Here is a 55,360-nt window from a genome sequence, read left to right on the forward strand (position 1 = left end):
CGGCGGCGGTTTCGACGCCGTTAACGGCCGCCTAACGTGGCGCTCCGCGACCGTCTGAGGGTGCCCGCGCTTCGAGTGGTCGGGCCGAAAAGAACGCTCGTAACGCGACTCTCGGTTTATGGGACGCGCCGTGCCCGAATCATACCTACGTTCCACCGACGCGTATCGCATGTCGCATGAGCACATCACGCAACCCTACGGTCGGGCGACGGACGTATCTGAAGGCACTCGGCGTCGGTGCGCTCTCGGTCGGCGCGTTCGCCGCGCCCGCGGCGGCGCACCGCGGGGCGCTCCAGCGCGAAATCGCGTCGGTCCGGGCGGCCACGTCGAAGTACGCCGACGTTCGGAAGGCCATCGAAGACGGCTACGTCCTCGAAAGTCCGTTCATCCCGGGCATGGGCTACCACTACGTGAACCACGACTACGTCATCGAGAACTACGACGACGAGGTCGACCTCACGAAACCCGCCGCGCTCGTCTACGGGAAAAACGAGGGCAACGGCAGGGAAACGCTCGTCCTCGGCGCGGCCGAGTACCTGTTCGACGAGATAGAGGCGTACGCCGGCCCGTTCCCGGACCTGTTCCACGGCGACGGCGACGACGGCATGTGGGGCTTCGCCGGCGGCCACTGGGGCCTCCACGCGTGGGTCCACGTGAACAACCCCGACGGGACGTTCGCGCCGTTCAACTCCCGACCGCAGTTCAACGAGAAGTGACCTGACGGGGCGGCCGCGAACGGTTTTTTCGGCGAAGCGTCTCGGGCGAAGAGCCCCGCGAACCGCTCACTCGGCGTCGTCCGACGCCACCGCGTCGACGGCGCGGCGCATGACCTCGCGGACCGGCAGGCCCGTCTCGTTCGCCACCGCCAGCGCGTCGTCGTACTCGGCGCTTCGGTCGTAGACGACGCCGTCGGCGTCGCTTCCGACCTTCACGCTCACCTCGTAGTCGTCGCCGTCGACGTCGAGCGTCGCCGTCTCGAACTCGCGGCGGGCGGTCCAGCGGTGGCCCGCGCCGTGCTCGCGGATTCCGAGCGTGCCCGTTTCGACCGCGAGGCGGTAGGCGACGCGCTCGGCGTCTTCCGGCCTGACGACGACCTTGACGAGGTGACCTGGGCGGGATTTCTTCATCGTCGTCGGGACGATGGTCACGTCGCGCGCGCCGGCGTCCTTCAGGGTCTCCTGAAGCCCGCCGAGGACCTCGGGCGTAGCGTCGTCGAGGTTCGTTTCGAGGACGGTAATCTCGTCGCGGACGAGCCGCGAGCCGCCGTCGCCGACGACCGCGCGGAGGACGTTCGGACGGTCCGAAAAGTCCCAGCCGCCGGCCCCGTAGCCGGACGACTCGACCGACATCGACGGGAGCGACTCGACGCCCTCGGCGAGGTGCGCGAGGATGGCCGCGCCCGTGGGGGTGAGCAGTTCGGCCTCGACGGGGCCGCCGCGGACCGACCAGCCGGCCGCCGCGGTGATGTTGACCACGGCGGGCGCGGGGACCGGGTAGGTCCCGTGGCTCATCTCGGTCTCGCCGCCGCCGACGGCGACCGGGCCGGTGACGACGCGGTCGACGCCGAGGTCCTCCAGGAGGAGACAGACCCCGACCACGTCGGCGATGGCGTCGTCCGCGCCGACCTCGTGGAAGTGCGTCGCGTCGAGGTCCGTGCCGTGGACCTCGGCTTCCGCCTCGCCGAGCACGCGGAAGATGGCCGTCGCGTCCTCGACGACGCCCGCGGGCAAGCCCATCGACTCGACGAGGTCGACCACCTCGGGGTAGGTCCGGTGCGGGCCGTGGCCCTCGGCGTGGGTGTGGTCGTGTGAATGGTCGTGGTCGTGTGAATGGTCGTGGTCGTGGGAGTGTGCGTGGTCGTGGGAGTGTGCGTGGTCGTGGGCGTGGTCGTGGTGACGGTACTGGTGTTGGTTGCTGTGCTCGTCTTCGTCGTCACCGTCAGCGTCGTCGGAGTCTCCCCCGTCGTCGCCGTCGCCGCTCTCGGGTTCGGGCTGGCGTCGGTGGTCGTCGCCGTGGCCCTCGCCGCGGGGTTCGCCCCCGTCGGCCTCCGCGAGGAGCACGTCCACCTTGGTCGCGAGGATGCCGTTTTTGTCGACCTCGTGGACGCGGTAGGTCACGTCGAGAGCGTCTTCGACGGGCGAGAGGACGGACGGGTCGGCACCGGCGGCGACGAGCGCGCCGAGGAGCATGTCGCCGCTGGCACCCATCCGGCCGTCGAACGCGAGGAGTCGCATGCGTGAACCGTCGTGTTCGAGCGTAAAAACGCCAGCCATCGACGCGCCGTCCCCTGTCCAGTCGGTAGGGATTAGTAGCCGCCCGCCCTACGGTGTGCTAGGCTGTAACCACGAGAGGACGGTGCCCCGGTCAGACCGGGGAAGGACTTATCCGATGGCCTCTCACAGGTATCAGCATCCCCGCGAGGTAATCATGAACGAAGTCCAACTCGAAGTGGCGAAAGCGTACCCGAACGACTCGGGGCGCGGCATCGCCCGTCTTGATCCGGACACCTTGCTCCATCTCAAGCTCTCGCCGGGAGACATCATCGAGATCGAGGGAGGAAAAACGACCGCCGCGAAGGTGTGGCGGGCAGACCGGCAGGACTGGAACACGGATACGGTCCGCATCGACGGGTTCACGCGGCAGAACGCCGACGTGGGCATCGGCGAGCGGGTCACCATCCGCAAGGCAGAGGCCACGAAGGCCGACAAACTCGTGCTTGCGCCGCCGGAGGAGGCGAGCGTGCAGTTCGGGTCCGACGCGGCCGGCATGGTCAAACGGCAGATTCTCAAGCGGCCCGTGGTCGAACGCGACATCGTCCCGGTGATGTCGAGCACGAACCACCCGTTTATGCGGTCGCCCGGACAGGCGATTCCGCTCATCGCCGTCGAGACGAAGCCCGACGGCGTCGTCCTCGTCACCGAGGACACCGACGTCGAACTCCGCGAGGAGCCCATCTCGGGCTTCGAGAAGGCCGGCGGCGGCATCACCTACGAGGACATTGGCGGCCTGACCAACGAGATTCAGCGCGTCCGCGAGATGGTCGAACTGCCGATGAAACACCCCCAGATATTCAAGAAGCTGGGCATCGAGCCCCCGCAGGGGGTGTTGCTTCACGGGCCGCCGGGCACCGGGAAGACGCTTCTCGCCCGCGCGGTCGCCAACGAGACTTCGGCGAGTTTCTTCTCTATCGCGGGGCCGGAAATCATCTCGAAGTACTACGGCGAGTCCGAACAACAGCTCCGCGAGATATTCGAGGACGCCAAAGAGGAGTCGCCGAGCATCATCTTCATCGACGAGCTCGACTCCATCGCGCCCAAGCGCGAGGACGTGACTGGCGAGGTCGAACGCCGCGTCGTCGCCCAACTCTTGACGATGATGGACGGGCTCGAAGCCCGCGGACAGGTCATCGTCATCGCGGCGACGAACCGCGTCGACTCGGTGGACCCCGCGCTCCGCCGCCCCGGTCGGTTCGACCGCGAAATCGAAATCGGCGTGCCCGACGAGGAGGGCCGCAAGGAAATCCTCCAGATTCACACCCGCGGGATGCCGCTTTCGGACGACGTGGACCTCGACGACCTCGCCGACGACACCCACGGTTTCGTCGGCGCGGACATCGAGGCGCTGACCAAGGAGGCCGCGATGAAGGCGCTCCGACGCTACCTCCCCGAGATCGACCTCGACAGGGAGGACATCCCGCCGAGCCTCATCGACCGCATGGTCGTCAAGAACGACGACTTCGGCGGCGCGCTCGGCGAGGTCGAACCCTCGGCGATGCGCGAGGTGCTCGTCGAGATTCCGAAGGTCACGTGGAACGACGTCGGCGGGCTCGAAGGGCCGAAACAGAAGGTCCAAGAGAGCGTCGAGTGGCCGCTGACCACGCCCGAGAAGTTCCAGCGGATGGGCATCGAGGCCCCGAAGGGCGTGCTCCTCTACGGGCCGCCCGGCACGGGGAAGACCCTGATAGCGAAGGCCGTCGCCAACGAGACGAACGCGAACTTCATCTCGGTGCGCGGCCCGCAGCTGCTGTCGAAGTGGGTCGGCGAGTCGGAGAAGGCGATTCGGCAGACGTTCCGCAAGGCTCGGCAGGTCTCGCCGACCATCATCTTCTTCGACGAGCTCGACGCGCTCGCCCCGGCCCGCGGCAACGACATGGGTAACAACGTCTCCGAGCGCGTCGTCAACCAGCTCCTGACGGAGTTGGACGGCCTCGAAGACGCGGGCAACGTCATGGTCATCGCGGCGACCAACCGCCCGGACATGATCGACCCCGCGCTCATCCGCTCGGGCCGGTTCGACCGCCTCGTGCTCATCGGCCAGCCCGCAGAGGAGGGCCGCGAGCAGATTCTCGACATCCACACGCAACAGAGCCCGCTCGCGCCCGACGTGAGCCTCCGCGAAATCGCGGAGATAACCGACGGCTACGTCGGCTCCGACCTCGAATCCATCTGCCGCGAGGCGGCCATCGAGGCGCTCCGCGAGGACTCCGACGCCGAGGAAATCGAGATGCGCCACTTCCGCAAGGCGATGGAGTCGGTCCGCCCGACCATCACCGAGGAACTGATGCGCTACTACGAGGACATCCAAGACCAGTTCAAAGGCGGCTCCCGCGAGGGGCTGTCGCCCGACACCCGCGACGGCGGCCGCATCGGCTTCCAGTAAGCCGGACGGTCGGCGCTCTGCGGTCGTGTCTTTCTCTCGTTTTTCGAAGAAGCGAGCGACGCGTCACTGACGCGTCGGCGTGAGACGCCCGCTCAGAACAGCAGTGAGTCGTCGTTGTCTATCATGTAGAGCGTCCGCGCCGCGACGTTGACGGCGTGGTCGCCGATGCGTTCGAGGTCGCGCACCGTAAGCAGGAGTCGGCGCACGTCCACGAGGGCGCTTTCGGGGTCGAGGTCGCCGTCGCCCTCGAAGTCGTCGCCGGTCATGAGGTCGCGGACGATGCTCTCCGAGGCGGCGTCGCACATCGCGTCGAGGTCGTCGTCGCGCTCGGCCACGGAGCGACAGAGGTCGGTGTCTTCGGTCTCGTAGGCGTCCATCGCCTGGTCGACCATATCGAGGGCGGCGTCGCCGATGCGGCGGATGTCGACCTCCGCGTACACGTCGTTTTCGGCGTCGATGGCGTACTGCGCGAGGTTGGTCGCGAGGTCGCCGATGCGTTCGAGGTCGGTGATAATCTTGAACGACGCCGCGATGAACCGCAGGTCGCCAGCGACCGGCTGTTGGAGCGCCAGCAGGTCGATGCAGTCCTGTTCTAAGTCGAGGTAGATGCGGTTTATCTCGTGGTCTCCCTCGATGACTTCCTGTGCCTTCCGCTCGTCTTTGTCTTCGAGCGCGTCGAGGGCGAACCGGACCCGTTCGGCGGCGAGTTCGCTGAGATACAACACGTCCTCTTCGAGCTGATTGAGGCGAGACTGGTACGTGTTTCTGGCCATACGTGACGTTCCGACAGGCGAAGTGAAATTCCTTGTGATGGTTCCGGTGGTCGAGTCGGCGGTACGTCCCGAACGACCGTGTCGAATGCGCGACGGCGGGGCGCGGGCGTCGCTCCGGGGGCGCGAATCGAACGGCTCGCAGAAGCGACCCGAGAGCGCGCGAGCGCGGACGAGGACTATCCGAACTTGCCGGTGATGTAGTCTTCGACGCGCTGGCTCTCGGGGTTCTCGAAGATTTTCTGGGTGTCGTCGAACTCGACGAGTTCGCCGCCGGTGAGGAAGACGGCGGTCTTGTCGGAGATGCGCGCCGCCTGTTGCATGTTGTGCGTGACGATGACGACCGTGTAGTCCTCGGCGAGCTCTTCGACGAGGTCTTCGATCTGGGAGGTCGCCACGGGGTCGAGCGCCGACGCCGGCTCGTCCATGAGGAGCACCTCGGGGTCGGTGGCGATGGCGCGGGCGATACAGAGGCGCTGTTGTTGGCCGCCGGAGAGGTCGAGTCCGGACTCGTGGAGGCGGTCTTTCACCTCGTCCCAGAGGGCGGCGCGCTTGAGCGACTCCTCGACGACCTCGTCGTAGTCGGCGTCGATGCCCTGAATCTTCAGGCCGTAGACGACGTTCTCGTAGATGCTCTTCGGGAACGGGTTCGGCTTCTGGAACACCATGCCGACGCGGCGGCGGAGAGCGACGGGGTCGACGTCGTCGTCGTAGACGTTCTTGCCGCGGAGCGTGAGCCGACCCTCGACGCGGGCGACGTCGATGAGGTCGTTCATGCGGTTGATACAGCGAAGGAACGTGGACTTCCCACAGCCGGAGGGACCGATCATGGCGGTCACGCTGTTTTCGGGGATATCCATCGTGATGTCGGTGAGCGCGTGGTCGTCACCGTACCAGACGTTGATGTTCTCCGAGCTGATGACGGTCTCGGCGTCCCGACTCACCGAGTTCGCCGACGCAGAGAGCCCGTCGCTCACGTCGGTTTCGACGAGCATCTCGTCGTTCGTCGGGTCCTCTGTTCCGTTCATGGCTTGCTGTTCTCCCTCGGGTGCTTTGTCTCTTTGGCTCATTGGTAACGTTCAGTTTCCACTTTCGAACTTGTTGCGCAGGACGATGGCGATGGAGTTCATCGCGAGGAGGACCGCCAGGAGGACGACGACGCCCGCCGGGACGGCCTTCGTGTAGAAGTCCTCGCTGGCGAACAGGCTGGACCACGCGTACACCTGCAGGGGCATCGCGCTCACCTTCGAGGTGAGCTCGGTCGGCAGGGTGAAAAGGACGTTCGGCGCGCCGATCATGATGAGCGGCGCGGTCTCGCCGATGGCGCGGCCGAGCGCGAGGATGGTCCCGGTCAGGATGCCGGGGAACGCCTCCGGGAGGACGACGTTCTTCACGGTCTGCCAGCGCGTCGCGCCCATGCCGTAGGACGCCTGCCGCATATCGCTGGGGACCGAGCGAATCGCCTCGCGCGAGGAGATGATGACGATGGGCAAGATAAGGAGCGCGAGCGTCGCGCCGCCGATGATGACCGTTCCCGTGGGCTGGCCGAGATAGGTGACGAACACGCCGAGCCCGAGCAGGCCGTAGACGACCGAGGGGACGCCGGCGAGGTTCGAGATGTTAACGTCGATAAACCGGGTGAAGGCGTTGTCGGGGGCGTACTCTTCGAGGTACACCGCCGCGCCGACGCCGAGCGGGAACGAGAGGGCGGCGACCGTCGCCATCAGCAGGATGGAGCCGCCGATAGCCGGGTAGAGACCGGCGTTCTCCGCGGACCCGCTGTGGGCGCTCGTGAGGAACTGCCAGTCGACCCACGACTGCGGGCCGGCGAAGCCGAGCGCGTCGACCGCGGCCGCGCCGACGAGCGAGCCGCCGATGACGACGGCCGCGAGCAGGAGGCCGATTCGCTCCCGTTCGCGGGTGACCGCCGCGCCCCCGGCGTAGGCCACCGTGGGAACGAACGCGACCGACGTGACGACGGCGGCGGCGTTCGCGTCGACGCCCAGTGCCGGGCCGACGACGGCCGCGAGACCGGTCAGGAGGAGCGCGGACGCGCCCGCCGCGAGGCCGGCCGTGGTGTCTTCGCGGATTCGAGCGACGTACTGGCCGACGACGACCGCGGCCACGCCGCCGAGGACGAGCGTCAGAATCATCCAGTCGGCGGGGACCACGGGAAGTTGGCGGACGATTTCGGGGATACTGTGGAAGTAGCCCGGAATGCCGACGAGCGAGAGGACGAACGCGGCCCCGGTCGCGGCGACGCGGAGGGTGAACGGAATCTGCTGTTCGTACTTCGTCAGGACGACGACGAGCGCCGCCGGCACGAGGAGGCCGACGACGTACGAGAGGCCGGTCAGCGGCGGGATGATGTCGACGAAGACGATTGCCACGCCGCCGCTGAACAGCAGGGAGACGGCGAGCATCCCGACGACCATGCCGCCGAGTTTGAGCGCCGGCACGTTGCGCCGGGCGAGGTAACCGCCGACGACCGCCGTGGGGACGACGAGCGTCAGGAAGAAGGTGAGATGCCAGCCGAGGTCGGCGGTGAGCGGGCGAATCGCGTCGTTTGCGACGTAGACGAGGAGGACGGCGAGCGTGACGATGCCGAACATCGTCGCGGCCAAAAGCAGGTACCGGAAGATGGTTCCGGTGGTTCGACTGACCTGTCCGAAGCCGTCGATGTAGCCGGAGTCGGTGTCGGTCGCCATCTCAGTAGGCCTCCCGGTAGCGCCGCGAGACGTAGTCGCTGATAACGTTCATGATGAGTGTGATGACAAAGAGCACGAGGCCGATGGCGAACAGACTGCGGTAGGCCAGCCCGCCGCCGGTGATGTCACCGGTGAGAAGCTGGACCATCGCGGCGGTCATGGGCAGCGCGCCTTCGAGGTACGACGCGGGGTTCAGCGGGTTGAGGAACTTCGCCTGCGCGCCCGCGGCGACGGTGACGGCCATCGTCTCGCCGATGGCGCGCGAGATTGCGAGGATGAACGAAGAGAAGATGCCGGACAGCGCGGCGGGAACGACGATGCCGGTCGACACGTCGAACTTCGTCGCGCCCATGCCGTAGCCCGCCTGCCGGAGTTCGTCGGGGACGGCGGACATCGCGTCCTCGCTGATGGAGGCGACCATCGGGATGATCATGATGCCGACGACGATGCTCGCAGACAGCATGTTGAACGTCCCGATGTCGGGGAAGACGACTTCCAGCGCCGGGGTGATGTAGATGAGCGCGAAGAAGCCGTAGACGACGGTCGGGACGCCCGCGAGGATTTCCAGCGCGGGCTTGAGAACCGACCGAGCCTGCGCGCTCGCGTACTCGCTGAGGTAGATGGCGGTCGCGACGCCGAGCGGGAGCGCGATGACGGCCGACCCGATAGTGACCATCAGCGTCGCCGACACGAGCGCCAGCACGCCGAACTCTTGGCTGTGTATCTGCCACGTGGTTCCGGTGAGGAAGTCGACGATAGACGCCGTCTCTCCCGTCACTCCCATCAGCGAGGCTGTCAGCGTGAAGAACTTGGACGCCTCCGTGATGAGGAGCCCGACGATACTGAGGGTCGTCACGACGGACAGCGCCGCGCACAGGAAGAAGAACGACCGCGTCAGTAGCTCACGCGGCGCGTTCTCCGTGTTCCGCGTGAGGTCGGTTTCGAGGTCATCTGTGCTCATTGGTTGGATTGAATCGTGGTGTATGAAAAAGCGCTTCGTTAGCTGATTCTGTCGAGAAAGCGGCTAGTTAGCTTCCTCGATGGCGGCGTTGAGGGTGTCGAGCATCTCCTGTTGCTCGTCCTCGCCGAGCGGGACGTAGCCGACCTCGTCGGCGACGATTTCGCGGCTGGTGGAGTTCTCCATCCAGTAGCGGGCGAACTCGGCGATGTGGTCCTCCGCGAGCGACTCGCGGGCGAGGTAGGTAAACAGCGGGCGGGAAAGCGGGTTGTACTTGCCGGACAGCGCCGTGTCGAGCGACGGTTCGACGAACTCGCCGGCGTCGTTCTCGATGGGGACCGCCTGCACGGAGTCGGTGCTCTCGCTGTAGTACGCGAAACCGAGATAGCCAATCGCGTACTCGGAGCCCTGGACGCCCTGGATGATGGTGCGGTCCTGCTCGGTCGCGGAGTAGTCCTGGCGGTGGCCCGGGCCGTCCTCGCCGATGATGGCCTCGATGAAGTAGTCGTAGGTACCGGAGGCGTCGGTGGGACCGTAAATCTCGATTTCCTCGTCGGGCCACTCGGAGTTGACGTCCGCCCACGTCGTCGGGGCCGACTCGGCCGAGAAGATGGTCTGGAGCTGTTCGGTGGTGAGGCCCTCGCCGATGAAGTCGTTGTCGTTGTTGACGACGACCGTCAGGGCGTCGGTGGCGACTTTGAGTTCGACGGGCGTCACGTCGTTGCTCGCGCACTGTTCTTCCTCGTCGGGCTGAATCGGGCGCGAGGCGTTGTTGAAGTCGGTCTGGCCCGTACAGAAGTAGTTCGCGAAGCCGCCACCGGAGCCGGTGGACTGGAGGTTGATGTTGACCTCGGAGTGCTCACTCTGGAAGCGCTCGCCCATCGCGGTCGCGAGCGGGAACACCGTCGAGGAACCGGCGATGTCGATGGTTCCCGAGAGCTCGTTGCTCCCGTCGCCCGACGAGTCTGTTCCCTCGGAGTCGCCGCCGGAGTCGCCGCCGGAATCGCCGCCGGAGTCTCCACCGGAGTCGCCGGTGTTGTTCTCCGTACACCCGGCGAGTCCAGCGAGACCGGTCGCGCCCGAGGCAATCAGGAACTTACGCCGCGAAAGAACGCTGTCCGAGTTACGCGTCATCGATTTTGAGGAGCCGATTTTTGCGTAAATACCCTGCTATGACGACTATATAGTGATACATTCCGGTATGTCCCCAACGAATGGTAACGTGTGACAAGAACGGGTCGAAACCGGCGAAAACAGACGATTACCCCATCATAGGCCGTTTCGTGTGCGAACTTTCTCCGATATGTCAGGAAATTCGGGGCTCGCGGGCCGACGGACACGGCGCGAGATGACTACTGAGTGAGCGTCGTTTCGCCTCCGAACCGTCACGAGTCGCGTTCGGTCACGTCCACCACATAAAAACTGAGCTCGATATATAGAGATAGACAGTTTTATTGTGTATTGAGGACCACCCACGGACATGGTCGAAACCCGAAAGGTGCAGGTGACGGGCGGTTCCACCTACACCGTCTCGATTCCTAAAGACTGGGCGACGGACAACGGCGTCTCGGCGGGGAGCGAAGTCGAGTTCTACCCGGAGGGCGACTCGCTGTTCTTGACGCCCCGCTCGGAAGAAGAACGCACCGAGGGCACCCTCGACATCGCGACCCTCGAAGGCGACGAGCTCACGCGCGCCGTCATGACGATGTACGTGAGCGGGTTCGACATCATCGCCCTGGAGAGTTCGCGCATCACGACCGACCAGCGCCGGACCATCCGCGAGGCGACCCAGAGCCTCGTCGGCCTCGAAGTGCTCGAAGAGACGCGCGACCGGGTCGTCATCCGGGACCTGCTCGACTCCTCCGAGCTCTCCATCCACAACGCGGTCACCCGGATGCGGCTCATCTCGCTTTCGATGCTCGAAGACGCCATCGCGGCCATCGCCGAGCAGGACGACGACATGGCCCGCGACGTCATCCAGCGCGACGACGACGTCGACCGCCTCTGGATGGTCGTCTCCCGCATCTTCCGGGCGACGCTCCGGACCCCGAAGGCCGCCGAGGAACTCGGTCTCCCCCGCGAAATCTGCTTCGACTACCAGTCCGCCGCCCGGCAACTGGAGCGCATCGGCGACCACGCGACCAAAATCGCCCACCTCTCTTTGAACTTCGAGGAGCCGGTCGACGACGAAATCGTCGAGGCGATTCAGGCGCTGTTCGAGGAGGCGAAGGCCGTCGTCAACGGCGGGATGGACGCGCTGTTCGCCGAGGAGAGCGACGAGGCGAGCCGCCTCGCCAACGAGTCCCGCGAGGCCGTTCAGGCCATCGACGCGAGCGCCCGCGGCATCGACGAACTCCTCCGGGACCTCGACCCGGCGCGCGCGCAACTGCTCGGCCTCATCGTCGACTCCGTCTCGCGGAGCGCCGACTACGGCGGTAACATCGCCGAGACGGCGCTTCAGAAGGCCGCGCCGACGCCCTGACGCCCTGACCGGCCGACCCGCCGGTCGGTCCGTCGCGCGGTTCGATTCGGTATCGTCCAGTCTCGTTTTCGACTTCGACCACACACCCCCGCGAGCGACGGCCGCGGGGCTCACGGGGATAAACAGTCGGACCGCGCCGAAACGACGACGCGGGGAGAGAACTTACTCTTCGTCGACGACGACGGCGTTGACCTGTCCGTCCTGACCGGGGCGGGAGGTGACGCGGGCGCGGCCGGCGCTTGTGTCGATGATGGAGCCCTTCGTGATGATGTTCCGGCGGGCGTAGTTGACGTTCGACGGGTTGTCGACGACGCCTTCGATGTCGGCCTGCGTCACGTCGGCACCGTCTGCGACCTGCGCGACGTTCGTCGAGAGGGCGCGGAGCTTCTCGTTGTTCCCGCGGGAGTCGATAATCTGGAACCGGGGCTCGCCGACCGTCGTGGCGGCGGGTTCGCGGCCCAGCTGGTAGCGCTTCTTGTTTCGGGACGGCTTGCGCCGACCGCCGGTCCGCTTCCGCTTGGAGCGTCCTTGGTCCTTCATACGGGGTAAAAACCTCGGTGACTACTTGAATCGCTCGAATCGGTGCTCGGCGGAGACGGGTGCCACCACGTCTCTCGGAGGCGATGGCAACGCAAACCGTTTAGTTCGCCCGCGCCCGCCGTCGAACCGATGAGTCTCGACGTCACCGTCGCCGTCCCCTTCCGGCAACACGGCTCGACCCGCCTCGGCGAAGGCGAGTTCGTCGTCGCCCTGTCGCTCGACCGCGACTGGTTCTCCCCGGACCAGGCCAAGCGCCTCATCGACCTCGCGGCGGGCCGCGGCCTCGTCGAACGCGACGACGGCGAGGTTGTCGCGACGTTCGACCCCGCCGAGGTGCAGATACCCGAGGAGTTCGAACCCGACGCCTCCGTCCTCCGCGAGCAGTCGGCGTTCGAGCAGATTCTCGACGCCTGCGTCGCCGCCGGCGTCGAAAAGCAGGCCGCCGTCGCCGGCATCAACGAGCGGCAGTCGCGGCTCGGGATCACCGCCGAGGCCGCCGCGGTCCTCTTCGCTCGCGCGAACGACGTGAACGTCGACGACGCGGCCGAGAAGGCAACGCGCTCGCTGGCCGAGTAGCGCCCAATCTCTCTTTTCCGCCTTCCGCCCGCCGCGAAGCGACACCCCGAAACCGTCCGGGCGCGAACGCCCGGCATGGTCGTCGATTCGCTCTCCGACGGGACACGCATCGCCCAACTGCTCGCCTCGGAGGTCACGGGCCACGAGGACGCCTTCTCGGTTCTCTCCGTCGTCGACGCCGACGCCGACGTGGAACCGACCGACGACGGCGCGCTCGCCTACGCGGTCGCCGCCGACGGCGAGCGCGTCGCCGAGGTGTACGTCCAGCCCGACCGCGCCCGCGTCGAGTTCATCGCCCACCCCGACGTGACCGCCGACGCCGCGTCCGAAGCGGGGCTTCGCGTGCGCCCGAAGGCGGTCCGCCCGCCGCGGACGCTCGTGTTCGTCGAGGACGGCGCGCAGGTGAAGTGGACGCTCCCGGCGTTCCGCGCGCTGGTCGCGGCGCTCGACGCCGGGGACCGCGAGGAATAGAGGAGAGAGCCGGCCGTCGCGCGACCGGTTCAGAGGTCCGCGACGAGTTCCGGAAGCGCCGTCGGCAGGTCGTCGTGGTGGATGTGCGCGACCGCCCGCGGGTCGGGGTCGTCACAGCCCTTCCCGAGCACCTGCACCGGGAGCATCCCGGCGTCGTGCGCGCCGGCGATGTCGTGGTGGACGCTGTCGCCGACGTAGACGGTCTCGTCGGGCGCGGTTCCGAGGCTGTCGAGCAGGGCCTCGAACGCCCGCTCGTCCGGCTTGCCGGCGGGGAGCGCGCCCGTCACGAGGGCCGTATCGAAGTGGTCGCGCCACCCGAGTTTGTCGATTTTCGCCTCCTGGGCCACGACCGGCCCGTTGGTGAGGAGGCCGACGCGGTAGGTCGTCCGCAGGCCGGCGAGCATCGCCTCGACGCCCTCGACGGGGACGACCGCGTCGGTGATTCGCTCTCTGTACGCCGTCGCGACGCGCTCCGGGTCGACGGGGGAGCCGTGCTCGTCGAGGAGGGCCTCGAAGATGGGCGCGCGGGTCTCGCGCGTGAGGTTCTCTTGGTGTGCCCGGAGATACGCCTCTCGGGTCAGCGGGGGCGCGCCCGCCGCCGCCGCCGCCTCCGAGAGAATCGTCTCGCGGTCCCGCGTCGGCACCGCGAGTGTGTAGTCGAGGTCGAACCCGACCGCGCTGACTGACATCGTCGGTGAAGCGTTGGCAACGGAGCGGTATGAGCGTGCCGGGACCTGTCGAGGGGACGAGCCGTCCCGCGCCTGCTCGCGTCGGCCCCGTCGGGGTGGCTCCCACCGACGACGACAACCACTATACTTGTCGGCGACGACGGCGAGGTATGACCCTCGACCCCGTCCACGTGGACGACATCGCGTCCATGGCGAGCACCATCGCGGACTCGGTCGACGACGCCGACTACGACGACCTCGCGCGGACGGTCTGGGAGTCGTGGCTCGACCCCCTCGAATCGCCCGACGGGGGACCCCCAATCGTCGAACCGCTCGGCGAAAAACAGCTCCACGCCGCGGACATCGACGACGTGGCGCTCACGGAGTCGCCGTTTCCGACCGTCCACGGCCTCGACTCGGGGACCATCAACCCGACGACGTTCAAAAACGGGCTCGTCCTCGACGTGGCCCACGCCGCGATGGCCGCCGAACCCTCTGACCTCGACCTCCACCGCCACCGCTCTATCGTCATGGCGGCGCACACCCACGACCCGGTTCCCTTCTTCGACACCGACGAGTGGCTCCACTCCGACGAGGGCTACGGCCGGCGGCGCGTGCTGAGCGTCCCGCGGGTCAACCGCTACGCCGAGGGCGTCGTCCACGCGCTCGCGCTCTACCTCGCCGAGAGCGCCCACGCGCTCGAACACGCCGACGCCGTCGCCGACCTCCTCATCCTCGACGGGCCGGTGTACCCGAAGGAACTCCTGAACTGGCGCGACCGCGACGCCGAACTGAAGGACCTCGCGCGCGACGCGAAGCCGAAGGCCGTCGTGGAGAACTACGTCCGACTCGTCGAGCGCTTCGTCGAGCGCGGCGTCCCCCTCGCCGGCTTCGTGAAGAACCCCGGCGCGAAACACGTCGTCCGCACGGTCAGGAAACAGCTCGACGGGACAGACGCCGGCCGGCGGCCGTGGGTCGACGACGCCGCCTTCTTCGTCAACCTGCTCGAACGCCGGGAGGGCCCCGACGGCGACGAGCGCCGCACCGACGAACTCACGTTCACGAGCTGGTTCGCCTCGCGCGGCGGGTCGGACCGCCAACTGAGCGCCGAGGGCGAGGCGTTCGGCATCGAGCGCAACCTCGACCCCGAAGCGTACACGGTGACGTTCTTCGTGCTGTACGACCCCCGAACCGACGTGTGCTACCGGGTCGAAGCGCCCTACGCGTTCACGAAGGACCCGGAGACCCGGGCGGATCTAATGCACCACGTCGTCCGCGACGTGGCCGCCACGCGCGGGCCGCCGCTGGCGGTCGAGAAGGCGGACGAACTCGCGCGGGTGAGCATCGGCGAGAAGGCCGCGCTCAGGCGCAAACTCTCCGAGAAACTCGACTCGGACCCGATGAAGAGCTACGACAACATCCGCTGGGTCGACGCCGACGAGTGAGGCCCTCTCGCGAGAGGGCGCAAAACGAGTCGGTGGCTGGCCTCAGCGCGACGCGTCCGACGCGTCGCCCTCGGGAGAGCCCTCGTCGGCGGAGCGGCCCGCCGCGTCCGACTGTTCGTCCTCCGGCGTCCCCTCCTCTTCGGGTCGGACGACCTCGACCCGCACGTCGTCGGCGGGGACGCCGACCCGCGCGAACTGCGTCCTGACGTGTTCTTTCGCCGCCGACAGCGCCTGCTCGCGGGTGTCGAAGCCGCGGGGAAGCGGCGTGTCGAAGGCGACGCGAATCGTCCGCCCGTCGATTTCGGTCTCCGAGCCGCCGCTTTCGACCTCGTAGAACTCGTCGCAGACCCAGACGTAGGGGGCGTCCTCGTTCGGCGCGCCGCGGTAGGTCGGCGCTTGCTCCCCCCGTTCGAATATCGTGCCGGTGAGTGCCGTGCCGCCGCCGTGACCGCGGACCAATAACATAGCCGGGCTAGGGGCGCGACACGGAAAAGTCGTACGCGACGGCCCGAGACCGCGGGATACGGGACCGCCCGACACGGGACCGAGCGCCGTCGCCGACGCGTGGCTTTTTACTCGCCGCCCGCAAGCGTTGGAACATGACCGACCTGGGGGACTTCAGCGACTTCGCCGGCGACGACCCCGACGACTCGTCGGACGCGGGTCAAGAGGACCGAGGAGCCGAAGCCGCCGGAAACGGGCGCTCCGAACCCGCCTCGGAGGGCGAGAGCGCGACCGCCGCGAGTTCGGCCGACGGGGACAGCGTCGACGGCGACGGTGTCGAAACCGACCGCGACGGCCGCGACGAACGCCGCGGCGGCGGTTCGACCGATACGACCAGCGCGGCCGGCGCGACCGACGACGCGGACGACCTGCAGTTCGACGAGTACGACGCCGACCCCGTCGGCGACGAGCGGGGCGTCGGCGCGATTGCGGTCTCGCCGGGCCTGCGCGTGTCGGAGGACCCAGACCGGACGGCGCTCCGGGCGTTCGTGACCGCGGGCAACCGCGAGCGCGTCCGCCTCGGGAAGTACCTCGTCGTCCCCTACCCCGACGACGAACTGCTGTTCTGCCGCATCGTCGGCCTGGAGTACGCCCAGGAGTTTCAGGCCGACGACGCGACGGAGATTCACGCCCGCCGGGCCATGCGCCGCCCGGCCGACGAGTTCGAGGAGCGCGATTTCAAGTTCATGTCCGAACTCGAACCCATCGCCGTCCTGTTTTCCGACCGCGGCGAACTCAAGCGTCGGATGGTCGACCGCGTGCCGAAACCGCAGGCGACGGTCGGCGAGGCCACCGACGCGACCCAGATTAAGACCGGCCTGAAGATACCCGAGGCGGGCGTCTTCCTCGGCCACCTCTCGGTCGGCGGCGAGAAGGTCCGGACCGCGGCCCGGCCGCCGACCATCGACTACCGACTGAAAGACGACTACACCGACGGCGACCCGCTCGTGTTCCGCCACACGCTCGTCGCCGGCGGCACCGGGTCGGGCAAGACCCACGCCTCGAAGAACATCCTGCGGCAGTACCTCTCGGGGGAGCGGAGCTACGAGATGGACGACGGCCGCGAGGTCGAGACCGCGGTCGTCCAGTTCGACCCGCAGGACGAGTACGCCCAGATGCACGACGACAACCCGGACATGGACGCCGAGACGGCCCGACGCTACGAGCGCGAGGGCGTCGCCCACGGCGGCCACGACGACACCGTCGCGCTCGTCCCCAAGATGGCCGGGTCGTCGTATCCGGGCGCGAACCACCGCGCCGAGCAGTTGGAGTTCACCATTCCCTTCTCGATGGCGCGGGACCTCCCGTGGCTCGTCGCCGGGAGTAGTCTCAACGACAACCAGTACCCGGCGCTCGTCGAGCTCCTGAACCGCTTCTTCCGGAACTACGGCGACTCGGGGACGTACAAGCAGTTCCTCCGGTTCCTCGACGACCCGGCGCTGAAAGAGGAGCTCCACGAGTCGGGGCGGGTCCACGAGGCGACCTTCGACGCGGTGAAGCGTCGGGTCCGCGGCGTCCCGAGCGGCGTGTTCGATCAGGACGCCCGCCCGATAACCGAACTCGACCACCAGCTCGTCCGCCCGGGCGGGCTGACGGTCGTGCCGACCTACCACCTCTCGTCGAGCCGGGCGAAAGAGCTGTTCGTCCTCGCGGTGTCGGCGCTTCTCATCGACGACAAGCTCTCGAACGACCCGTCGAGCGACCGCATCAAGGAGACGCCGGTCGTCCTCGGGATGGACGAGGCGCACAACTTCCTCACCGACGCCGACTCGGTGCAGGCGCGGAAGGTCATCCAGAAGTTCACCGAGGCGGCCAAACAGGGCCGAAAGGAGCGCCTCGGGCTGTTTCTCATCACGCAGGACCCACAGGACATCGCCGACCCGGTGTTCAAGCAGGTGAACACGAAGGTCGTGCTCAACCTCGGCGACGAGGACGCCATCAAGAGCGTCAACATCCCGCCGAACCTCGAAGACAAGGTGCCGTACATGGAGAAAGGGCAGATGGTCGTCTACTCGCCCGACAACTCGGAACCCGTCGAACTGACGGGGCTTTCGACCTGCGTGACGCGACACGGCGACTGACGGCCGCGACGCGGCGCGCCGACCGCAGTTCATCCGGGTCGGGGTGCCCCCGACCCGGCGCGCTCGCCGGGCGGCTTTTTAGCGGTCGGCCGAGTAGTCCGCGACATGGCCGAACACGTGCTCGTTCCGACCGACGGGTCGCCGCAGTCGGTCGCCGCGGTTCGCTTCGCGGCCTCGGAGTGGCCCGCCGCCGAACTCACGCTCTTGAACGTCATCAACCCCGCCGACGCCGACTACAGAGAGCGGGCGCTCAGCGGCTCCGAAGAGTGGTTCCAAGCGGAGAAACGAAAGGCGAGAGAGACGTTCGCCGAGGTGAAAGCCGAGGTCGGAATCGTCGACGCCGACAGGGCGGTGACCGACCGCATCGAAGTCGGCAGTCCCCAGAAGGTCATCGTCGAGGTGCTGGGCGGCGACGACGCCGACTACGACCACGTCGTGATGGGGAGCCACGGCCGGACCGGCGTCTCGCGCATCCTGCTCGGGAGCGTCGCGGAGGAGGTCCTCCGGCGGTCGCCCGTGCCGGTGACCATCGTCAGATAGGTTCGGAGCGATTCGAGAGCGGACGACTCGTCGGAGACAGGCTACCTCGCAATCTCGAACGTCTCTCGGAGCGTCGCGTCCTCACGTTCGCCGATGTCGCGAAGCGTCTCGAACGTGCGGTCGATATCGTCGGTCGTGGTTCGGTGGCTACAGATGGACAATCGAAGGACCGTCCTGTCGTGTATCGACGTCGTCATGACGAACGCGACGTCGCTGAGTTGGATTTCGTCTGCGATTCGCTGGTTGAGCGCGTCGAGGTACTCATCGACTGCGTCGTGGACGTTTGCATCCGCCGCGGCGGCCATCTGGAGGTCCGGTGGGGCGTACTGGAACGAGTACAGGTACAGGTTCGGTTCGTGGAGTGCCACGAAGTCGTCGGCGTCGCGGACGCGGGCGTCGAGGTGCGCCGTACACTGAACAGTCTGTGAGAGACGCGCCCGGTATCCTTCGACACCGAGGTGTTTCACACTCATCCACACCTTCAGCGCCCGGAAGCCACGCGACATCTGCGGGCCGAGTTCGTAGTAATCCAGTCCCTCGTAGGGGGTTCGAGCTGTCCCCTCCAGGTAGGAGGCGTGCATCGCGAACGACCGTTCCATCGCCGAGGGGTCACGCACGAGGACACAGCCGCACTCGTAGGGGATTGACAGCCACTTGTGTGGGTCCAGCGTGACCGAGTCCGCGCGGTCCAATCCGGCGTACTGCGGGCGCTTCTCGGGGAGCATCGCGCCGACTGCCCCGCACGCACCGTCGGCGTGGAACCAGATATCGCGTGCTTCGCAGACGTCAGCAATCGCCTCCAGCGGGTCGATTGCGCCGACGTTGATGGACCCGACCTGCGCGACGACGCAGAACGGCACGTCGCCGTCGGCCTCGTCACGGTCGAGTCGCTCGGCGAGGGCGTCCACATCCATCGTGAAATCGTCGTGACTCGGAACGAGTCGAACCGCGTCCGCGCCGAGGCCGAGGAGTTCTGCGACTCGGTAGATAGACGAATGCCCCTCGTGGTCGGACATGTATATCGTGAATCGCCCCGGGCGGTCGTCCGCTTGGAGGCCGCGAGATTTCGTATCGTACCCCGCCGTCGAACGGAGGCCAGTGAGAATCCCCGTCAGGTTCGCCATCGTTCCTCCGCTCGTGAACAGGCCACCGCAGTCGGTGGGATAGCCGATCATCTCGGCGACCCACTCGATAGTCTGCCGTTCGATTTCGGTCGCCGCCGGTGCCGGTTTCCACCCGCCGGCGTTCACGTTGACCGAGGCGGCGAGCGCGTCCGCGAGGACGCCCATCGTCGTCCCGGAGCCCATGACGTACCCGAAGTACCGCGGCGAACCCACGTGCGTCGAGTTCGGGAGAATCCGCTCCGGCCACGCGTCCAGAATCTCGCGTGGAGGTTGTCCCCTCTCTGGCAGTGGTTCGTCGAACACCGACTCGACCACGGACTGCGGTTTGCCCGGAAAGACCGGCAGTTCGTCTACGTGTTCGAAGTACTCCGCGATGATGTCGACCGTCCGATAGCCGAGGTCGCGAAACTCGTCGGGGTCGAAGTCAGATGGGTGGGCGTCTGCTGTGGCGACCATGCTAGACAAACGCACTCACGTACGATAGCCGTATCTCGTTGTGTCGGTTCGCCGGCACCAGTAACACGAGTGTAACCTGATGAAATGACTGGAACGAGAACTGCGAACACACCGGAATCGGCCGATTCACCCGGATTACAACGCCCTATCTGTACGCCGTCCGTCCCGGGAATCGATGGAGTTCACAGAGGTCGTGACGACCCGCCGTTCGATTCACGAGTACGCCGACGAGTCGATCGGCGACGAGACCCTCCGGACGATTTTCGAGAACGCCGTACAGGCCCCGTCGAGCTACAACCTCCAGCCGTGGGAGTTCGTCGTACTGCGCGAAGACGAAACCCAACAACTGCTCCGCGAGGCGGCCTACGACCAGGAACACGTCACCGGAGCCGCCGCGTCCGTCATCGTGCTCGGCAACAAGGACCCCGAGGCGCACGCCGAGACCGTCGCCGACGACATGCTGGAGAAGGGCTACCTGCCCAACGAGGAGGTCCGCGACGGCATCCTCGAAAACATCGCCGGCATGGCCAACCTCCCCGAACAGGAGCGCCGCGTCTGGACCGTCCGCTCGACGTCGCTGGTCGCCATGTCGCTCATGTACGCCGCGTGGGACGAGGGCGTGGCCTCCTGTCCCGTCGGCGGCTTCGACGCCGACGCCGTCCTCGACGCGTTCGACATCGACGGCGAGCGCTACGAGCCCGTGATGCTCCTGACGATGGGCATCCCCGCCGACGACGCCGGCGAGTTGCGGGCGGAGCGCAAATACCGCCGCCCGGTCGACGAAGTCGTTCACTTCGAAGGCTTCGAGGAGCAGTCGGCGGAGCCCGCGCCCGCGGACGACTGAGCTATCGACGCCGACGACGCTTCCGACGATACTTCCAACGACGCTTTTTTCTTCGCCGCGGAGGCGCGTGTCCGAGGCTGACGCCGCCGGAACGTAGAACGCAGAACGCGGGGTCAGAAGATGTTCGCCTGCTGGTAGACGCTGAGGCCCTCGTTCGTGAGTTCGTAGGGCTTGGTCTCCCGGGAGTGGTTCGCGTCGCGTATCTTCTGAATCTCGATTGCGAGCCGGGTCTCCCGGAAGTCGTCGCCGCGGACGTACTGGAGGACGAACACGGCGTCCGAGAGGTACTCGACGATGCCGTGTCGGGAGACGTAGGGGGTCGACTGGTCCGCCTCGGAGGTGAGCATCGTCGTCACGCCGGCGTCTTTCAGCGACCGCGTGAAGTTGAACACCTCGCTTCGGCGCTTCGAGGGGTGGTCGTACATCATCTCCAGAAGCGAGACGGAGTCGAGGACGAGCCGGTCGGCACCGAACTCCTCGACCAGCCGCGGGAGGTCGTTGCGGATGCTCGACAGGCTGTTAGCCATCTCGACGGGGTCGAGGTCCACGACGGCCAACCGGCCGTCGGCCTCGTGTTTCGAGAACTCCCACCCCTTCTCGTCGGCCGTGTCGAGGATGCGCTCGCGGCTCTCTTCGAGCGTGATGTAGACGCCGCTCCCGCCGTCATCGAGCGCCTTCCGGAGGAACTGCAGGCCGAACGTCGTCTTGCCGGTCCCGGCGCTCCCGATGGCCACCATGAGCGACCGCTCGGGGACGCCGCCGAGAATCATGTCGTCGAGCCCCTCGATGCCGATGTCGATGCGGTCGATGTCGGAGTCGAACTCCTCGTCGTCGAACGTCGGCGGGTCCGACCCCTCCGGGCCGGGGGCGAACCCGAAGTCGTCGCCGGGCGACTCGCCGCCGAACCCGCCGCCCGCGTCGGGCGTCGGCGCGTTCTCGAACGCACTGGCGAAGTCGGTCGAAAACGGGTCGTCGTCTGTCGGGTCGTCGTCTGTCGGGTCGTCGTCGCCCGCACCCCCGCCGAACGGGTCGTCGTCGAACGACAGCGGTTCGCCCTCGTCTTCGGCCGTGTCTGTCGCTTCGGGCCCTCCGCGTTCGGTCTCGGAGTCGGGTCCCACCAACACCGACGCGTCCGGCGAGTCCGAGTCCGTGTTCGTGTTCGAGTCCGGGTCGGTGTCCGTGTCCGAGTCCGCGGCCCCACCGTGACCCGCCGACCCATCGGTCTCGCTGTCGTCGCTCTGCTCGCGTTCGTCCGGGTCCGCGTCGTCTGCGTCGGTCTCGCTGTCGTCGCGGTCGCGGAGCGCCCGCTCGAACCAGTCGTCGTCGTCACTCACGGGAGCCACCACCGAACGACAGCGCGGCCGGCGTCCGTGCCTGCCATCACCTCATGGTGGGCAGGCGTCGTGATGAACGTTTCCCGTGCGCGCCGGGTGAAGCGCGCGAGGCATCGAGACGAACCGAGACCGGGCGACGTGACGGTGGGCTTTTGCCCGGGGACGCCAAACCGCGGGGCATGAAGGTCGGCATCGTCGCACAGAAGGGCAACAGCCGGGCCGCGTATCTCGCCGCGGACGCGAGCGAGGCGCTCGCCGAGGTCGACGCCGAGGCGGTCGTCGACGCGGCGACCGCCGAGGAGTTGGGCGTCGAGGGCGTCCCCGTCGAGTCGTTCGACTCCTGTGACCTCGTGGTGAGCATCGGCGGCGACGGGACGTTTCTCTACGCCGCCCGCGGTGCCGACGGCGTCCCCATTCTCGGCGTGAACCTCGGCGAGGTCGGCTTCCTGAACGCCGTCTCGCCCGACGACGCCATCGACGAGGTGTTGGCCGAGGTGGCCGCGTTCCGCGAGGGGGGCCAGTCGGTTCGAGAGGTGCCCCGCATCGTCGCCACGGGCGACGACTGGGAGATGGACCCGTCGATGAACGAGGTCGTCGTCCACGGCCCGCGACGGGGTCACGGCGGCGGTGCGAGCTTGGAAGTCCGCGTGAACGGCTCGCTGTACTCCGGGAGCCACGCCGACGGCGTGCTCGTCACGACGCCCGCGGGGAGTTCCGCCTACAACCTCAGCGAGGGCGGCCCGCTCGTCCACCCCGGCGTCGAGGGGCTCGTCGTCACCGAGATGGCGGCCGACGAGGGGATGCCGCCGCTCGTCGTCCCGCTGGACGCCGCCGTGACAGTCACCGTCACCGACGCGGCGTCGGCGGTCGTCGTCGGCGACGGCCGGACCCGTCGGACGGTGTCGCCACCGACGGAGATTCGCATCGAGCGGTCCGACTCGCCGGTTCGGCTCGCCGGGCCGACCTCCGACTTCTTCGAGGCGCTCGGCAAACTCGACTGAACGCCACCGCTAACTACTCCGCGAGTTCTCGCTCTCGTTCTTGGTCGCCCTCGCCGCCCGCGGCCTCGGCCCGAGGGAGCGGCGTCCAGTCGATATCGACCACGTTGTCCGCCCGGTCGCGGAGTCCGGTACGGGAGACGACCTCGAACGTCCGGTTTTCCGTCTCGCGGGTGAAAAGGGAGTGCGCGAGGACGTTCGCCACGTCGGCGCGGGGGATGCTCCCGCGGACGGAGTCGCCGCCCTCGCCGACGACCACGTCGGCGGTCGCGGGGGCGTCGGTGAGCGCGCCGGGCCTGACAATCGTGTGGTCGAGCGGCGCGTCCCGGAGTCGGGTTTCGCTTCGTTCCTTCGCCGAGAGGACGCCCGACGCGGTGAGAATCGCGCGGAGCGACAGCGGGAGTCCGCCCTTCGAGTCGCCGACGCCGATAGAGGACATGAGGACGAACCGCTGTGCGCCGGAGGCGGTCGCGGCGTCCACGAGGTTCACGACGCCCGCGCCGTCGACGAGGTCGCCGCGGATGGTTTCCAGTCCGGCGGAGACGCCGACCGCGGAGACGACGGCGTCGGCGTCGAGGACCGCCCGGCGGGCGTCGTCGGGGTCGAGGAGGTCGCCGACGACGACCTCGTCCGCGCCGCGCGCTCTGAGGTCGGGTTCGGCGTCGGCGTCGCGGGTCAGCGCCCTGACGACGAGGGGCGTCTCGGCCAGCGCGTCGAGGACGTGTCGGCCCGTCCGACCCGTCGCACCGGCGAGGAGGACGCGACCGCGATTGCGTGCCATACCCGCGCATGGGGGCGCGGCTCAATAACCTTCGGGAACGCGTCAAAAGTCCGGGTCGGCGGCGGTCACCGGCCGGGAGAACGGAGAATCGGGTCGGCGGCGAGTCGAATGTCGCGCGCCGTTCTGGCTCCTTACTGGCCCCAGTTGGCGACGACGCGCGGGCGCTCGCCGACCGGGAGGACGTCGATGTCCTCGTCGGCCGCGCCGCGCGCTTCGAGGGCCGCCTTCGCGGAGGCGTACGTCGAGAAGTAGCTGACCTCCTCTTCGACGCAGTCGATGAGCGTGTCGCGGTCGCGGGAGACGACGAAGTCGAAGTCGCCCTCGCGGAGCATCGTGAGGAAGTCGTCGACGTCCTCGGGCGTGAGCACCTCGTAGTACTCGCCGAAGGCGTCGAGAAGTTCCTGTCCGGCCTCGCTGTCGGCGTCGGGGAACTCGGGGTCAGCGAGGTCGACGTAGACGGTGCCGCCGGCCGGAATCGGGTCGTTCGCGGCCGACTGGGCCTTCTCGTAGGCCTTGCCGAACGTGGTCGCGGTGCCCATGACCTCGCCCGTGGACTTCATCTCCGGGCCGAGACGCGGGTCCGAACCCGGCAGGCGGTCGAACGGGAGGACGACCTCCTTGACCGACACCTGCTCGGGAATCTGCTCGCTCACGCCGAGGTCGGCAATCGAGTTGCCGGCCATGACCTTCGCCGCGAGCTTGGCGATTGGGACGCCCGTCGCCTTCGAGACGAACGGGACGGTCCGGGACGACCGCGGGTTGGCTTCGAGGACGTACACGTCGTTCGAGCCGCCCTCGTTTTTCTTGACCGCGAGTTGGACGTTCATCAGGCCGACCGTGTCGAGGGCGCTGGCGATGTCCTCCGTGACTTCGCGGACGCGGGCCATCGTCTCGTCGTCGAGCGAGCGCGGCGGAATCATACACGCGGAGTCGCCGGAGTGGACGCCCGCGGCCTCGACGTGTTCCATCACGCCGCCGATGAGGACGTCTTCGCCGTCGGAGACGGCGTCCACGTCGAGTTCGACGCCGTCGGCGAGGAACTCGTCGATGAGGATGGGCTTGTCGGGGGAGACGCGGACGGCCTCCTCGATGTACTCCTTGAGGTCCTCGTCGGAGTGGACGATTTCCATCGCGCGGCCGCCGAGGACGTACGACGGGCGGACCAACACGGGGTAGCCGAGGTCGTTGGCGAGGTCGAGCGCCTCTTTCTCGCTCGTCGCGGAGCCGCCTTCGGGCTGGAGGATGCCGAGGTCGTCCATCAGGCGGTTGAAGCGGTCGCGGTCCTCGGCGAGGTCCATCGCGTCGATGGTCGTGCCGAGAATCTCGCAGTCGACACCGCGGCGGTCGAGTTCGGATTCGAGCGGGTGGCCGATGTTGACCGAGGTCTGCCCGCCGAACTGGAGCATGACGCCGTCGGCGTCGATGGCCTCGATGACGTCGGCGACCTCTTCTGCCGTGATTGGCTCGAAAAAGAGGCCGTCGGAGGTGTCGTAGTCGGTCGACACCGTCTCGGGGTTGTTGTTGACGACGTGCGCGTCGATGCCCATGTCGCGGAGCGCCTGCACCGCGTGGACCGAACAGTAGTCGAACTCGACGCCCTGCCCGATGCGGATGGGGCCGCCGCCGACGACGACGACGCTCTCCATGTCGCGGTCGACGCGGAGTTCGTTACCCGCCGAGTCGCCCTCGAAGGGGCCGCGGAAGAACTCGGGCTTGCGCGCGGAGTAGTAGTACGGCGTCTGCGCGGCGAACTCGCCGGCGCAGGTGTCGACCTGTTTGTAGGTGCGGCCGGGGACGTTCTGTTCGACCTCGCCGACGCTCGTGCCGGTCGCCGCGGCGATGCTGGCGTTGGTGTGGCCGGCGGAGGCGGCGGCGGCGAAGTCGCCCTCGGAGGCGGCCTCGACCGCCTCGACGACGCGGCCGAAGCGCTCGACGTACCACTCGTGGATGTCGGTCAGTTCGACCACGTCCTCCGTGGTGTAGCCGCGCTCGAACGCCTCGAAGATGGCGTACGGACGGTCGGGCGTCGGCGTTTCGAGGTAGTCGGCTTCGAGCTCCTCGTCGGACACCTCGTCCCAGTCGGCGGCGGGGTCGTACTCGGACGACCGAAGCGCCTTCAGAAGCGACTCCTCGAAAGTGCGCCCGATGGACATCGCCTCGCCGGTGGACTTCATGGCCGTCGAGAGCTCGAAGTCAACGTCGGTGAACTTGTCCTTGGGCCACCGCGGCACCTTCGTGACCACGTAGTCGATTGCGGGCTCGAAGGCGGCGGTGGTCTCGCCGGTGATTTCGTTGGTAATCTCGTGGAGGCGCTTGCCGAGGGCGACCTTCGCCGTGACGCGGGCGATGGGGTAGCCGGTCGCCTTCGAGGCGAGCGCCGACGACCGCGAGACGCGCGGGTTCACTTCGACGACGCGGTACTCGCCGCCGGGGGTGCCGTCGTCGTGCCACGCGAACTGGATGTTACAGCCGCCCTGAATGCCGAGTTCGCGGATGACTCCGAGCGCGGCGTCGCGCATCTCCTGGTGGCCCTCGTCGGGGATGACCTGCGAGGGCGTGACGACGGTGGACTCGCCGGTGTGAATCCCCATCGGGTCGATGTTCTCCATGTTGCAGATGATGATACACGAGTCGTCGGCGTCGCGCATCACCTCGTATTCGAGTTCGACCCAGCCGGAGATGGACTCCGTGATGAGGACTTCGCTGTTGCGCGAGAGGCGCAGGCCCTTGCGGACGCGGGAGACGAGTTCGTCCATCTCGTGGACGACGCCCGACCCGGAGCCGCCGAGCGTGTACGTCGTCCGCGAGATTACCGGCAGGCCGCCGACGGCGTCGACGGAGTCTTCGACGCGCTCTTCGAGGGCTTCTTCGGTGATGTTCTCGACCGCCTCGCCTTCCTCCAGCGAGATGGTCGTCGACTTCGGGACGGGCTGGCCGATTTTCTCCATGCGCTGGCGGAACAGGTCGCGGTCCTCCGTCGCGTAGATGGTGTCTAGCGGCGTGCCCATGATGTCCACGTCGAACTCCTCTAAGACGCCCTCCTCCGCGAGTTCGGCCGTGACGTTGAGGCCGGTCTGCCCGCCAAGTCCGGCGATGACGCCGTCGGGGCGCTCGCGCTCGATAATCTCGGAGATGGCCTCGGTCGTGATGGGCTCGATGTAGACCTTGTCGGCCATCTCGGGGTCGGTCATGATGGTCGCGGGGTTCGAGTTGACGAGGACAACTCGCGCGCCTTCCTCTCGGAGCGCGCGGCAGGCCTGCGCGCCGGAGTAGTCGAATTCCGCCGCCTGTCCGATCTGGATCGGGCCGCTTCCGATGAGCAGAATCGTCCGGTCCTCTGTGGTTTCCTGAGACCCGGTCGAAGTGTCCTCGTCAGTCATCGTCGGAATCCAATCCGCACATCGTAATAAGTCCGGCGAAAAATTACGAGGTCCGAAACTCGATTGCGAATTTCGAAAAGCTCGCCGAACGACCGTGTCGCGGCCGGGGAAGGCTTTTGAGGGGTATCTGAGTAGCGGCTACGCATGCCCGCGGTATTCACCACACCGCCGCCGCTCGACGCCGGGAGCCGGGTGGCGGTCGTCGCGCCGTCGCGGCCCATCGACGAATCGCATTTGGACCGTGCGTGCGCGCGACTCCGCGACGTGTTCTCGCTCGACCCGGTCGTCTTCGAGTCGGCCCGGCGCGACTGGGAGTGGCTCCGGGACAACCCGGCGGCGCGGGCGGCGGACGTGATGGAGGCCTTCGAGGACCCGTCGATACGCGGCGTCATCGCGGTCACCGGCGGCGACGACCAACTGCGGGTGCTCCCGCATCTCGACCCGACCAGACTGACCGCGTCGCCGACGCGGTTCTTCGGCTTCAGCGACAACGACAACCTCCGGCTGTTCCTCTGGAACCACGGCGTCGTGAGCTACGGCGCGACGCTCCACCCGACGCTCACCGTGGACCCGGAGTTGTACCCGTACGTCGAGCGCTACCTCCGGCGGGCGTTCTTCGAGCGCTCCATCGGCGTCGTCGAACCCGCGCCCGAGTGGACCGACGACTGGTTCGACTTCGACACCGAAGCACCGCGGGAGTGGCGCGACAATCCGGGTCGGACGTGGCGGGGCGACGAGCGCGTGACCGGGCGACTCTGGGGCGGCAACTTCAGCGTCGTGAAGTGGCACCTCCAGACGGGGCGTTACCTCCCCGACCCCGACGACCTCGAGGGCGCGGTGCTCGCGCTCGAAACCTCGGAGGACGTGCCGCTCCCGCGCGAGGTCCGCTACACCCTGCGGGCGATGGGCGAACGCGGGCTGTTAGAACGCTTCGACGGCCTCCTGATGGGTCGGCCGCGGACGTACTCGCCCGGGCTAGAGTGGGAGCCGCCGGCCGACTACGGCGCACAGCTTCGCGCGGAGGTGCTGTCGGTCCTCGACGCGTACAACCCCGACGCGACGGCGGTGTTCGACGTGGAGTTCGGCCACGCCGACCCGGCGGTGCCGCTCCCGCTCGGCGCGAAGGCGACGCTGGACCCGGCGGTCGGCCGGCTTCGAATCGACTGAAAAGCGGGGCGTTCCCGCCCGGGCGCTACATGTACGGTTCGGGGTCGAGGTCGCGCTGGGCGCGGTACTGGTCGACGAACTCGCTCACGTCGAACTGGAGCATCTTCGACTCGAACTCCGAGACGACGTCGTCGTCGTCGGCGTGGCTGACGGCGTGTTCCATGAGTTCCACGACGAGTTCGACGATGATCTCGTGGAGCCTTCGAGAATCGAAATCGGTCACCCAGACGATGCCCGCGCCGAGTTCGCCGTCCTCCGAGACGTCCTCGGAGACGACGGCCTCGGGGAACTCCTCCAAGACGATACCCATGAGGTGGGCCGTCCCGAACTCGGGCATGTCGTCGCTCGTGGTCTCGATGGTCTCCTGCAGGATTTCGACGAGGAACTCCGGGAGGAAGCGGTCGGGCGGGTGGACGTCCATGACGACGGCGTGGCTGTCGCCGCACGGACAGTCGAACTCCCGTTTGCCCAAGTCGAGTTCCCGGACGCGCTTCGTCTCGCCGCAGGGGAGGTCCAAGACGGCCCCGCGGCCGCCGGGAACGCTCGGTTCAGACATACCCGTGGGTTGCGGTTCTCGCCGTTTAAACGTCGCGTTCTTCGGAATCGGCGCGCGCAGAACGAGATGACACGGAAGGTCAGTCGCGGTCGGTCGGTCCGTCGTACTGTCGGCGAAAAACGGCGGCGGCTCGATGCGAAACGCGCGGCGGGCGTCCCCTCAGCGACGGCCCGAGACGTAGACGATGGGGCCGACGATGAGGAGCGTGATGCCGAGGAACATGTAGTGCGGCTTGCCCAGCGTCACCGGGGTCAGAAGGAAGATGAGCCCGAACAGCGTGGCGTTGATGCCGAGGACGTGCCGGGACTTCAGCGGTAGGGTTCCGACCGTCGACAGGATGAACACGAGCAACAGCGCCTGCCCGATGTTGTAGTCGAGCAGGAAGGTGTCTACGAGCTGAAGGGGAAGCATCTTGTTTTCTCGGTCGGTTCGAATCGACTATCAAAGTTCCGTTATTCTCGTTGGAAACCGGCGGTCGAACCCCCGGATATTGGGGCCGCCGGGGGGTCGGTGCGGTCCCGACGCGCGGCGAACACCGCTGTCGACGCGGGGTGACGGCCGGCGCGCGGCGGCGGACTACCCGGACGGGCCGGTGATGTCGAGCGGCCGAAGCCACCCGTACCAGACGATAAAGACCATCCCCGCGTAGCCGAGCGTGAACACGAGCATCCCGAGGCCGTTGTAGCCGGCCTCGCCGAGCAGGCGGCGCGCCACCCCCGGGAGGACGATGCCGAGCGTCACGACCGCCGCGAGAAGGAGGTTCCCCCGCGACAGAAACGACTGCTTCGTCTCGCTCATGAGCGCCACTCGGGGCCGAGGTGACGTGAATCGCACGGTTCTGAGAGCGACCCCGAACCCCGGTCCCGACGCGCCCGAATCGCTCGACTGCGCGCCCGCGGCACCGAAAACCTATATCGTCCCCCGACGCACCGCGGGTATGCATCTCCGTCCCCTGCCCGAGGAGCACCGCGAGACGTACCGCGAGTTCCTCAACTACGCCTTCCGCCCCGAGAACGGCCCCGACTGGTCGAACGAGCGACTGCCCGACCCGGAGAACCACCGCCCGCGGGGGTTCTACGACGCCCCGCCCGACGCGGCTGTCGAGGACCCCGACGCGGCCGACCTCCGGACGGTCTGTGCCTTCTACGACTTCACGGCTCGCGTCCGCGGCGAGTGGCACCCGCTCCCCGGTATCTCGGCGGTCGCGTCACCCCCGGAGGCGCGCCGACAGGGCCACGTCGCCGCGATGCTCGACGACCTCCTCGCGGAGTTCCGCGACACCGGTCGGTACCTCTCGGCGCTCTGGCCGTTCGAGTACGCCTTCTACCGCCGGTTCGGCTGGGCGACCGCGAACAACTACGCGAAGACGACGGTGCCGCCCGACGAACTCGGGGCGGTCGCCGCCGACCCGGCCGGGGAGTTCGTCCGACTCGACGCCGACGACTGGGAACGGGTCAAAGACGTGTACGCGGCCGCGGCGACCGAGGACCTCGCAGTAGACCGAAGCGAGGGCTGGATTCGCCACCGGCTGTTCCGCGGGTGGGAAGACGACCCGTTCGTCTACGGCTGGGAGCGAGACGGCGACCTCCGCGGCTACGTCGTCTATGCCGTGACCGGCGACCGGGAGTCGCGGACGCTGTCCGTGAGCGAACTCGTTGCCGTCGACGCCGAGGCCCGCGCTCAGCTGTTTCGGTTCCTGCGGGACCACGACTCACAGGTCGACGAGGTCGTCCTCTCGTCGGAACGCGAATCGACCCGGCTCATCGACGACCTGACCGACCCGCGGGCGGCGACGGTCGAACTCAAGCCCGGCCCGATGGTCCGCATCGTGGACGTGCCGGCGGCCCTCGAAGCCGTCACGTTCCCCGCCGACGCCGCCTGTGACCTCGTCCTCGCGGTCGAAGACGGCCGATGCGACTGGAACAACGGCCCGTTCAGCCTCGTCGTCACCGACGGCACGGCGAGCGTCGAATCGGTCGGCCGCGACGCCGACCCCGACGCGACCGTCGAAATCGGGGCGCTCTCGCAACTCCTCGTCGGCGCGCGGGCCGTCGAGGCGCTCGCCCGCACCGACCGACTCTCGGTCGCTGATGCGGAGGCGGCCGACGCCCTCGCCTCGGTGTTCACAGAGCGGGACCGCTACCTGCGCGAGGGGTTCTGAGCGAGCGGAGCGTCGAGCCCGCCACCCGACCGGGTCGGGTTTTTTCTCACCGGCCGCCGAAGTCCGGGCGTGGCATCAGTTCCGATTCTCGTCGGATTCACAGTCGCCGGCGCGATTCTCGCGTGGAAGGGCGGCGACATGCTCGTGCAGGCCTCGGACCGTTTGGGCGCGTACTACGGGCTTCCCGCCATCGTGCAGGGGGCCATCATCGCCGCCGTCGGGTCGAGTTTCCCCGAGCTATCGAGCATCGTCATCGCCACGCTCCGGTACCAGTCGTTCGACATCGGCGTCGGCGCGGTCGTCGGCTCCGCCGTCTACAACATCCTCATCATCCCGGCGGTGTCGGCGCTCGTCGGTGAGGGCCAGCGGCTCGCGTCGAACCGCGACCTCGTCTACAAGGAAGCGCAGTTCTACCTGCTTTCCATCGCCGTCCTCGTGCTCACCTTCTCGCTCGCGGTCATCTACAGCCCCGTCGCCGACACCGCGGGCCTCGACGGGTTCGTCACGCGCTCGCTGGCGCTCATCCCGCTCGGGCTGTACGGGCTGTATCTGTTCATGCAGTACCACGACACGCTGGAGCACCGCGCGGGACTCACCGCCGTCGTCAACGACGTGAGCCCGGCCCGCGAGTGGCTCGCGCTCGTCGGGTCGCTCGCGGTCATCCTCGTCGGGGCCGAACTGCTCGTCCGCGCGGCGGTCGGCCTCGGCGACGCCTTCGGCACGTCGCCGTTCCTCTGGGGGCTGACGGTCGTCGCCGCCGGTACGAGCCTGCCGGACACGTTCGTCAGCGTCGCGGCCGCACGGCAGGGCAACGCGCCGATGAGCCTCGCCAACGTCTTCGGGAGCAACGTCTTCGCGCTCCTCGTCGCCCTCCCGGTCGGCATCCTCGTCGCCGGTGGCGCGGTCATCAACTTCGAGGAGGTCGTGCCGATGATGAGTTTCCTCACGGGCGCGTCGGTCGTCTTCTTCGCCGTCCTCCGGACCGAGATGGCACTGACGCGCGGCGAGTCGTACGTCCTTCTCGGGACCTACGCGCTGTTCGTCGCGTGGCTGGTCGCAGAAAGCCTCGGCGTGACGAGCGTCCTCGGCTGAGAGGCCGACCGGTCGCGAGCGCGACCGCCGCGACGTCGGCTCAGTCCGGCGGTTCGACCCAGACCGGCCCCGCCCACGCGGTCCCGGGGAACTCGCAGTCACGCGGGACCTGCGTGACCCGGAGATAGTACGCGTCGGCCGCCGAGCGCCGGTCGTCGTCCCAGACCGTTCCCTCGACCGGGTCGTCGTCGGTCCACGAGACGGTCGCCGTGTACGCCGAAAGCGGCGCGTCGGGGTCCGAGGTAATCGCGTGCGACCGCCACGTCTCGCCGTTTTTGACGACCTCGACGCGTTCGAGCGGGGCGGTCCCCGCGACCTCAACTTCGACCTTGCGGGGCTCGTCGCGGGCATCGAGGCGGAGTGAACTGTCGTTCTCGCCGGGTTCGACGCCGCCGACTGAGAGGGACGCGAGGATGCGGTGCGGCTGGGTCGTCCCGTAGACGCGGCGACTTCGGAGGCTCTCGAACACCGCCTCGCGGGTGAGTTCGGGCGCGCGGAACGCCGAGAGACCGCCCGGGTAGCTCCGCTCGTTCCAGACGCGCCAGATGCTCGACCAGCCGACGCCGTCGTCGACCCACTCGCGGAGCGAGGGAAGGTGCGGGTCGGCGTGGATGAGCGAGTGGCCGGGGTGCGGGCCGTGGTAGTCCGCGCCCGCGACGAGACCGACTCGGTGGCCCATCGAGAGCGCGTCGCGGACGAAGTGACCCGGCTCGTCGGCCTCGCCGCGGCCCATCGCCAGCGGGAACGGGTTCCCCTCGTCGCCCGGGAGTTCGCCGGACCCCCACTGCGAGTACACCTCGACGAGCGGCGCGAGTTCGTCGTCGTACTCGACGGCCGAGAAATCGAACGGATACATGCGCTCGGTCGGGTGGTGCGGAATCGTCACGACCCGCGAGTCGCGGGTCGACTCGAACTCGCGGAGTCGGCTCCAGAGCTTCTCGTAGGTGTCGGTCGTCCCGCCGCGGGAGTCCAGAAGGACGGCGTCGTCGGCGTCCTCGAAGTAGACGTTGACGTGGCCGCCGCAGTTGGGCTGTTTCGTCCACTCGTAGCCGACGAGCGTCACGAACTCGCCGGGGTCGTTGAACCGCTCGGCGACGCGGCGCGAGCGGTCGAAGTACCACCCGTGCATGAGGGCGCGCTGGAGCGACGGCGGGATGAAAAACCCCATCGTGTCGTGGTCGGTGTAGGCGACTACGTCGAGGTCCATCGCGTCACGGCCGAACCGATAGCCCTTCCGCAGGCTCCCCGTCCCGTCCGAGAGCCGCGAGTGCAGGTGGATGTCGCCCCAGTAGACGCGCTCGTCGGGGGGGTCGGCGGAGACGGAAACGGGGTTCGAGACGTACCGCTCATCGAAGCCGGGCCGCGAGAAGGTCAGGTAGTGGACGCCGGGCGTCTCGAAGGAGACGGCGTCGGCGAGTCTGACGTACCCCTCGTCGTCGCCGGCGAGGGAGACGCGGTCGGGATACGTCGCGTTATCGTCGGTCGCAGACACCCGCAGGTCGCCGTCGTACGCGCCGTGAAGCCGCTCGTACTCGTCCCACACCTGCACCGTGAGGCCGAGAGATTCACCGACGGCGACGGTCGACGGGAGGACCGCGTGGACGCGGTCGAGCGAGCCGGTTCGACTGCGCAACAGGTCGCGGACTGACGGCCGCCGCTCGGCGAACACGCGCATCGTCTCCGCGAACTTCCCGAGGGTTCCGGGGGGTTCGGCGTCGAACACGTAAGGGAGTACGAACGCGTCGCTAAAGAAGGACGAGGCCGACGGGAGTCGGATATCGAAGCCACTCTCGGGAGCAGTCGCTCAGAAAACGGAAAACGGACTCGCCGCGGAAAGGGCAGTCGCGGCGAGCGAGGTTGATGACGACTGCACGCGCAGTCGGGGGGTCGGGGGCGGTCCGAATCCTGTTAGTCGCCGGGCGTGTTACCGCGCTGGTACCGGCCGACCATCTTCCACATCGCCGCGTCGAGGTCCTCGCCGTCGGCGGCGGACTCAATCTGGCGGTACAGGTGTTCGGAGACGTCGATGGTTGGCATCACCAACACGTATGGCGTGTACGGATTTAATACTACTGGGATACAGAACTGAGTAAATTTATCCGAGGCCGCGGGACCTCGAATCGAGAAATCGGAGGACAGCGCCGCCGCTCTGGCTCGTGAGACGGTTGTCTCCGAGAGAAACTCGGATTGGAAGACGTGACAGAAATCGGAATGTTCGCTACTGCCGCGCCTGCCGGAGCGACGCGCCGTCGAAGCGCTTCAACGCGAGTTCGCCCGCTTCGAGCGGGTCGACGGGCGTGTCGTGTTCGTCGTCCATGTGTTCCATCACGAGAACGCCGACGCTCTCGCGGGAGTCGGCCGTGGAGGTGTGGCCGCACCCGTACAGACAGGTGAGTTCGTATTCCATGTTATTTGGTACCACAATCTATCGCGTGATATAGCTTTCTCTGTATTCGCTCGTTCGACCAGTCATGTGCCGGTAAATGCAGACGATTCTGTGCAAATAGGGCCGGAATTGAGCTGAATAAGCAGGTATTTGGGTCAGACATTAGTGATTCTCTGTGCCGAGACAGTCGCCGCTCGGTCGGCGGAGTCGAGGCTTCGTCGCTGATTCGTCCCGACGGCACGAACGACAGACCGAACGTTCTCTCGGTCAGTGGTATCCGCAGAAGTTGGGTGGCCGGGGAGTTTGAGCCCCTGACACGCGTCGGCAACGAATCGTTATCGACGCGAGTGGGCCAACGCGGATTTGAACCGCGGGCCTCCCGGTTATCAGCCGAGCGCTCAACCTGACTGAGCTATTGGCCCAGGTAAGCGCATTCACTCGTTGTGCGCTGTTGATTTTAAGACTTTCTTTTCGGAGGCGCGTTGGTGCGTGTTAGTGAATGTCGTCGCTGTCGGTCGATTGCGGGGCTCGAAACGCGGGCCAATCGCGTGGCTACGCGGATGAAACACCGGAACAGCCGACGCGAGAGCGGAGAAGACGCGTTACGTGGAGTCGTTGCGGTCACCGTCGAAGCGGTAGGAGTCGGGGTCGGCGTCGTAGACGCCGTCGCCACCGCTACTCCCGCTACTGCCGCTCCCGCCGGAACCGCTCCCGCCGCTCGGGCCGGGCGAGCCGCCGGGGCCGCCGGGACCGAAGTCGCCCTGTGGGAAGCCGGTCGTCCAGACGTTGCCGGTGACGAAGCCGTCGGCGCGCTTGTCGAGATACGGCTTGACGACGAAGCGCTTGAGCACCTCGCGGATGGGGTACCGAGTCACGGGGATGGCGAGCAGGAAGCCGATGGTGTCGGTGACGAGCCCCGGCGTGAGGAGGAACGCGCCCGCGGCGATGAGCAGGCCGCCGTCCATGACCTCGTTCGTTGGGAGGTCGCCCCCGGCGAACTTCGACTGGAGGCTTCTGAGGGTGTGTCGCCCCTCGGCGCGGACGATGAGCATCCCGACGAGCCCGGTCAGGACGACGAGCGCGACGGTCGGCACGAGGTTGATGTACTGCGCGACGACCACGAGTAGCAACGCGTCGGAGAGGGGGATGAGGAGCAAGAGCGCCATCAGCGTGCGCGTTCGCATGGGCGACACTACCGGGTCGCGGCCCATAGCCCTTTTGTCCCGCCCGCGGCGCGTCGGTCTCCCGAATCCGGCCGCGACGGTCGTCGAGGAGCTCGCGCGACCCGCCGACGGCGACCGGTCGTGCCACGAGGGCTCGAAGCGCTTACCCGCGTCCACCGCGGATGGGTGGACATGACCGACGAGACGCGCGTCGAATGGCGAGAGTGGGGCCCCGACGCGTTCGCCGAGGCGCGAGCGGCGGACAAGCCGATTCTGCTTTCGCTGTCGGCGACGTGGTGCGAGGACTGTCACGAGATGGACGCCGAGACGTACGCCGAGCCGCGCATCGCGGCCAATCTCAACGACGGCTTCGTCCCGATTCGGGTGAACGTGGACCGCCAGCCGCGCATCCGCGAGCGGTACAACATGGGCGGCTTCCCCTCGACCGTCTTCCTCGCGCCCGACGGCCACCCCATCACGGGCGCGACGTTCATCGGCCCCGACGGCATGCGGAAGGTCATCGACCGCGTGCGCGAGGTCTGGGAGAAGAAGGGCGCAGAGGCCGGGCGGCTCCCGCGGGCGCTCAGGGGCGACCTCCCGCCCGCGGGCGAGGTTTCGCCGCAAATCGAATCGCACCTCGCCGGCCAGTTGGAAGTCGCCTTCGACGAGGCCCACGGCGGGTGGGGCGACGCCGCGAAGTTCCCGCTCCCGCGGACCGTCGAGTTCGCGCTGAAGCGCGACCGAAGCCGGGCGCTCCGGTCGCTCGACGCGATTCGCGACGGCCTGTACGACCCCGTCGAGGGCGGCTTCTTCCGCTACGCCGACGACGCCGCGTGGTCGAAGCCGAACCGCGAGAAGACGCTCGAATCGAACGCCGCGCTCCTGCGGGCGTTCGCAAACGGCTACCGCTACACCGGCGAGGACGCCTACCTCGACCCGGCGGCGGGGACCGCCGACTTCCTCGTGGACTCGCTGTGGACCGGAACCGGCTTCGCCGGGAGCATGGGTCCCGCCGCGGGGACCGACTACTACCTCCTCGGAGAGGAGGGCCGCGACAACGCCCCCGGCCCGCGGACCGACCTCACGGTGTACGCCGGCGGCAACGCCCTCGCCGCGGACGCACTGTTGGTGCTGGCGGGGCTCACCGACGACGAGCGGGCCCGCGAGTTCGGCTCTCGCGCGCTCGCGCGAGTCGCCGAGGACCTCGTCGACGACGGCGTCGTGACCCACTTCCGGTCCGGCGGCGACGCGGGTGAGGACCTCCTGCTCGAAGACCAAGCGCGCGTGGTCGCCGCGGCCTGTCGCGCCCGGCAGGTGCTCGGCGACGAGTCGGTGGCGGGCGAACCGGTCCTCGAACTCGCCGCCGCGGTCGCCGACGCCGCCATCGACGAACTGTTCGACGAGGGCTCGTTCCTCGACGGCCCCGCGAGCGGCGAGGCGCTCCTGTCGTCGCCGCTCCGCCCGCTGGACGGGAACGTGGAGATGGCGAACGCGCTTCTCGACCTCGCGGCGCTCACGGACGACGAGCGCTACCGCGAGGTGGCACGGGAGACCATCGCCGCGTTCGCGGGCGCGTGGGACCGCATCGGCGTGCAGGTCGCCGCCTACGGGACCGCGGCGGCGCGACTGCTCCGCGACCCGCTTCTCGTCGAACTCAACGACGGGGTCGGCTCCGACCTCCACAGGGCGGCGCTCCGCGTCGCGGACCACGAGGCGCTCGTCGTCCCCGAGACCGACGCCGCCGACCTCGCCGCCGGGACCGCGCGCGTCAGCGCCGGCGAGACGGCGGTGGAGGCAACCACTCCCGAGGAGTTGATGCAGGCGGTGTCTTCAGTCACGCCCGACGCCTGACTCCACCCCCTGACCGCGACCGGCGGCAACCGAACTCGGGTGTAAACATCCGGTTTGTTTATCAAGGAGAAACGTGACGGACGGTGCATGACCAGTCTGCGAGACCTCGGGCTGTCCGAGTACGAGGCCCGGGCCTACCGCGCGCTCCTGCGGACGGGGGCGACGACGGCCAAGGAGTTATCCCGCGCCAGCGACGTTCCCATGGGCCGCGTCTACGACGTGCTGAACAGCCTCGAACAGTACCACCTCATCCGGAGTCAGGCGGCCAGCCGGCCGAAGAAGTACGTCGCCGTCGAGCCCGACACGGCGCTGGACCGCCTGCTCGAATCGAAGCGCCAAGAGCTGGCCGAGAAGGCCGAACAGTACGAGAACGTCGTCGACGAGCTGACCGACGAACTCGACGCCGCGGAGCCGGTCCACGACCAGTTCTGGACGGCCGCGGTCGGCGCGGACGAGACCATCGACCTGCTCGTCGAGCGCCTCGCGGCGGCCGACGACTCGCTCGTGATGGTCGCCGGGACGCCCTCGCCGCAGTTCGACCTCGACGCCGTCGGCGACCTCGTCGTCGACGAACTCGAAGCCGCGCTCGACCGCGGGGTCGAAGTGTCGATGCTCATGTCGCCCGGCCTCGTCGACAGCCTGCCCGAGAGCGTCAACCAGAGCTACGTGAACCGGCTGTCGAGCACGCCGAACTTCCACGCGCGTACCGCGGAGAACGTCACGGGCGTGTTCAACCTCATCGACGACGTGGAGGTCTGTATCGAGGTGCCGAACCCCCTCGACCCCGGGCGGGCGTTCGCCATGATAGACCTGAAAGACCCCGAGTTCGCCGCCGACCTCCGAGCGACGTTCGACCCGCGCTGGGAGGAGGCGGCACCGCTCTCGCTGTAGCGGCTCGCGGCGGCGGAAACGGGAACTGAAAAACGAGTACGGGACGGGATTCGAAACGCGAGCGTCTCGGGCGTCGAGAGCGTTCAGGCGTCGAGCTCGTCGCGGAGCTGTCCCAGCGTCACCTCGCGCTCGGCGTGCGCGTTGTGCTGGTGAATCGACTCGTCGTTCGACTGTTTCATGTGGACCACCGCGTCGTCGCCGAGGTGGTCGAGCGCGTCGACGGACATCTCGGCCATCGAGCGGACGCAGTCCTCGACGAACTTCGCGTTCGCGTGGGCGTGGTAGGTCATGTGGTCCTCGTCGGGGCGCTTGGCGAGGTTGTAGATGCGCGCCGACATCGAGTCGCGGGCGATGTCGATGAGGTCCATGAGGTCGACCTCGGGCGAGCCCTCCGTCTCGACGGTGAGCGTGGCGTGGCCGCGCTGGGAGTGCCCCGGCTGGGGGACCTTGTCGAGGAACTCCTCGATGGTGTCGTCGTCCACGGAGAGGTCCTGTAACACGTCGCGGGCGCGGGAGGCGGACATACCCTGCGAGCAGGGACAGACGGTCATGCCGACCACTTCCGCGCCGATTTCCTCGCGGGTTCCCTCGTCGGTCGCGGTGGCGCTGGCGATGATTTGGGCGGTGCTCTGGGTGGACAGGCCGCTGGCGGGGGTGTCCTCGCGGACGACGAGCTCGGCGGTCATGCTGACCTCGGCGGTCGTCGTGTACTCGTGTTTGGCGAGGAGGCGCTCGGCGGCGTCGCCGCACATGTCCTCGACGCGGTAGGCCGGCTCGGAGACGGCGGCTTCGAGGACCTCGTCGATGACCTGCATATTTCGGCTCATGTCGATGCCCTTGCGGCCGCCGGGGAGGTCGACGAACACTTCGAACTCCGCCATCAAGACGAGGGGTCGCTTCCCGTCGCGAGCTATCTTGACGAGCTTCTCGACGCCCGTGACGCCGACCTGGCTCAGCCCGACGGTCACGTCCGGCTGGGAGGCCTGTACGTCAGGCAACTGGTGACTCATCGGAGAATAAGAAGTGCCGTTGCTGATTAGTGCTTTCGATAGGGGAACGGAATCGCGGGCGAACGCGCCGCTGTGTTCCGACTAGGGCCAGTCGTCGCGGCCCTCGTCCTCGAAGGGGTCGGCGGGGGCGTCGTCGTCGCCGGCGAGCACCCACTCGGCGGCCTCGGCGGCGTCCTCGACGGGGAGGTACTCCCAGCCGGTTTCTTCGGCCACCGCGCGGTCCTCGTCGGACGTGCCGACGAAGACGTGCCGGTCGGTGTCGAACTGGCGCATCACGTTTTCGAGGCTCTCTTTGACCCCGCGCGGTCCGGAGAAGAAGTCCTGCCGGATGCGCTCTTTCCGGGTGAAATTCGTCACGACGTAGGTCGGCTTCTCGCTCACCACGCCGATGTACTTCGTCCACGTCCGCGCGTCCGAAAACGCCGCGTTCGGGTCGCCGAGCCGCTTGAGCGCGGAGAGTTCGAACGCGAGCGTCATCGTTCCTTGGCCGCCACCTGTTGCCATACCCGGCGATAGGCGGCGACGCGTGGAAAACGACTTCGGTCCCGGCCGTCCGCGAGCGGGAGACCGACGGCTCGGCGGCGACCGAGACGAGTTGCGAACGCGGGCGACGGGGCGTGCACAGAGAAATTACTTGACGCGAACGTAGTCGGTGAACACCACGACGTCGCCCCGCGAGAGCCGCGAGGTGGCCGGGTCGATATCGAGCGACCCGGCGGGACTTGCGGCCGCGAGCGCGCGTTGGGTCCGCTCGCTCAACTCGTCGAAGTGGTGGACGCGCACGCCGGGCGGGACGTCGGAGACGGGGGCGACGGTCGGCGGCGCGGTGGCGTCCGGAGAAGACGGTTGCTGTCCGTCTTTTGATGACATGTGGTAACACACTTCATGGAGAGAGATAAATGTTTGGCCGTTGGGGCGTGGGACGACGAGGGAACGGGAGGGCTGGCGACGGTGAGCGCGCCGGACGAAAGAGAGCCAAAACGGAAGCGAGCGAACCGCGGACGCGGTCGGGCCCGAGCCGGACCGGGCGGAACACGCGCAGACGCGGCTGGCCGGGTGAAAACAGCGGGAGCGGGTCCCGAGTTACTGTTCGGCCGCCGCGCCTTCGAGGTCGTCGAGCTGGAAGTCCTGCTTGACGAGGACCTCCTTCTGGCCGCTCACGTCGACCTGTTCGCGCATGAGTTTCTTGTACTTCGTCTGCGGCGAGAGGTCGCCGATGAGGACGCCGCCGACGATTTTGCCGTCCTTGATGGCGAGGCGCCGCCACTCGGTGTCGGAGTACTTGGCCTCGACGTGGTCGTCGCCGAGCGTCGGGTGGCCGAACGAGAGGAACGGGAAGTCGAAGTGGGTGATGGAGTACGACGAGACCCAGCGGAACTCCTCGGAGCCGTAGTCGACCATGTTCTTGGCCGCGATGGTGCCCTGCTCTTTGGCGGAGCCCCACGCGCCGTTCTGGGCGCGGTCGCCGAGGATGAGGTCGTGGAACTCGGTGATGTCACCGGCCGCGAAGATGTCGTCGTGGTTCGTCCGCATGAACTCGTCCGTGTAGATGCCGTTGTCGTACTCGATGTCGGTGCCACCGAGAATCTCCGTGTTGAAGTTGAGGCCGATGGCGATGCCGACGAAGTCGGCGTCGTAGCGGTCGCCGTTGGGGTCGACGGCGGTCGTGACGCGGTCGTTCTCGTCGACCTCGAAGTGGTCGACGCCGGAGTCGAAGACGGGTTCGACGTTGCGCTCGCGGAGCGCCTCGTGGATGATTTCCGCGCCCTCCTCGGAGAGCGCGTAGCGCCACCACGCCTTGCCGCGCATGAGGTACTTGCCCTCGACCTCCTGTGCGGCCGTGATGGCCGCGAGGTCGATGCCGAGCAGACCCGCGCCGATGACGACGGAGCTGTCCGCGCCCTCGATGTGCTCTTTGATGTCGCGGGCGTCCTGGAACGTCCAGAAGTGGTGGATGCCCTCGGCGTCGGAGTTCTCGACGGGGAGTTGGGTCGGCGTGCCGCCGATGGCGAGGAGGAGTTTGTCGTAGTCGTACTCGGTGCCGTCGTGGGCGGTGACGGTGTGGCCCTCGGGGTCGATGTTCGTGACGAGCGTGTCGAGTTCGAGGTCCACGTCGCGGTCGTCGTACCACGACTCGTCGTGGATGGAGATGGGTGCCTCGGGCAGTTTGCCCTTGGCGAATTCCTTGATGAGAATGCGGTTGTACAGCGGTTCGCCCTCGTCCGTGATGATGGTGATGTCGGCGTCGGGTTCCTCTTCGCGGAGTGTCTCAGCCGCTGAGGCCCCGGCGATACCGTCGCCGACGATCACGTACGATTGGCTCATGACCCGACGTTTGTATTCGGGGTTAATGTGGATTGCTATCTCCCTCATGATTGTTTCGCAGTCGGAAATCGGGGCGAGATGGGGAGACAGGAGCCGAATCGTGGGTGTTACTGCGTCTCACCGACCCGCTCGTCGAAGCCGCCGTCGGCGGCGACAGGGCACTCCGACGGTGCCGACGCCGCGTCGCCGTCGCCGCGAGCGGGCGCATCGCGGGCGAGGTCACGGACGCGGCCGGGAACACCGCTGGTAGCGACGATACCGACAGCCTCGCGGACGACGGCGATGCCGGCCGCGAAGCCGAGCGGCCACCCGAGGAACAGCGCTACGAGACCGAGGCCGGGGGCGAGCGGGGCGACGAGCGTCGCGACGGCGGTCGCCGCGAGGACGCCGATAACGGCCGCGAGCGCGACGAGCGCCGTCTCTGAGAGCGTTCTGAACCGACTCGGGACCGTCTCTCGTACGTCGTCGCGGCCGAAGTGAATATCGTCGAACATGGTCGTTCTCCTCGTTTGGAGGGACGACCGCCGACACCAAAATAGTAATCTGAATTACATTTCTGTAAGCGGGCTTACTGTAGCGCGCTTATGCAATCTTCTCGACGGGTTCGACCGCGGAGTCGACGACCGACAGGTCGCCGTCGAGTTCGACGACGAGCGCCTCGTCGTCCTGTTCGATGCGGACGCGGATGCGCCACGGCTCCTCCGAGACGACGGTGAGCGCGTCGTCGCCGACGACCCACGGGAACCGCCAGAACGGCGTCCCGCACACGTCTTCGCCCCGCGAGGAGAGAAAGCCGAGGACCGTCGACTCGTCGAGAAGCACCAGTCCCACGGGCGAGACGGCCTCGTAAGCGCACTGGGCACAGCGGTGGGTCACGACCACGTCGACGTCGAACGGGTCGGCGTCGCGGGACAGCGAGGTGCTCGTCGTCCCGCCGCACTCGGGGCAGACGCCGTCGGCGGCGAGGCAGTGGAGGTGTCGCACGCGCTGGTCGAACGCCGACAGGAGCGCCTCCGACGAGCGGCCTTCGAGACCGCCGGGCGGGAACTCCTCGTGGGCGTGGGTGCGCGCGCAGTCGGCACAGGAGATGGTGAGTTTCTCGTCGCCGTAGTCGGCTTCGAGCGAGCCACCGCAGGCGACGCAGGAGCCGGGAGCCGGAAAGGCGGGGAGGACGGGGTCCTCGTTGAACGTCCCCGCGAGCACGGCGCGGACGACCTTCTCGCCGGCGTGCCGGAAGTCGTAGCCCTCGTCGGTCTTGCGGACGAACTGGCCGCGGAGCTTTCCGAGATGGTAGTTGAAGCGGGCGCTGTCGTCGACGCCGACCCGTCGGCGGAGTTCGGAGAAGGGGACGGGGCGGTCGGGTGACTCCCAGAGCGCTTCGAGGATGGTGAGTCGGGTCTCGTCGGCGACGATGCCGAACGCTTCGGCCGGAGAGATGCAGTCGTCGCATTCGAGGACCGAGTCCTCGCGGACGGATGCGGAGTCGCTCATAGCACCCACATGCGGGCGAACCGCATTAAATCACGTCGTCAAATCTCGTTCGGGAGGCCCGACTCGCGCCCGCGTCGCGCCGGACAGGCGTCGCCCGCGGGACGCGCGACACCGACGCCCCCGGAGACGTGGTCTTTACGTGTATCCGACCCGAAGCGGACGACGAAATGAAGATTCGCCAGAACATCCGCCACTTCGCGACGAAGAAGGCGCTCACCATGCCGGTCATCGGCGACATCGCCACCGAGAAGATGGTGGACCTCCACGTTCGCATCTTCGGCGAGCGCGCGGACCCGGACCGCAGAGACGAGCGCGAGGACCACATGGCGGCGTTCTTCGAGTGCACGTTCGACACCTACCTCGCGGCGCTCGACGCGGGCTACCCCGAGGCCGAGGCCCGCGAGATAACCCACGTCCAGGCCAACTTCGACTTCTACAACCACGGCTGGACCGAGATGATGGAGATTCCGGTCGACGAAATCGAGGCCCACTACGAGCGCTACGAGGAGTTCTTCGAGCGCCACGGCATCGACATCGCGGAGCCGCTCGGCGAGTTCCGCACCATCGACATCCCGGACGCGCCCGCGACGCTCGACAAGCTCGACGACCCGGACCACCCCCACGCGGAGGGCGGCTTCGCCGACGACGTGTACGTCGAAGACGACTCCGGCGAGGTCGGCGTCGGCGGGACCGACGAGCCCGAGGACGTAGACGTGTCGGCCGCGCCGGGGATGCAGGACGTCGACCGCACCGACGAGAAGACCGCCTAAAAGAGGCCGCGCGAAGTCGTTTCTTGCTTAATCGTCGGTCGGCACGGCGGGGACGACGTCGACGACGCTGTTTTTCCACGTGCCGCGGGTGAACCACGCGAACGCGAGAAGCGCCACCCCGACGTTCGAGAAGGCGATGCCGTACCAGATGCCGGTCGGCCCCATGGAGAAGAACTCCACGAGGACGAACGCCGCGGGGATGCGAAGCACCCACAGCGAGATGAGCGAGAACACCATCGCCGTCCGGGTCGAGCCGCTCCCGCGGAACCCGCCGTTGACGACGTTGAACGCCCCGAGGAACAGGAACGTCGGGCCGATGATGCGGAGGTAGTCGACGCCGATGGCGATGACCTCCGCCTCGCCGGGGATGAACACCGAGACGATGGGTTCGGCGAACAGGTACGCGGCGGCGGAGACGAACACCAGCGCGGAGACGATGATGCCGATACCCAAGAACACGGCGCGTTCGGCGCGGTCCGGCTGGTCCGCGCCGAGGTTCTGGCCGACGACCGTCGAGGTCCCCTGCGCGAGGCCGATGGCCGGCAGGAAGACGAGCGAGTTGAGGCGGTTGCCGATACCGAACGCGGCGACCGCGGTTTCGGTGCTGGCCCCGCCGGCGTTGACGGCGGCGTAGGCGACGAGCGCCGTGAGGGCGGTCACGCCGAGCGCGCGGGTCGACTGCTCGATGCTCGACGGCGCGCCGATGCGGACGATGCGCTCGACCGTCTCGCGCTCCGGAATCAGGTCGCGCGGCGAGAGGCTGATGCCGACCCGACCCGAAAGCAGGAGCCAGAAGCCGACGAGCGCGCCGACGCCGCGGGAGAACACCGTGGCGATGGCCGCGCCCTGCACGCCGAAGCCGGTGAAGCCGGTCGCGGCGAAAAGCGACTGCCCGAGGCCTTCGAGGCCGACGAGGCCGAATATCGGGTTCGAGTTGAACCCGAGGATGAGAAACGGGTCGAGGAAGACGTTGATGACGACGCCGAGCGCCATCAGGTACATCGGCGTCCTCGTGTCGCCCCACCCGCGGAGGAGCGCCTGGAAGATGAAGAAGCCGAACATGAACGCGACGCCGAGGAAGATGGTGCGGGTGTACTCGACCGCCAACTGGTGGACTTCCGTGCCGGGCGTCGTCCCGATGAGCGGGAGCAGTATCGGCGTCAGGAGGTAGCCGATGACCGCGAACCCGGCCGAGAGCAGGATGACGAACCCGAGGGTCTGGCCGGCGGCGTGGTCGACCTCGTCGTGGTTGCCCGCGCCCTTGTTCTGGGCGACGAGGACGGTCCCCGCGACGGTGAAGCCGCCGCCGAACGAGATCATGAGGAAGACGAGCGGCCACGAAAACGACAGCGCCGAGACGGCCTCGGAGCCGACGCGGCCGACCCAGAAGGTGTCGGCGAGGTTGTACGCCACCTGCATGATCTGCGAGAAGACGAGCGGGAGCGACAGCACCAACATCGGCTTGACGAGGTCGCCGTCGACGAGGTTGACGTCCCGGGCCTTCGCGCTCATTCGTCGCCCCCCTCGCGCACGAGCTTCTCGACGACGAACTCGTCGAGCGCGGCGCGGACCTCGGTCGGCGCGTCGAAGGCGGACTGACTCGCCGTCTCGGTGCCCGAGGGGTCGGTCACCGCGACGCGCTGGAGGCGCGCGCCGTCGAGCGCGGCGAAGAGGAGCGACGCGGTCCGGTCGGCGTCGACCTCGCGGAAGTCCCCCTTCTCGACGCCCTCGCGGATGATGTCGGCGAGCCGGCGGCGGATGACCGCCTCGTTGCGGGCGATCTGCTCGCGGTAGGCCTCGACGTAGGGGGCCTGCGTCCGCAGTTCGTTGAGCGCCAGACCGAAGCGGTCGTAGTCGCGGTCGTCGTCCGCGCCGGGGATCATCTTGTCGAGGAGCACCCGGAGGCGCGTCTCGGGGGCGTCGCCCTCGGTCGCGGCGACCCGCGCTTCGAAGCGGTCGAACAGGTAGCCGAGAAAGGCGACGAGCAGTTCCTGTTTCGTCCCGTAGTGGTAGTGGAGGAGGGACTTGCTCTTTCCGGCCTCGTCCGCGATTCGTTGCATCGTCAGGTCCGCGTAGCCGTGGGCGCACAGCGCCCGGTAGGTCGCGGCCATCAGTTCTTCGTGGACCTCGTCGGGGACCGACTGGTCCGGCGTTTCGTCTGCACTCACTAACTGACTAGTCAGTCAGCTACTTAAAAAGCAGTTGCGGACGAGAAACGGTTTGCCGGTAAGTGTGCCATCTGCCGGCACGAGAGCACGCGGCACGGCGCGAGCGCCGCGAGCGGGTGAGAAGAGCCTCGAAACTCGGAGCCGGGTCGCTACAGGCTCCGGTCGATTCGGTCTGCGACCTCGTAGCCGGCGACGATGCCGCCGTTGAGCGACCGCTCGGGATACTGCGCTTCCGACGCCATCCCCGCGTAGTAGACCCCCTCGGCCACGTCGTCGCCGAGGTCGTACGGCACCACGAGGTCGAGGTAGCCGCGTTCGTACACCGGGCCAGCCCGCGGGTTGCGGGCGATTTCGAACTCCTCGACCGCCGAGCGGTCGAAGTCGGGGAACATGTCCTCGATTTCGTCGAACCACGTGTCTTCGACTTCCTCGTCGCTCATCTGCCAGAGCTCTTCGTGCGGCCCCTGCACGTAGCTCGCGACGTACAGCAGGTGGTCGCCGCCGTAGCGCTCTTTCGGCACGAAGTTCGTGTGCTCGATGAGCGACCCGAACGGCGCGTCGTGGGCGATGTTGAGCCAGTAGGTGTCCATCAGCGACTCCGACATGGTCGCCAGCCCGCAGACCGCGCCCTGGAAGTCGATGTCGCAGGGGAAGCCCGTGAGGTCTTCGAGCACGTTCGGCATCGTCGCCACGACGACCGACTCGACCTCGTGGGTCTCGGTCCCGTCGTCGGTCTCGACGGTCAGCGACGAGACCGCCTCGCCGGCGGTGTCGAGTTCGGTCACGCGCGCGCCGGTCTCGATGTGCTCGCGGCCGACCGCGGAGACGAGCGCGTCGATGAAGGGGGCGAAGCCGCCGTCGAAGTAGCCGAGTTTCTCGCCGCGGAGCAGGTCGCGCTCGCCGCGGAAGCGCACCCGTCCGAGGAACCACGACGCCGACACGTCGTGTTTGCGCTCGCCGAACTTCCCGTCGAGGAGCGGGTCGACGAAGTTGTCGTAGACGCCGCGGGTGGTGTGCTCGACGACGAACTCCTCGATGGGCGTGTGTTCGTACTCGGCGAGCTCCTCGTAGGCGTCGAAGTCGGGGACGCCCCCGCGCACGTCGACGCCGAGGGTGAGCATCCCGAGGCGGAACTTGTCGTAGAGGCTCATGTGGGGGTACGCGGCGATTTGCCACGCGGTGTCCAGCGGGTGGACGACGCCGTCTACGTAGTAGGCGTTCTTGCCGATGCGCCACTCCAAGTCGTCTCCGAGGCCGAGTTCCCCGGCGAGTTCGACGATGGTCTCTTCGGACTTCGAGAGGTGGTGGTAGAACTTCTCGATGTCGTCGCCGTTCGTCTCGTAGGTCGCCGCGAGACCGCCGAGAGAGTCGGCCGCCTCGAAGACTCGAACGTCGTGACCCCGGTTCTGGAGTCGGTACGCCGCGGCGAGGCCCGCGATGCCGCCGCCGACGATGCCTATCATGCCCCGAGGTTCGGCGTCGGGTGGAAAGTCCTTTCTGATTGGCCGGTTCCGCCGCCGTCGGAGCCGGCGACCGCGGGGCGCATCGTCGCGGTCGCCGAGCGACCGAGACGGGGGTCGGTTGCGACGTTCGCCACATTTTTATCTGCGATAAGGCAACAGCGGGGCATGGTTACGGTCCGCGCACCCGCCACGAGCGCCAACCTCGGAAGTGGGTTCGATGTCTTCGGCGTGGCTCTCGACCGCCCCGCCGACATCGTGCACGTCGAACGGGCGGACCGGACGACAATCGAAGTGACCGGCGTCGGAAGCCAGTACATCCCGACCGACCCCGACCGGAACGTCGTCGGCGCGGTCGCGGAGGCGCTCGACGCCCCCGCGCACATCCGCATCGACAAGGGCGTCCGCCCGTCGTCCGGACTCGGGTCGTCGGCGGCGAGTTCCGCCGCCGCCGCCGTCGCGCTGAACGAACTGTACGACCGCGGCCTCTCCCGCGAGGAACTCGTCCCCGTCGCCGCCGAGGGCGAGGCGGTCGTCTCCGGCGAGGCCCACGCCGACAACGTCGCGCCCGCGCTCCTCGGCGGCTTCACCGTCGCGACCGACGAGGGCGTGACGACCGTCGACGCCGACATCCCGCTCGTCGCCTGCCTCCCCGAAATCGCCGTCTCGACCCGCGACGCCCGCCGCGTCGTCCCGAGCGACGCCAGCATCGAGGACATGGTCCACACGGTCGGCCGGGCGGCGACGCTCGCGGTCGGGATGTGCCGCCGCGACGCCGACCTCGTCGGCGCGGGGATGGACGACCGCGTCGTCACGCCCGCGCGAGCAGAACTCATCAACGGCTACCACGAGGTCCGCAAGGCCGCCCTCGACGCGGGCGCGACCGGCGTCACCGTCTCCGGAGCGGGCCCGTCGGTCCTCGGCGTCTGCCAAGCCGCCGACCGCACCCGCGTCGCCGGCGCGATGCTCGAAGCGTTCGACGAGGCGGACGTGGACGCCCGCGCCTACAAGACGCGGGTCGGTCGCGGGGCCGAAGTATTCGAGTCCTGAGTGGTACAGAGCGAACCACACTCACACGCCACCTTCGTCTTTTCTCGCGTCTGAGCCACTGTAACGCGTTATCGCGGTCGCTGGTAACACGATTCCGAGAAGACTTTTCTCACTATCACGATATATTCGAACCATGGAACGAGCACTCGTCGTCGTCTCCCCCGAAGAACGGTCGCACCGAATCCTCCGCGAGGCCGGCGAACTCGCCGCCGGGAGCGGCGCGGAGCTCGTCGTCCTCACCGTCCTCCCGGACGAGGAGTTCGAGCGGACCCGCTCGGCGCTCGCCAGCGTCGGCTCCCCGGACGTGGTGTACGGCATCGACCAAGCTATCGAGTCGGCCACCCGCCGCGCCAAGCGCGTCGCCCGCGAGGCGTTCGACGGGCTGGATCTCGACTACCGTATCGTCGCCGACATCGGCCCCGAGGCGGACACCATCTTAGAGACGGCCCGCTGGGAGGGCTGTGACCACCTCTTTATCGCCGGTCGCCGCCGGTCGCCCGCCGGGAAGCTCATCTCTCGGGACATGACGCAGTCGGTCATGCTCAACTTCGACGGCCCGGTCACCGTCCTCCTCGGCGAGGAGTCGTCCGACGACGCGAAGGGGAAAAAAGAGGGGAAGTCGGGACTCCTCGCCTGAGACGGGCGTCGCGCCGAGACAGAGAAAAGCGGAATCGGAATCGGAATCGAAAACCGAGACGGTGAGTCAGCCGTCGTCTGCCGGGCGTCGCCGCGTTAGACGCCGCGACCCTGCAGTTTGTCCTCGTCGGCCATGCCGACGTTCGCCTCGCCTTTCATGCCCTTGCCGATGCCGGCGGCGATGTCGGCGAGCGTGTCGGGGTCGTCCCAGTTGTTGACGGCCTCGACGATGGCCTCACCCATCTGTTCGGGGTCCTCCGCGCCGAAGATGCCGGAGCCCACGAAGATGCCGTCGCACTCGTGGTACATCATGAGCGCGGCGTCCGCGGGCGTGGCGATGCCGCCGGCCGCGAAGTTGACCACCGGCAGGCGACCCATCTCGGCCGTCTCGTGGACGAGTTCGGCGGGCGCTTCGTACTCGCGGGCCCACTTCTCGCGCTCGTCGAAGTTGAGGCCGGTCAGCGACCGAATCTGGTGTTTGATGGTGCGCTGGTGGGTGACGGCCTGGTTCACGTCGCCCGTGCCCGCCTCGCCCTTGGTGCGAATCATCGCCGCGCCCTCGTTGATGCGGCGGAGCGCCTCGGGGAGGTTGCGCGCGCCGCAGACGAACGGCGAGGTGAACTCGCGCTTGTCGATGTGGTAGTCGTTGTCCGCCGGGGTGAGCACCTCGCTCTCGTCTATCATGTCCACGCCGATGGATTCGAGAATCTGCGCCTCGGTGAAGTGGCCGATGCGGGCCTTCCCCATCACCGGGATGGAGACGGCGTCGATGATCTCTTTGACCGTCTCGGGGTCGGCCATCCGGGAGACCCCGCCGCGCTTGCGGATGTCCGCCGGGACGGCTTCGAGCGCCATGACGGCGACCGCGCCGGCCTCCTCCGCGATTTTCGCTTGCTCTGCGTTTACGACGTCCATGATGACGCCGCCCTTCTGCATCTGGGCGAACCCGCGCTTGACGAGTTCGGTCCCGCGCCGAAGCTCCTCCAGGTCGGTCTCCTCTGGCATATCCGTCGCTTGCGACTGGGTTTACTTAAGCGGTCGCTTCCATCCGTCAACCGTTCGCATTCCGCACAGGTCGTGTTTCGCGCTCGGGTCGAGTTGTGGTGATTCTGTTGAACTGCTCGGTTTTTTGACAAATGTCGCGTGCAACACTCAGAGGACGAGTCTCGTATCTCCTCAAGAGTTAATCTCCAAACACAGAGTTGAGAGTAGCGAACGTAATCCCAGCAGTGATGCCGTACAAAAGTCCTCTAGAGAGAGGCTGATTCAATACGAATGAGTAGATTAGCCCTGCTACAACGCCGGATGCGACTAAGTATATAAAAAACGTAGTGGGGTGTGAATCAACCCACGAACCATTACTGTCGTTTGATTCCGGGCTTTTCATATGATATTTTGTACACACGTGAAAATAAAACGTTGACCGACTCGCGCGCTGTATTCAGCACGCCCTCAGCAAGCTATCAGCGGCTGAGGATTTCAACAGTGCCGCCAGCGTAATCCCCGCCCGCCGACACCGGCCGCAGTCACCGAGACCGGCATCACTTTTGTCCACCCCCGCTTCGGCGTGGGTATGGACGCGGCGACCCGACTGCGCCGACTGCTCGACGACGACGGCCTCCCGGCGGGGACCGACCTGCCGCGGTGGCTCGCACCCCTGCCGGAGTGGCTGGAGAACTTCGGTCTCAACATCGCCTGGCTCGTGGTCGTCATCAACCTCGTCGGGACCGCCTTCGGCTTCTGGTACTACGGCTACCAGTTCAGCATCGAACCGGTCGTGATGTGGCCGCTCGTCCCCGACAGCCCGGTCGCCACGCTGTTCATCGCGCTGTCGCTCGCGCTCTGGAAACTCGGACGGTCCAACGAGTACGTCAACGCCCTCGCGTTCTTCGGCTGTCTCAAACTCGGGCTGTGGACGCCGTACGTCCTCCTCGCGTTCAAAGCCGACTTCTCGTACCTCCACTGGGCGATGTACAACTTCCTCTTTTGGAGCCACCTCGCCATGGTCGTCGAGGCGTTTCTCATCCAGCGGTACGCCGAGTTCCCGTCGCTCGCCGTCCTCGTCGCGGTCGGCTGGTACGGCCTCAACGACCTCGTGGACTACTTCGTCCCCATCGCCGGCACGCCGCACCACACGCTCATCCCGGCCGAGCCAATCGTCGACGGCGTCGTCCAGCACGTCTCGCCCGCCCACGAGTACGCCGCGGCGGGCGCGGTCCTCCTGACGGTCGCGGCGACGTTCCTCGCGCTCGCGACGCGGGTCGCAAAGCTCGAACGAGGCGTCATCGACTGACCGGAAAACGACGCATCGGCGACTGAGTCGAACGTAGCCTTTTGTCCCGCCGACCCTAACCGACGGGCCATGCGCCTCTTCGACCGCGTGGCCGACCTCCCGGTGACCGTCGAGTCCGTCTCCCGCGACCGCTTCGAGAGCGACACGTCGAGCGGCTTCCTCCGCAAGACCACGGTGTTCTCGCTCGCCGGCGACGGCGCGGTCGGCCGCGGCGAGGACGTGACGTACGACGCCGAGGACCACGACGCCCTCGCGGACGCGCCCGCGGACGCCTTCGACCTCGCCGAAAGCTACGACTCCTTCGCCGACTTCTCCGCGGCGCTCGACGGCGTCGACCTGTTCCCGACGAAACCGCCCGAACGCGAGACGGCCGAACACTACCGGCGTTGGGCGCTCGAATCCGCCGGCCTCGACCTCGCGCTCCGGCAGGCCGGAACCGACCTCGCGTCCGCCGTCGGCCGCGAGCGCGACCCGGTTCGGTTCGTGGCGAGCACCCGACTCGGCGACCCGCCGTCGGCCGACCGCGTCGAGGCGCTCCTCGACCGCGACCCCGACTGCGAGTTCAAACTCGACCCGACAACTGATTGGCACGACGAGCTTGTGTCGTCGCTCGCCGCCCGCGACTGCGTCCGCATCCTCGACCTCAAAGGGCAGTACGAGGGAACCGAGGTGGACCAAGCCCCGGACCCGGAACTCTACGAGCGCGTCCTGTCGGGCTTCCCCGACGCCGTCGTCGAGGACCCGTCGTTCACCGACGAGACGCGCCCGCTTTTCGACGGTCACGAGGGCCGCGTCTCGTGGGACGCCCCGATTACCGGCGTCGAATCCGTGAAATCCCTCCCGTTCGAGCCGTCGTGGCTGAACGTCAAACCCTCGCGATTCGGCACGGTCGAGTCGCTGTTCGACACCATCGAGTACGCCGACGAACGCGGGATGTCGCTGTACGGCGGCGGCCAGTTCGAACTCGACGCGGGCCGCGACCACGTCCAACTGCTCGCGTCGGTGTTCTACCCCGACGGTCCGAACGACGTGGCCCCCCGAGAGTACAACCTCCCCGACCCGCCGGCGGAACTGCCGACGAGTCCGCTCGTGCCGTCGGCTGACCCGTCCGGGCTGGAGTTCTGAGAACCGAAAAACAGTCGCGCCAAACGGACGCGCCGAGGGGTGCGCTGGCCGCGCTCACTCGCCTTGCTGGACTTCGAATATCTCGTCGGCGACGAGGCCGTGGGCCTCTTCGTGGACTTTCGCCCCGGCCTCCTTGTTCGGTGCCTCGAAGAGACAGAACACCGCGCCGTCCGTCTCGTCGACCCAGTAGTGCTTGTAGTTCACTCCGTACTTGCCCTGCGTCTCCAGGTCTGCACGGTGGGCCTCGGCGACGTCTTTCGCACTCCCCTCTACGTTCCGGTGTACGTCCATGTATAGCGGCATGGGTGCTAGTGTATAGCACTCCGGAGCTCATAACCGTTCTTCGATAGTTACCAGAATATTCTGATATAACCGTCACGCCCCGAGCCAGCTTGGAGTATCGCCGGTTCGAACCTCACAAAACCGCCATCAGATAGCCGTCAGATGCCTACTATCGTCGCCGCCGACCTCACTCCTCGCTCGTCCGGAACTCGTCGCTGTCGGCGTGGGCGCGGACCCACAGTTCGCCGATGCGGGACAGGCGCGTCCGATAGGACTTCCCGCGTTCCTCCTGTTCGATGTAGCCCTTGCCGCCGGGGCCGAGGCGGTCGACGTTGTAGATGACCTTCGACCGGAAGGAGTCGGTGTACTCCTCGTTCATCTCGCGGGCGAGCGCCTCCGCGAGTTCGGAGACCGACCCGAACTCGCCGTGTTCGCCGAGTTTGAACAGGATGACCTCCTCGAACGGCTTGACGTTGGAGAACGACGCCACCGGGAGTTCGACGATATGGCGGCCGTCAATCTGCTTCGCGCCGATGGTCGTCCCGCGCTCGTCGAACTCCGACAGCAGGTCGGAGGTGGCGTCGAGGCGCTCGCGGATGCGGTCGGCGTCGATTTCGCCGGATTCGAGGAGGTCCGAAAGGAGCGCCCGCTCGGTTCGCAGTTCCTCGGCGAGTTCGGTTTCGAGGTACTTCTCGGGGGCCGTGTAGTAAGTGTGGATGCGCTCGCGGTCGGCCTGTCGCTCGACCATGATGGAGTGGGCGGCGGTGGCGAACGCGAAGGAGACCGGCCGGGGCATCGCGCTCACGTTGACCCACACCTCGCCGGGTTCGTCGTCGTCGCCGCGGAGTTCGTCGTCGGCGTCGAGTTCGGCGTTGATGAGGTCGTACGCCTGCTCGAACGCCGCGTCGTAGTCGTACACGTCGTCGACGATGACGCGTTCCGTCTCCGCGCCGAGGAGGTTCTCGAAGTCCTTTTCGAGCTTTCCCGAGAGGTTCCGCGAGTACTCGACGTTCGCCTCGCTCCCGACGGCCCCTTCGAGGAGGATGACGCGGTCCACGTCCAACTGATCGCGGATGAGCGGCGCGATGAGTCGGTCGTAGTCGAAGCCGACGGGAACGATGTGCGTCTGCATACGCTATACTCCGTGGGGACGTTTATTAATCTCTTCAAGTAGTGTATCGTTCACCCGTTCTCCGTCACAGGAGATTGTCATTCAGTATAGGTCTGATGAAGTTTCATCACCGGCATTGGGGGTGAGATATTTACCAGATGTGTTCGAAGAACTAACAGTGTCAAGTGACGGGATAATTGCAGCAGACGCCACGAAAAATGAATTTCATAAGCAACACCCACACGGAGTAAACGTAGTATCAGTTGCAATTGCGGTCGAAGACCATCAAAAATTCAATGAGAAATACTTCGAAATAATAAAAGAGAAAATTGAAAAGTATGACATCAAACTTCCTCATCCAATTCTCAAGAGTAAGGATATCTCACGCCATATCCCCACTTGGCAGACTGAGGAAGCAAGGAAGGATATTGTATTTGAACTTTTGTCCATTGACGTTCTAGACACTATCTATGTAACAGAGACATATCTGAAACCAAAATGGATTGAACTGTACAGCGATGAGGAAGATGAGTTTCGCAGAATGACCTCTCATGATTTTGTCAAGGATATTCTATTCCAATACTATGACATAGTCTCGATTTGGAAGTACTTGGAACGATATCATGGAGGAGATGGAACGCACTACAACGTAATGACGGACTACTTCTCGGGGCAGGTCTGCCGTGCCTATCAAGAACTTGGTGAATTGGCAGATAATTTCCTTATCGTTCCCCAAGGTGACCAAACATATCCGGTACTATCAATGGCCGATTTGGTTACAGGATTGTTAAAACAAGAGGTCTATCCACTTAGAAAAGATGAGATTGAAGAGTACATTAAGGACGAGACTCCGGGTTACGTCGTTGCAGATTCAGTATATGATGGCAAAGATCTTGAGCGACTAGTTCCCCACGTGACAGACGGAATCCGAACAGATCTCAATCTACCAGACCCAACAGTATACATCGCTCGTGGGGATGTGCCAAAAGATCGCGTTACATCGCTTGATATGTTTCACCATGCCTGTATGTATGCTCAGATAAAGGGTGGATC

53 protein-coding genes and 1 tRNA gene (1 of these 54 only partly in view) are annotated in these 55,360 nt (G+C 67.0%); 21 read left to right on the plus strand and 33 right to left on the minus strand.

Annotation, left to right across the window (positions count from 1 at the left end; translation table 11 throughout):
• The first annotated feature begins 176 nt into the window (after positions 1-176).
• Positions 177-716 carry a hypothetical protein gene (locus IEV64_RS02670; protein WP_007274532.1) on the plus strand — a complete coding sequence of 180 codons (540 nt, stop codon included), beginning with the start codon at positions 177-179 and terminating at the stop codon, positions 714-716.
• A 66-nt stretch (positions 717-782) separates the two neighbouring features.
• On the opposite strand, the gene larC is transcribed toward IEV64_RS02670, so the two are convergent.
• Positions 783-2,234 carry a nickel pincer cofactor biosynthesis protein LarC gene (larC, locus tag IEV64_RS02675; protein ID WP_188423073.1) on the minus strand — a complete coding sequence of 484 codons (1,452 nt, stop codon included), beginning with the start codon at positions 2,232-2,234 and terminating at the stop codon, positions 783-785.
• A gap of 193 nt (positions 2,235-2,427) precedes the next feature.
• Between larC and IEV64_RS02680 the strand changes: the two genes are divergently transcribed.
• Entirely contained in the window at positions 2,428-4,659 is a 2,232-nt protein-coding gene (locus IEV64_RS02680) for a CDC48 family AAA ATPase (protein ID WP_188423074.1), read from the plus strand.
• A gap of 92 nt (positions 4,660-4,751) precedes the next feature.
• Here IEV64_RS02680 and phoU read toward each other — a convergent pair whose 3' ends face one another.
• The 5 genes from phoU to IEV64_RS02705 all read right to left on the minus strand — a co-directional run bounded on the left by phoU (position 4,752) and on the right by IEV64_RS02705 (position 10,229).
• Positions 4,752-5,432: a phosphate signaling complex protein PhoU gene (gene phoU / locus IEV64_RS02685; protein WP_007274529.1), complete on the minus strand. Its 681-nt coding sequence runs from the start codon at positions 5,430-5,432 to the stop codon at positions 4,752-4,754.
• 176 nt (positions 5,433-5,608) lie between these two features.
• Positions 5,609-6,457, minus strand: coding sequence for a phosphate ABC transporter ATP-binding protein PstB (gene pstB / locus IEV64_RS02690; protein WP_007274528.1), 849 nt, complete (start codon positions 6,455-6,457; stop codon positions 5,609-5,611).
• 51 nt (positions 6,458-6,508) lie between these two features.
• On the minus strand, positions 6,509-8,137 hold the full coding sequence (gene pstA, locus IEV64_RS02695) for a phosphate ABC transporter permease PstA (protein ID WP_188423075.1): 1,629 nt from the start codon (positions 8,135-8,137) through the stop codon (positions 6,509-6,511).
• 1 nt (position 8,138) lies between these two features.
• Entirely contained in the window at positions 8,139-9,098 is a 960-nt protein-coding gene (gene pstC / locus IEV64_RS02700) for a phosphate ABC transporter permease subunit PstC (RefSeq protein ID WP_004969700.1), read from the minus strand.
• A 63-nt stretch (positions 9,099-9,161) separates the two neighbouring features.
• A complete protein-coding gene (locus tag IEV64_RS02705) occupies positions 9,162-10,229 on the minus strand; it encodes a PstS family phosphate ABC transporter substrate-binding protein (protein ID WP_188423076.1) in 1,068 nt (355 codons plus the stop codon).
• 346 nt (positions 10,230-10,575) lie between these two features.
• Between IEV64_RS02705 and IEV64_RS02710 the strand changes: the two genes are divergently transcribed.
• Entirely contained in the window at positions 10,576-11,577 is a 1,002-nt protein-coding gene (locus tag IEV64_RS02710) for a phosphate uptake regulator PhoU (protein ID WP_004969697.1), read from the plus strand.
• Between the two features lie 162 nt (positions 11,578-11,739).
• On the opposite strand, the gene IEV64_RS02715 is transcribed toward IEV64_RS02710, so the two are convergent.
• Positions 11,740-12,117, minus strand: a complete 378-nt coding sequence (locus IEV64_RS02715) for a 30S ribosomal protein S8e (protein WP_004969695.1) — start codon at positions 12,115-12,117, stop codon at positions 11,740-11,742.
• Positions 12,118-12,246: 129 nt separating this feature from the next.
• On the opposite strand from IEV64_RS02715, the gene IEV64_RS02720 reads away from it, so the two are divergent.
• Both IEV64_RS02720 and IEV64_RS02725 read left to right on the plus strand, forming a co-directional pair.
• Complete coding sequence (locus IEV64_RS02720) at positions 12,247-12,693, plus strand: DUF2240 family protein (protein WP_007274524.1); 447 nt, start codon at positions 12,247-12,249, stop codon at positions 12,691-12,693.
• A 75-nt stretch (positions 12,694-12,768) separates the two neighbouring features.
• On the plus strand, positions 12,769-13,164 hold the full coding sequence (locus tag IEV64_RS02725) for a DUF7993 family protein (protein WP_188423077.1): 396 nt from the start codon (positions 12,769-12,771) through the stop codon (positions 13,162-13,164).
• 29 nt (positions 13,165-13,193) lie between these two features.
• On the opposite strand, the gene IEV64_RS02730 is transcribed toward IEV64_RS02725, so the two are convergent.
• Positions 13,194-13,853, minus strand: coding sequence for an HAD family hydrolase (locus IEV64_RS02730; protein WP_007274522.1), 660 nt, complete (start codon positions 13,851-13,853; stop codon positions 13,194-13,196).
• Positions 13,854-14,002: 149 nt separating this feature from the next.
• On the opposite strand from IEV64_RS02730, the gene IEV64_RS02735 reads away from it, so the two are divergent.
• The gene (locus IEV64_RS02735; RefSeq protein WP_007274521.1) at positions 14,003-15,277 is read left to right on the plus strand and encodes a DNA double-strand break repair nuclease NurA; all 1,275 of its coding nucleotides are present in this window, start codon (positions 14,003-14,005) and stop codon (positions 15,275-15,277) included.
• Positions 15,278-15,319: 42 nt separating this feature from the next.
• Here IEV64_RS02735 and IEV64_RS02740 read toward each other — a convergent pair whose 3' ends face one another.
• Positions 15,320-15,742 (minus strand): DUF7113 family protein, encoded by a 423-nt coding sequence (locus IEV64_RS02740; RefSeq protein WP_007274520.1) that lies wholly within the window; start codon positions 15,740-15,742, stop codon positions 15,320-15,322.
• A gap of 134 nt (positions 15,743-15,876) precedes the next feature.
• Between IEV64_RS02740 and IEV64_RS02745 the strand changes: the two genes are divergently transcribed.
• Together IEV64_RS02745 and IEV64_RS02750 are read left to right on the plus strand one after the other, a co-directional pair.
• On the plus strand, positions 15,877-17,862 hold the full coding sequence (locus IEV64_RS02745; protein WP_188423078.1) for an ATP-binding protein: 1,986 nt from the start codon (positions 15,877-15,879) through the stop codon (positions 17,860-17,862).
• Positions 17,863-17,967: 105 nt separating this feature from the next.
• Positions 17,968-18,402, plus strand: a complete 435-nt coding sequence (locus IEV64_RS02750) for a universal stress protein (protein ID WP_007274518.1) — start codon at positions 17,968-17,970, stop codon at positions 18,400-18,402.
• Positions 18,403-18,443: 41 nt separating this feature from the next.
• Here IEV64_RS02750 and IEV64_RS02755 read toward each other — a convergent pair whose 3' ends face one another.
• Positions 18,444-19,982, minus strand: a complete 1,539-nt coding sequence (locus IEV64_RS02755) for a pyridoxal phosphate-dependent decarboxylase family protein (RefSeq protein WP_007274517.1) — start codon at positions 19,980-19,982, stop codon at positions 18,444-18,446.
• A gap of 175 nt (positions 19,983-20,157) precedes the next feature.
• Here IEV64_RS02755 and IEV64_RS02760 point away from each other — a divergent pair, with 175 nt between their 5' ends.
• Complete coding sequence (locus tag IEV64_RS02760; RefSeq protein ID WP_188423079.1) at positions 20,158-20,826, plus strand: nitroreductase family protein; 669 nt, start codon at positions 20,158-20,160, stop codon at positions 20,824-20,826.
• A 113-nt stretch (positions 20,827-20,939) separates the two neighbouring features.
• Here the strand turns inward: IEV64_RS02760 and IEV64_RS02765 are convergent, their stop codons facing one another.
• Positions 20,940-22,160, minus strand: a complete 1,221-nt coding sequence (locus IEV64_RS02765) for a KaiC domain-containing protein (protein ID WP_188423080.1) — start codon at positions 22,158-22,160, stop codon at positions 20,940-20,942.
• A 179-nt stretch (positions 22,161-22,339) separates the two neighbouring features.
• Between IEV64_RS02765 and IEV64_RS02770 the strand changes: the two genes are divergently transcribed.
• The gene (locus IEV64_RS02770) at positions 22,340-23,161 is read left to right on the plus strand and encodes an NAD(+)/NADH kinase (protein WP_188423081.1); all 822 of its coding nucleotides are present in this window, start codon (positions 22,340-22,342) and stop codon (positions 23,159-23,161) included.
• Positions 23,162-23,174: 13 nt separating this feature from the next.
• Here IEV64_RS02770 and IEV64_RS02775 read toward each other — a convergent pair whose 3' ends face one another.
• A complete protein-coding gene (locus IEV64_RS02775) occupies positions 23,175-23,939 on the minus strand; it encodes an SDR family oxidoreductase (RefSeq protein WP_007274513.1) in 765 nt (254 codons plus the stop codon).
• A 131-nt stretch (positions 23,940-24,070) separates the two neighbouring features.
• Positions 24,071-27,319, minus strand: a complete 3,249-nt coding sequence (gene carB / locus IEV64_RS02780; protein WP_188423082.1) for a carbamoyl-phosphate synthase large subunit — start codon at positions 27,317-27,319, stop codon at positions 24,071-24,073.
• A 144-nt stretch (positions 27,320-27,463) separates the two neighbouring features.
• On the opposite strand from carB, the gene IEV64_RS02785 reads away from it, so the two are divergent.
• Positions 27,464-28,486 carry a S66 family peptidase gene (locus tag IEV64_RS02785; protein ID WP_188423083.1) on the plus strand — a complete coding sequence of 341 codons (1,023 nt, stop codon included), beginning with the start codon at positions 27,464-27,466 and terminating at the stop codon, positions 28,484-28,486.
• A 25-nt stretch (positions 28,487-28,511) separates the two neighbouring features.
• Here IEV64_RS02785 and IEV64_RS02790 read toward each other — a convergent pair whose 3' ends face one another.
• The 3 genes from IEV64_RS02790 to IEV64_RS02800 all read right to left on the minus strand — a co-directional run bounded on the left by IEV64_RS02790 (position 28,512) and on the right by IEV64_RS02800 (position 29,840).
• Positions 28,512-29,042, minus strand: a complete 531-nt coding sequence (locus tag IEV64_RS02790) for a DUF5815 family protein (RefSeq protein ID WP_004969680.1) — start codon at positions 29,040-29,042, stop codon at positions 28,512-28,514.
• A 159-nt stretch (positions 29,043-29,201) separates the two neighbouring features.
• Complete coding sequence (locus IEV64_RS02795) at positions 29,202-29,453, minus strand: DUF8006 family protein (RefSeq protein ID WP_004969679.1); 252 nt, start codon at positions 29,451-29,453, stop codon at positions 29,202-29,204.
• A 165-nt stretch (positions 29,454-29,618) separates the two neighbouring features.
• A complete protein-coding gene (locus IEV64_RS02800; protein ID WP_049918016.1) occupies positions 29,619-29,840 on the minus strand; it encodes a DUF7996 family protein in 222 nt (73 codons plus the stop codon).
• Positions 29,841-29,979: 139 nt separating this feature from the next.
• On the opposite strand from IEV64_RS02800, the gene IEV64_RS02805 reads away from it, so the two are divergent.
• Together IEV64_RS02805 and IEV64_RS02810 are read left to right on the plus strand one after the other, a co-directional pair.
• On the plus strand, positions 29,980-31,203 hold the full coding sequence (locus IEV64_RS02805) for a GNAT family N-acetyltransferase (protein ID WP_188423084.1): 1,224 nt from the start codon (positions 29,980-29,982) through the stop codon (positions 31,201-31,203).
• 69 nt (positions 31,204-31,272) lie between these two features.
• Positions 31,273-32,295: a sodium:calcium antiporter gene (locus IEV64_RS02810; protein ID WP_188423085.1), complete on the plus strand. Its 1,023-nt coding sequence runs from the start codon at positions 31,273-31,275 to the stop codon at positions 32,293-32,295.
• Between the two features lie 40 nt (positions 32,296-32,335).
• Here IEV64_RS02810 and IEV64_RS02815 read toward each other — a convergent pair whose 3' ends face one another.
• The 5 genes from IEV64_RS02815 to IEV64_RS02830 all read right to left on the minus strand — a co-directional run bounded on the left by IEV64_RS02815 (position 32,336) and on the right by IEV64_RS02830 (position 35,865).
• Complete coding sequence (locus tag IEV64_RS02815) at positions 32,336-34,018, minus strand: DUF3604 domain-containing protein (RefSeq protein WP_188423086.1); 1,683 nt, start codon at positions 34,016-34,018, stop codon at positions 32,336-32,338.
• A 185-nt stretch (positions 34,019-34,203) separates the two neighbouring features.
• Positions 34,204-34,332: a hypothetical protein gene (locus IEV64_RS19930; RefSeq protein ID WP_004042243.1), complete on the minus strand. Its 129-nt coding sequence runs from the start codon at positions 34,330-34,332 to the stop codon at positions 34,204-34,206.
• A gap of 181 nt (positions 34,333-34,513) precedes the next feature.
• Positions 34,514-34,702: a hypothetical protein gene (locus IEV64_RS02820; protein WP_042661863.1), complete on the minus strand. Its 189-nt coding sequence runs from the start codon at positions 34,700-34,702 to the stop codon at positions 34,514-34,516.
• A gap of 327 nt (positions 34,703-35,029) precedes the next feature.
• Positions 35,030-35,103: transfer RNA gene (locus tag IEV64_RS02825), tRNA-Ile, on the minus strand.
• A gap of 180 nt (positions 35,104-35,283) precedes the next feature.
• Positions 35,284-35,865 carry an FxsA family protein gene (locus tag IEV64_RS02830; protein ID WP_007274504.1) on the minus strand — a complete coding sequence of 194 codons (582 nt, stop codon included), beginning with the start codon at positions 35,863-35,865 and terminating at the stop codon, positions 35,284-35,286.
• 171 nt (positions 35,866-36,036) lie between these two features.
• On the opposite strand from IEV64_RS02830, the gene IEV64_RS02835 reads away from it, so the two are divergent.
• Both IEV64_RS02835 and IEV64_RS02840 read left to right on the plus strand, forming a co-directional pair.
• A complete protein-coding gene (locus tag IEV64_RS02835) occupies positions 36,037-37,695 on the plus strand; it encodes a DUF255 domain-containing protein (protein WP_188423087.1) in 1,659 nt (552 codons plus the stop codon).
• 87 nt (positions 37,696-37,782) lie between these two features.
• Positions 37,783-38,586: a TrmB family transcriptional regulator gene (locus IEV64_RS02840; RefSeq protein WP_007274502.1), complete on the plus strand. Its 804-nt coding sequence runs from the start codon at positions 37,783-37,785 to the stop codon at positions 38,584-38,586.
• An 83-nt stretch (positions 38,587-38,669) separates the two neighbouring features.
• Here the strand turns inward: IEV64_RS02840 and mptA are convergent, their stop codons facing one another.
• From mptA to IEV64_RS02870, 6 genes are all read right to left on the minus strand, one after another.
• Positions 38,670-39,596 carry a GTP cyclohydrolase MptA gene (gene mptA, locus IEV64_RS02845; protein WP_007274501.1) on the minus strand — a complete coding sequence of 309 codons (927 nt, stop codon included), beginning with the start codon at positions 39,594-39,596 and terminating at the stop codon, positions 38,670-38,672.
• An 81-nt stretch (positions 39,597-39,677) separates the two neighbouring features.
• Positions 39,678-40,073 (minus strand): DUF7124 domain-containing protein, encoded by a 396-nt coding sequence (locus IEV64_RS02850; protein WP_004969669.1) that lies wholly within the window; start codon positions 40,071-40,073, stop codon positions 39,678-39,680.
• A gap of 153 nt (positions 40,074-40,226) precedes the next feature.
• Positions 40,227-40,466, minus strand: coding sequence for a DUF7979 domain-containing protein (locus IEV64_RS02855; RefSeq protein ID WP_188423268.1), 240 nt, complete (start codon positions 40,464-40,466; stop codon positions 40,227-40,229).
• Between the two features lie 213 nt (positions 40,467-40,679).
• Positions 40,680-41,921: an NAD(P)/FAD-dependent oxidoreductase gene (locus IEV64_RS02860; RefSeq protein ID WP_007274498.1), complete on the minus strand. Its 1,242-nt coding sequence runs from the start codon at positions 41,919-41,921 to the stop codon at positions 40,680-40,682.
• Positions 41,922-42,028: 107 nt separating this feature from the next.
• A complete protein-coding gene (locus tag IEV64_RS02865; protein ID WP_188423088.1) occupies positions 42,029-42,415 on the minus strand; it encodes a hypothetical protein in 387 nt (128 codons plus the stop codon).
• Positions 42,416-42,503: 88 nt separating this feature from the next.
• Positions 42,504-43,412 carry a winged helix-turn-helix domain-containing protein gene (locus tag IEV64_RS02870; RefSeq protein ID WP_007274496.1) on the minus strand — a complete coding sequence of 303 codons (909 nt, stop codon included), beginning with the start codon at positions 43,410-43,412 and terminating at the stop codon, positions 42,504-42,506.
• Between the two features lie 128 nt (positions 43,413-43,540).
• Between IEV64_RS02870 and IEV64_RS02875 the strand changes: the two genes are divergently transcribed.
• Positions 43,541-44,182 carry a DUF6149 family protein gene (locus IEV64_RS02875; RefSeq protein WP_007274495.1) on the plus strand — a complete coding sequence of 214 codons (642 nt, stop codon included), beginning with the start codon at positions 43,541-43,543 and terminating at the stop codon, positions 44,180-44,182.
• A 27-nt stretch (positions 44,183-44,209) separates the two neighbouring features.
• On the opposite strand, the gene IEV64_RS02880 is transcribed toward IEV64_RS02875, so the two are convergent.
• From IEV64_RS02880 to IEV64_RS02890, 3 genes are all read right to left on the minus strand, one after another.
• Entirely contained in the window at positions 44,210-45,694 is a 1,485-nt protein-coding gene (locus IEV64_RS02880; protein WP_188423089.1) for an MATE family efflux transporter, read from the minus strand.
• Complete coding sequence (locus IEV64_RS02885; protein ID WP_188423090.1) at positions 45,691-46,350, minus strand: TetR/AcrR family transcriptional regulator; 660 nt, start codon at positions 46,348-46,350, stop codon at positions 45,691-45,693. The genes IEV64_RS02880 and IEV64_RS02885 overlap by 4 nt, the downstream gene beginning before the upstream one ends.
• 149 nt (positions 46,351-46,499) lie before the next feature.
• A complete protein-coding gene (locus IEV64_RS02890) occupies positions 46,500-47,813 on the minus strand; it encodes an NAD(P)/FAD-dependent oxidoreductase (protein WP_188423091.1) in 1,314 nt (437 codons plus the stop codon).
• A 165-nt stretch (positions 47,814-47,978) separates the two neighbouring features.
• Here IEV64_RS02890 and IEV64_RS02895 point away from each other — a divergent pair, with 165 nt between their 5' ends.
• Both IEV64_RS02895 and IEV64_RS02900 read left to right on the plus strand, forming a co-directional pair.
• Entirely contained in the window at positions 47,979-48,860 is an 882-nt protein-coding gene (locus IEV64_RS02895) for a homoserine kinase (protein WP_188423092.1), read from the plus strand.
• Positions 48,861-48,993: 133 nt separating this feature from the next.
• A complete protein-coding gene (locus IEV64_RS02900; RefSeq protein ID WP_007275697.1) occupies positions 48,994-49,497 on the plus strand; it encodes a universal stress protein in 504 nt (167 codons plus the stop codon).
• A gap of 95 nt (positions 49,498-49,592) precedes the next feature.
• Here the strand turns inward: IEV64_RS02900 and pdxS are convergent, their stop codons facing one another.
• Complete coding sequence (gene pdxS / locus IEV64_RS02905) at positions 49,593-50,501, minus strand: pyridoxal 5'-phosphate synthase lyase subunit PdxS (RefSeq protein ID WP_188423093.1); 909 nt, start codon at positions 50,499-50,501, stop codon at positions 49,593-49,595.
• A 568-nt stretch (positions 50,502-51,069) separates the two neighbouring features.
• Between pdxS and IEV64_RS02910 the strand changes: the two genes are divergently transcribed.
• Together IEV64_RS02910 and IEV64_RS02915 are read left to right on the plus strand one after the other, a co-directional pair.
• Positions 51,070-51,789, plus strand: a complete 720-nt coding sequence (locus IEV64_RS02910; RefSeq protein WP_007275695.1) for a DUF1405 domain-containing protein — start codon at positions 51,070-51,072, stop codon at positions 51,787-51,789.
• 69 nt (positions 51,790-51,858) lie between these two features.
• Positions 51,859-52,914, plus strand: coding sequence for a hypothetical protein (locus IEV64_RS02915; protein WP_188423094.1), 1,056 nt, complete (start codon positions 51,859-51,861; stop codon positions 52,912-52,914).
• 54 nt (positions 52,915-52,968) lie between these two features.
• Here the strand turns inward: IEV64_RS02915 and IEV64_RS02920 are convergent, their stop codons facing one another.
• Positions 52,969-53,205: a DUF4242 domain-containing protein gene (locus IEV64_RS02920; RefSeq protein ID WP_007275693.1), complete on the minus strand. Its 237-nt coding sequence runs from the start codon at positions 53,203-53,205 to the stop codon at positions 52,969-52,971.
• Between the two features lie 178 nt (positions 53,206-53,383).
• A complete protein-coding gene (locus tag IEV64_RS02925; protein WP_007275692.1) occupies positions 53,384-54,328 on the minus strand; it encodes an HFX_2341 family transcriptional regulator in 945 nt (314 codons plus the stop codon).
• 157 nt (positions 54,329-54,485) lie between these two features.
• Between IEV64_RS02925 and IEV64_RS02930 the strand changes: the two genes are divergently transcribed.
• A protein-coding gene (locus tag IEV64_RS02930) for a DUF8203 domain-containing protein (protein ID WP_188423095.1) crosses the window boundary here: on the plus strand, positions 54,486-55,360 show its 5' portion. It continues 193 nt past the right edge of the window; only the first 875 of its 1,068 coding nucleotides appear in the window; its start codon is at positions 54,486-54,488; its stop codon lies beyond the right edge, outside the window.

Source organism: Haloferax sulfurifontis (assembly GCF_014635105.1).
GTDB lineage: Archaea > Halobacteriota > Halobacteria > Halobacteriales > Haloferacaceae > Haloferax > Haloferax denitrificans.

What these genes read in the sequence shown, in the direction of transcription:
- IEV64_RS02670 (WP_007274532.1), top strand. Translation starts at nt 177, where the DNA reads ATGAGCACATCACGCAACCCTACGGTCGGGCGACGGACGTATCTGAAG.
- larC (WP_188423073.1), bottom strand. Translation starts at nt 2,234, where the DNA reads ATGCGACTCCTCGCGTTCGACGGCCGGATGGGTGCCAGCGGCGACATG.
- IEV64_RS02680 (WP_188423074.1), top strand. Translation starts at nt 2,428, where the DNA reads ATGAACGAAGTCCAACTCGAAGTGGCGAAAGCGTACCCGAACGACTCG.
- phoU (WP_007274529.1), bottom strand. Translation starts at nt 5,432, where the DNA reads ATGGCCAGAAACACGTACCAGTCTCGCCTCAATCAGCTCGAAGAGGAC.
- pstB (WP_007274528.1), bottom strand. Translation starts at nt 6,457, where the DNA reads ATGAACGGAACAGAGGACCCGACGAACGACGAGATGCTCGTCGAAACC.
- pstA (WP_188423075.1), bottom strand. Translation starts at nt 8,137, where the DNA reads ATGGCGACCGACACCGACTCCGGCTACATCGACGGCTTCGGACAGGTC.
- pstC (WP_004969700.1), bottom strand. Translation starts at nt 9,098, where the DNA reads ATGAGCACAGATGACCTCGAAACCGACCTCACGCGGAACACGGAGAAC.
- IEV64_RS02705 (WP_188423076.1), bottom strand. Translation starts at nt 10,229, where the DNA reads ATGACGCGTAACTCGGACAGCGTTCTTTCGCGGCGTAAGTTCCTGATT.
- IEV64_RS02710 (WP_004969697.1), top strand. Translation starts at nt 10,576, where the DNA reads ATGGTCGAAACCCGAAAGGTGCAGGTGACGGGCGGTTCCACCTACACC.
- IEV64_RS02715 (WP_004969695.1), bottom strand. Translation starts at nt 12,117, where the DNA reads ATGAAGGACCAAGGACGCTCCAAGCGGAAGCGGACCGGCGGTCGGCGC.
- IEV64_RS02720 (WP_007274524.1), top strand. Translation starts at nt 12,247, where the DNA reads ATGAGTCTCGACGTCACCGTCGCCGTCCCCTTCCGGCAACACGGCTCG.
- IEV64_RS02725 (WP_188423077.1), top strand. Translation starts at nt 12,769, where the DNA reads ATGGTCGTCGATTCGCTCTCCGACGGGACACGCATCGCCCAACTGCTC.
- IEV64_RS02730 (WP_007274522.1), bottom strand. Translation starts at nt 13,853, where the DNA reads ATGTCAGTCAGCGCGGTCGGGTTCGACCTCGACTACACACTCGCGGTG.
- IEV64_RS02735 (WP_007274521.1), top strand. Translation starts at nt 14,003, where the DNA reads ATGACCCTCGACCCCGTCCACGTGGACGACATCGCGTCCATGGCGAGC.
- IEV64_RS02740 (WP_007274520.1), bottom strand. Translation starts at nt 15,742, where the DNA reads ATGTTATTGGTCCGCGGTCACGGCGGCGGCACGGCACTCACCGGCACG.
- IEV64_RS02745 (WP_188423078.1), top strand. Translation starts at nt 15,877, where the DNA reads ATGACCGACCTGGGGGACTTCAGCGACTTCGCCGGCGACGACCCCGAC.
- IEV64_RS02750 (WP_007274518.1), top strand. Translation starts at nt 17,968, where the DNA reads ATGGCCGAACACGTGCTCGTTCCGACCGACGGGTCGCCGCAGTCGGTC.
- IEV64_RS02755 (WP_007274517.1), bottom strand. Translation starts at nt 19,982, where the DNA reads ATGGTCGCCACAGCAGACGCCCACCCATCTGACTTCGACCCCGACGAG.
- IEV64_RS02760 (WP_188423079.1), top strand. Translation starts at nt 20,158, where the DNA reads ATGGAGTTCACAGAGGTCGTGACGACCCGCCGTTCGATTCACGAGTAC.
- IEV64_RS02770 (WP_188423081.1), top strand. Translation starts at nt 22,340, where the DNA reads ATGAAGGTCGGCATCGTCGCACAGAAGGGCAACAGCCGGGCCGCGTAT.
- IEV64_RS02775 (WP_007274513.1), bottom strand. Translation starts at nt 23,939, where the DNA reads ATGGCACGCAATCGCGGTCGCGTCCTCCTCGCCGGTGCGACGGGTCGG.
- carB (WP_188423082.1), bottom strand. Translation starts at nt 27,319, where the DNA reads ATGACTGACGAGGACACTTCGACCGGGTCTCAGGAAACCACAGAGGAC.
- IEV64_RS02785 (WP_188423083.1), top strand. Translation starts at nt 27,464, where the DNA reads ATGCCCGCGGTATTCACCACACCGCCGCCGCTCGACGCCGGGAGCCGG.
- IEV64_RS02790 (WP_004969680.1), bottom strand. Translation starts at nt 29,042, where the DNA reads ATGTCTGAACCGAGCGTTCCCGGCGGCCGCGGGGCCGTCTTGGACCTC.
- IEV64_RS02795 (WP_004969679.1), bottom strand. Translation starts at nt 29,453, where the DNA reads ATGCTTCCCCTTCAGCTCGTAGACACCTTCCTGCTCGACTACAACATC.
- IEV64_RS02800 (WP_049918016.1), bottom strand. Translation starts at nt 29,840, where the DNA reads ATGAGCGAGACGAAGCAGTCGTTTCTGTCGCGGGGGAACCTCCTTCTC.
- IEV64_RS02805 (WP_188423084.1), top strand. Translation starts at nt 29,980, where the DNA reads ATGCATCTCCGTCCCCTGCCCGAGGAGCACCGCGAGACGTACCGCGAG.
- IEV64_RS19930 (WP_004042243.1), bottom strand. Translation starts at nt 34,332, where the DNA reads ATGCCAACCATCGACGTCTCCGAACACCTGTACCGCCAGATTGAGTCC.
- IEV64_RS02820 (WP_042661863.1), bottom strand. Translation starts at nt 34,702, where the DNA reads ATGGAATACGAACTCACCTGTCTGTACGGGTGCGGCCACACCTCCACG.
- IEV64_RS02830 (WP_007274504.1), bottom strand. Translation starts at nt 35,865, where the DNA reads ATGCGAACGCGCACGCTGATGGCGCTCTTGCTCCTCATCCCCCTCTCC.
- IEV64_RS02835 (WP_188423087.1), top strand. Translation starts at nt 36,037, where the DNA reads ATGACCGACGAGACGCGCGTCGAATGGCGAGAGTGGGGCCCCGACGCG.
- IEV64_RS02840 (WP_007274502.1), top strand. Translation starts at nt 37,783, where the DNA reads ATGACCAGTCTGCGAGACCTCGGGCTGTCCGAGTACGAGGCCCGGGCC.
- mptA (WP_007274501.1), bottom strand. Translation starts at nt 39,596, where the DNA reads ATGAGTCACCAGTTGCCTGACGTACAGGCCTCCCAGCCGGACGTGACC.
- IEV64_RS02850 (WP_004969669.1), bottom strand. Translation starts at nt 40,073, where the DNA reads ATGACGCTCGCGTTCGAACTCTCCGCGCTCAAGCGGCTCGGCGACCCG.
- IEV64_RS02855 (WP_188423268.1), bottom strand. Translation starts at nt 40,466, where the DNA reads ATGTCATCAAAAGACGGACAGCAACCGTCTTCTCCGGACGCCACCGCG.
- IEV64_RS02860 (WP_007274498.1), bottom strand. Translation starts at nt 41,921, where the DNA reads ATGAGCCAATCGTACGTGATCGTCGGCGACGGTATCGCCGGGGCCTCA.
- IEV64_RS02865 (WP_188423088.1), bottom strand. Translation starts at nt 42,415, where the DNA reads ATGTTCGACGATATTCACTTCGGCCGCGACGACGTACGAGAGACGGTC.
- IEV64_RS02870 (WP_007274496.1), bottom strand. Translation starts at nt 43,412, where the DNA reads ATGAGCGACTCCGCATCCGTCCGCGAGGACTCGGTCCTCGAATGCGAC.
- IEV64_RS02880 (WP_188423089.1), bottom strand. Translation starts at nt 45,694, where the DNA reads ATGAGCGCGAAGGCCCGGGACGTCAACCTCGTCGACGGCGACCTCGTC.
- IEV64_RS02890 (WP_188423091.1), bottom strand. Translation starts at nt 47,813, where the DNA reads ATGATAGGCATCGTCGGCGGCGGCATCGCGGGCCTCGCCGCGGCGTAC.
- IEV64_RS02895 (WP_188423092.1), top strand. Translation starts at nt 47,979, where the DNA reads ATGGTTACGGTCCGCGCACCCGCCACGAGCGCCAACCTCGGAAGTGGG.
- IEV64_RS02900 (WP_007275697.1), top strand. Translation starts at nt 48,994, where the DNA reads ATGGAACGAGCACTCGTCGTCGTCTCCCCCGAAGAACGGTCGCACCGA.
- pdxS (WP_188423093.1), bottom strand. Translation starts at nt 50,501, where the DNA reads ATGCCAGAGGAGACCGACCTGGAGGAGCTTCGGCGCGGGACCGAACTC.
- IEV64_RS02910 (WP_007275695.1), top strand. Translation starts at nt 51,070, where the DNA reads ATGGACGCGGCGACCCGACTGCGCCGACTGCTCGACGACGACGGCCTC.
- IEV64_RS02915 (WP_188423094.1), top strand. Translation starts at nt 51,859, where the DNA reads ATGCGCCTCTTCGACCGCGTGGCCGACCTCCCGGTGACCGTCGAGTCC.
- IEV64_RS02920 (WP_007275693.1), bottom strand. Translation starts at nt 53,205, where the DNA reads ATGGACGTACACCGGAACGTAGAGGGGAGTGCGAAAGACGTCGCCGAG.
- IEV64_RS02925 (WP_007275692.1), bottom strand. Translation starts at nt 54,328, where the DNA reads ATGCAGACGCACATCGTTCCCGTCGGCTTCGACTACGACCGACTCATC.